The sequence below is a fragment of the Nocardia sp. NPDC049526 genome, assembly GCF_044465765.1.
Classification (GTDB): Bacteria; Actinomycetota; Actinomycetes; order Mycobacteriales; family Mycobacteriaceae; genus Nocardia.
Window position 1 is genome coordinate 139336 of the sequence record NZ_JBITMA010000012.1, and the last position, 57671, is coordinate 197006.

The following is a 57671-nucleotide window of genomic DNA, read 5'->3' on the forward strand; positions in this document are numbered from 1 at the left end:
TGTACCGGCAGGTGTTCGAGGAATCCCGGGATAATCTGGGTCAATGACCGCCGTACTGCTGGCCGAAGACGATGAGGCCATCGCCGCACCGCTGTCGCGTGCGCTTGGGCGCGAGGGCTATTCGGTCACCGTGGAACGCTTCGGGCCCGCGGTACTCGAACGCGCACTGGAGGGCGATCATGATCTGCTCATCCTCGATCTCGGCCTGCCCGGTATGGACGGGCTCGAGGTGTGCCGCCAGGTGCGCGCCCGGGGTGCCGATCTGGCCGTCCTGATGCTCACCGCGCGCACCGATGAGGTGGACTTCGTCGTCGGGCTGGACGCGGGCGCGGACGACTACGTCGGCAAACCGTTCCGGTTGGCCGAATTGCTCGCTCGGGTGCGAGCTTTGTTGCGGCGCAGCGGAATCGGCGACGAGGCGGTCGAGGTCGGCGGTATCCGGCTGGAGCCGGCGGCGCGCCGGGTACTGGTGAACGGCGTCGAAGTCGGTTTGGCCAACAAGGAATACGAGCTGCTCAAGGTTTTGATCGATCGGGCGGGCCAGGTGGTGCCGCGCGAGACGATTCTGCGCGAGGTGTGGGGCGACGCCGAGCTGCGCGGTTCGAAAACCTTGGATATGCACATGTCCTGGTTGCGCCGCAAGATCGGTGACGAGGGCCCGATGGCCGAGCGACGCATCGTCACCGTGCGCGGTGTCGGCTTCCGGTTGAACACCGATTGATGGTGCGGCCCAACTGATATGAGACGCAGAATTCTGCGATCGATACTCACCGTGCTGACCATCACCACGGTGGTGCTCGGCGTCCCGCTGATCTACACCGCGTGGCTGTGGGTCGAGGACATCACCCGCAACGATCTGGAGAACCGGCTCGAGCGGATCGCCGCGGAGATCATTGCCCAGGAACACGGCGACGGCGCGGTGCTCGGCGAACTCGACACCCGACTGGTGCGGCCGCTGATCCCCAAGGACGGCAAGCTGACCATCATCTATCCGGCGCCGCAGGACAATGCGTCCCGGCTCGATATCGGCGCGGAGCAGGTCCACGATCCGGTGGTGGAATCGCTGGCGATGGGCACCAAGGGTTCGTTGCGCCTCGAGGTGCCGTCGGGGCCGATGCACGCGCGGCAGATCCAGGCTGTTGCGGTGGTCGCGTTCGCGGTGCTCGCCTCACTGGGCGCGGCGGTATCGGTGGCGATGATCACCGCGCGCCGGGTCGCCGATCCGCTCCGCGACGTGGCGGCCCGCGCCGCCCGGCTGGCGATGGGGGACTTCCGGCCGGATCCGCGGCGGCACGGGATTTCCGAACTCGACCGGGTTTCCGATGTGCTGGATTCGGCGACCGTCGAGATCGCCGGGCGACTGCAGCGCGAGCACGCGCTGGTCGCGGACGTTTCGCATCAGCTGCGCAGTCGCCTGACCGCGGTGCGATTGCGGCTGGACGAGTTGTCCGCGCATTCCGATCCGGCCGTGGTGCACGAGGCCGAGGAAGCCATGGCGCAGGTCGACCGGCTGACCGACGCGATCGACGATCTGGTCCGGGCCTCGCGCGACGAGGATGCCGCCGATCGCGATCCGGTGCCGGTGATGGACGAATTGCGCGGCGTTGTCGAGGAGTGGTCGCATCCGTTCACCGAGGCGGGCCGGATCCTGCGGCTGATCGGCGACGAATCGTTGCGCGCCCCGATCACCGGTTCGCGGCTGCGTGAAGCACTCGCCGTGCTGGTCGACAATGCGCTGATGCACGGCGGCGGCACCTGCACGGTATCGGTGCGCACCGTGCGCACCGTCAGCGATCGGGAGCCCTTGGTGGTGGTCGAGGTCGCCGACGAGGGCGACGGCGTCCGTGACGAACTCGCACCGCACATCTTCGACCGCGGCTTCTCCGCCGGCGGCTCGACCGGTGTCGGACTCGCCCTCGCTCGAGCGCTCATCGAGGCCGATGGTGGACGGTTGGAATTGCAGCGTCGCCGCCCTGCGCTGTTCGCGATGTTCCTCGGATCGAGTGCGTCGCAACGCACACCCAACGGCGCGCAGGCGCCCGAGCCGCGCTAACTGCGGCCGAGCTGCTCTTCCTCGAGCAGTTCCTCGATTTCCTCGACGAGCTCGCTGATCTCGTCCGGGAACACCCAGCGGCGCATCGACCAGAAACGGAACGCCATCTGCAGCAGGTTGCCGATGATGAAGGCGCTGATGAAGTCCGCGATGTTCTCGACGGTGAAGCTCACATCGGGCTGGCGTAGGTCGAAGACGTAGCTGGAGATCCACAGCGGGATGAAGCTCAGCACGACACCGACGCCGCTGACGCCGAAGAACAGCAGCGCCTCGTGGTGCTTCTCGCGCCCGCCGCGGTTCTTGAACGACCACTCGCGGTTGAGGATGTAGGAGCAGATGACCGCGATCACGCCGGAGATGATCTTCGCGGTGACCGGCTTGGTCTCCAGCACGGTCCACTTGAGCACATAGAAGATGCCCGAGTCGATGATGAAGGTGGTCGCGCCGACGATCGCGAATTTGATCAGTTCGTGGTGGCGGTAAGCGATCTCCCGCAGGGGCTTGGGGAGGACGTTGACCACGTCGTCGACGAAAGACACAAGGCCCGAGTGTACCGGTAGGGGTCACGGTGCCCGGACATGACAAGATTGCACGACGTGACCCCCCGTCGTTCATTCGATCCTGCCGCTATGCCCACCGTCACGATGATCGGTGGTGGCCAGCTCGCGCGCATGACGCACCAGGCCGCCATCGCGCTCGGTCAGCGGCTGCGGGTGCTGGCGGAGAATCCGGATGACCCGGCCGCACAGGTGAGCCCCGAGGTCGTACTGGGCAGCCACACCGATCTGACCGCGCTGCGTAAGGCCGCCGTCGGCTCGCATGCCCTCACCTTCGATCACGAGCACGTGCCGACCGAACATCTGGAGGCGCTGGTCGCCGAGGGCGTGAATGTGCAGCCGCCGCCGCGCGCGCTGGTTTTCGCGCAGGACAAGCTGGCCATGCGGACCAAGCTGTCCGAGCTGGGGTTGCCCGTGCCCGCCTTCGTGCCCGTTACTTCGGCGGCCGATGCGGTGCGATTCGGTGACGAGCACGACTGGCGGATCGTGCTGAAGGCAGTGCGCGGCGGTTACGACGGGCGCGGTGTCTGGATGCCGGAATCAGCGAGCGAGGCCGAGACGATCGTTTCCGATCAGCTCGCGCACGGTGTGCAGCTGCTCGCCGAGGCCAAGGTGGATCTGAAGCGCGAACTGTCGGCAATGGTCGCGCGTTCGCCATTCGGTCAGGCCGCGACCTGGCCGGTGGTGGAGACGGTGCAGCGCAACGGCCAGTGCGCTGTGGTGATCGCGCCCGCGCCGGACCTGAGTGACGAATTGGCCGCGCAGGCCGAGACGCTCGCGCTGAACCTGGCCAAGGAACTCGGTGTGGTCGGTGCGATGGCCGTCGAACTCTTCGAGACCGATGACGGCGCCATCCTGATCAACGAACTGGCCATGCGCCCACACAACTCCGGCCACTGGGGCATGGACGGCGCGTGCACCGGCCAGTTCGAACAGCATCTGCGCGCGGTGCTCGACTACCCGCTCGGCGACACCAGTCCGTTGGCGCCGGTCACGGTGATGGCGAATATTCTCGGCGCGGCCGAGGCGCCGACCATGTCGATGGACGAGCGGCTGCACCACCTCTTCGCCAGACTGCCGCAGGCGAAGGTGCACCTGTACGGCAAGGGCGAACGTCCGGATCGCAAGATCGGGCATATCAACGTGCTCGGCGACGATGTCGCCGTGGTGCGCGAGCAAGCGGAGCGCGCGGCGCACTGGATGTCGCACGCGATTTGGACCGACGGATGGGATCCCCACGGTGAGTAATGCGCAAGTTGGCCTGATCATGGGCAGCGACTCCGACTGGCCGACCATGGAGGCCGCCGCAATCGCCTTGGCGGAGTTCGATATTCGCTTCGAAGTCGGCGTCGTCTCGGCGCACCGCACACCCCAGCGCATGCTCGACTACGCCCGCGAGGCGGCGGGCCGCGGCCTGAAGGTCATCATCGCGGGAGCGGGCGGCGCCGCCCACCTGCCGGGCATGGTCGCCTCCGCCACCCCGCTCCCGGTCATCGGCGTCCCCGTCCCGCTCAAATATCTCGACGGCATGGACTCCCTGCTGTCCATCGTCCAGATGCCTGCGGGCGTCCCGGTGGCCACCGTCTCCATCGGCGGTGCCCGCAACGCCGGCCTGCTCGCCGCCCGCATCCTCGCCACCGCCGACCCGGCCCTGCGCGCTCGGATGGAGCAGTTCCAGGCCGGCCTGGAAGCCATGGTCCTGGAGAAGGACGATGCGCTCCGCAGCAAACTCCTCGGCCACAGCTGAGTGCTTTCGTCGATTTTCGGCCATGCGGATCACGCATCGGCCGGGGTCAGTACGGTGATGCGGTGGCGATTGAGGAAACCGTTCGGGGGCGTAATGGGGATGATGCGGCCAGGTTTCGGCTGACCGTCGTGGATCAGGCGCTGCGGTTGTTCGCCGAGCAGGGGTATGAGGCGACGACCGTCGATGAGATCGCGGAGGCGGCGGGGATTTCGCGGCGGACGTTCTTTCGGCAGTTCCGGTCGAAGGAGGATGTGATCTTCGCCGATCACGAGTCGCAGTTGGCGCAGGCGGCGGAGTTCTTGACGGCGGCGCAGGGGGATCCGTGGGAGGCGGTATGTGCCGCGGTGGTGCAGGTGTTCGAACGGTTCACCCAGTGGCGCGAGATCGCCGAGCGGCGGTATCGGGTGGTGCGCAAGGTGCCCGCACTGCGCGAGCGCGAGATCGTGACCGTGTTCCGGTACGAGCGGTTGTTCACCGACTACCTGCGTGATCGGCTGCCGGAGGTGCCGGATCTTGCGCGAGTGCAGTTCACCGCCGCGGTGACGGCCACGCACAACTACCTGCTGCGCCGGATGGTGCGCGGCGAATCGGATGCGGGTGCGGCGGATCTGCGCGAGGAGTTGGCGGCGATTCCGCGTGGTCGCGGATCGGGGGCGGCGGAAATGGTGGTCGCGGTGTTCCCGAGGGATATGCCGCCGCGGCAGGTGGCGGATCTGGTGACGCGGCAGCTCGGTAGTCTGTGACCGGAGTCATAGTATGCAGTATCTGACACTCAGTGCCATGCTGTAACCGCACTTGACGAAGCTACTTGGGCGTATACTTCATCGTAGAATGGCACTGAGTGCCGACTGTTGGAACTCCGATCCAGCAAAATCACGACCGACAAACCCCAGGAGTGTGTCCCATGGCGGGAAACCCCGATTTCAACCTTTTCCAGCTCGAGGACTTCCACGACGAACTGCGTGCGGCCATCCGCGGACTGGCAGAGAAGGAAATCGCTCCGTACGCCAAGGACGTCGACGGCAACGCCCGCTTCCCGGAGGAGGCGCTCACCGCGCTGAACGCCGCGGGCTTCAACGCGGTGCACGTGCCCGAGGCCTACGGCGGCCAGGGCGCGGACTCGGTCGCCACCTGCATCGTGATCGAAGAGGTCGCCCGCGTCTGCGGTTCGTCGTCGCTGATCCCCGCGGTCAACAAGCTCGGCACCATGGGCCTGATCCTCAACGGTTCCGAGGAGCTCAAGCAGAAGGTGCTGCCGGATATCGTCAACGGCGAGATGGCCTCCTACGCGCTGTCCGAGCGTGAGGCCGGCTCCGACGCCGCCGGCATGCGCACCCGCGCCAAGCAGGACGGCGACGACTGGATCATCAACGGCTCCAAGTGCTGGATCACCAACGGCGGCAAATCTTCCTGGTACACCGTCATGGCGGTGACCGATGCGGAGAAGGGCGCCAACGGCATCTCCGCATTCCTGGTGCACAAGGACGACGAGGGCTTCGTGGTCGGCCCGCTCGAGCACAAGCTCGGCATCAAGGGATCGCCCACCGCCGAACTGTATTTCGAGAACTGCCGGGTGCCGGGTGACCGCATCGTCGGCGCGCCGGGTACCGGCTTCAAGACCGCGCTGCAGACCCTCGACCACACCCGACCGACCATCGGCGCACAGGCCGTCGGCATCGCGCAGGGCGCGCTGGACGCCGCGATCGCCTACACCAAGGACCGCAAGCAGTTCGGCACCGCGATCGCCGACTTCCAGAACACCCAGTTCATGCTCGCCGATATGGCGATGAAGATCGAGGCCGCCCGCCTCATGGTCTACACCTCCGCGGCCCGCGCCGAGCGCGGCGAGAAGAACCTCGGCTTCATCTCCGCCGCCGCCAAGTGCTTCGCCTCCGATGTGGCCATGGAGGTCACCACCAACGCCGTGCAGCTCTTCGGTGGCGCGGGCTACACCACCGACTTCCCGGTGGAGCGAATGATGCGCGACGCCAAGATCACTCAGATCTACGAGGGCACCAACCAGATTCAGCGCGTCGTCATGTCGCGCGCACTGCTGCGGGGCTGATAACGCAGTACCGACCGGGTGTTTACGCCGCTGCGCCGAGCGGTGTGAACACCCGGTCTTTTTGTGCCCGGGTTACCCTCATTTTTGGGGCACGAATGTTCGGCGAAATAATTCCGAAGCCGATCGGTTGTTTATTCGTGTCCTTGACAGGAGTACTTCGATACATTGCGCAGCACATTGATGTTGCGCAAGAGGTCCGATACTGATTCGCCTGGTAGAAGGCGCAAATAAATACTGCGCACCTCGATCGACGAGGTCGCGCCGGGAACGGTCTTCACAGGTGTGTCGCCCTTGCGCGGTCGCGCGTTACATATTGCCGAACATCATTTCGAACGCCAGCCGAATTAATTAGGTCAGATCGCTCGTTGACTATTAAAGATGCCCGCAAAGGGTGGATACTCGACTTCGTAAACATAACGAGGTGGGGATATGACCAAGATTGCATTTGGACCGCGGTCGGGGATGAATTGGATCTCGCTGTCCATGACCGAGATGCCATGTCCGTTCACGAGATCCGTGATGGACATGGTCCGAACGTGGGCCGAGGAGCACATGGCGGCGGAAGATCCGGAGCTTGTCCGCGACCTCGAGCCCGAGGAGGTTACGGTCGACGCGACGCACGCACGGACCAACGGTAAACCGGTGCCCGTCGGACGGCATCGAGGTAACTGATCCGGGTGGTTGCTCATGTCGCACGGCCTGTCATCGGCACGGCCATCGCTTGCCGCTGACACTCAGGTTTTTCCGCTCTCACCCGCGCAGCTGGGGATGTGGTACGCCCAGCGGCTGGATCCCGATGTGCCGCTCTACGAGGCGCAGTACATCGAGATGTCCGGACCGCTCGATCTCGACCTGCTGATCCGGGTCGGTCGCCAGGCCGCGCACGAGTTCGAATCGGGCGTGCTGCGGTTGATCGAGAAGGATGGTCTGCCGTATCAAGTGGTCGACCATCGGATCGAGACGGAGGCCCGGTACCTGGATTTCCGCGCCGCGTCGGATCCGGATGCCGAGGCACTGCGCTGGATGCGCGCCGATGTGGCGGCGCCGATCGATCTGCTGCGGGATCGGCTCGCGATATCGGCGGTGCTGCGGGTCGGTGCCGACCGGGTGTTGATGTACTCGCGGGCCCATCACATTGTGCTGGACGGCTTCGGGTCGGTGACCGGGCTGTACCGGGTCGCCGAGCTGTACAACTCAGCGCTGGCAGGTGTCGAGCCGCCGCCCGCGACGGCGGCGAGCCTGCGGGAGGTGCACGAATCCGAGATGAGCTATCGCTCGTCGACGCGATTCGCGGCCGATGCGGCGTATTGGTCCGAGCGGATGGCGGACATGCCGCAGCGGTGCAGTCTGGTGGATGCGCCGGCACCCGCACACGCGCTGGGGCGTCAGCATCGGATCGAGCTCTCGGAGCTGACGATCGAGCGGATGGAAACCGCGGCGGCGTGCTTCGGTGTCGGTTCGGCGGCATTGGCGATAGCGGCGCTCGCGCTGTATTACGCGCGGATGACCGGTGAGCAGGAGGTGGTGCTGAGCCTGCCGGTATCCGGGCGGACCACTGCGATGCTGCGGCGTTCGGGCGGCATGCTGGCCAATGTGGTGCCGTTGCGGATCGCGGTCACCGCGGACAGCACGGTCGCCGATATCGTCGCGGCGGTGCGGCTCGAGGTGTCCGGTGCACTGCGGCACCAGCGGTACCGGCATGAGGAAATCCGGCACGGTGCGGACGATTCCGATGCCGCGATGCCGGGACGGGGGCTCGTCGGGCCGGTATTCAACATCATGTTGTTCCCGACAGAAGTCGTTTTCACCGGTGTTCGAACCGCACTGCACGTACTGACGTCGGGGCCGATCGAGGATCTGTTCGTCAACCTGTATCAGCACGGCGCGAACAGTCCGATCCACGTCGACTTCACCGCCAATCCGCAGTTGTACGACGCGGATTCCCTTGCCCGGCACCATTACCGATTCATCGGATTGTTCGAGTCGATGCTCGCCGCGAAGCCGGATACGCCGGTCCGGGAGCTCGAATACTTCCTCGACGACGAGCGCCATCTGCTTCGTGGGGTACATGGGCCGAAGGTTTCGGCGGTACGACTATTGCCCGAGGTGCTGGAGGCGGGGTTGCGGGCAGCGGAGGCCGACGCACCCGCGGTGATATGTGGTGACCGGACGTTGTCGTATGCGCAACTGGACCGGCTCTCGAATTCGTTGGCGCGCAAGCTGATCAGTCTCGGCGCGGGACCGGATATTCCGGTGTTGAGCGCGTTGCCTCGATCGATCGAATCGGTGCTGGCCTTCTGGGGTGTGGCTCGATCGGGCGCGGCGTTCGTGCCGATCGGGCGCGGGAATCCGAGTGGGCGGGTGGCGCGGATGGCAGCGGAATGTGGTGCACAGCTGGGGATTACGACGTCGGACCTGGTTCCGGGACTGCCCGGTGATGTGACCTGGATTGTGCTCGATGCCGATGCCGATGCCGATGCCGATGCCGATGCCGATGCCGATGCCGATGCCGATGCCGATGCCGATGCCGATGCCGATGCCGATGCCGATGCCGCGGCGGGTTCGGAAGTGCGCGAGATCTTGCGGGCGGAGCACGCGGCCTATGTCATATTCACTTCCGGGTCGACCGGCGTGCCGAAAGGGGTTGTGGTTTCGCATGTCGGCTTGGCGGGACTGGTTGCGGCGGAGCGTTATTCGTTCTATTCGGGGCCGTGGGCACGGGTATTGCACTGTTTGAACCCGAGTTTCGATGCGTCGCTACTGGAGCTACTGCTGGCGTTCTCGGCGGGCGCGACCTTGGTTGTCGCGGAGGGGGATCAGGCGGCCGGGAGTGAGTTGGCGCGGGTGATCCAGGACTTCGGCGTGACGCAGTTTTATTCGACGCCCGCGGTTTTGGCGACTCTGCCCACCGATGCGTTGGACGGGGTGCATGCGGTGTCATCCGGTGGCGAGAGTTGCCCGCCGGAGTTGGTGGCACGGTTCGGGGCCGGGCGGACATTGCTGAATTCTTATGGGCCGACCGAGACTACGGTCGCGGTCACCTTCACGGATCGGTTGACACCGGCTCGGCCATCGGGGTTGGGGCGTCCGGTGCCAGGGGCCGGTCTGTTGGTGCTGGATCGCTGGTTGCGGCCGGTGCCGATCGGGGTTGCGGGGGAGCTGTACATCGTCGGGTCCGGGCTTGCCAGGGGCTATGCGGGACGAATGGGCGTAACCGCCGAACGTTTCGTGGCGAACCCCTTCGGGCCGAGCGGATCTCGGATGTATCGGACCGGTGATCTGGTCCGCTGGCGAATGCAGCATCCGATCGATGCGGAGCACGATGGGGCGTCGGATCCGGTACTGGAATATCTGGGCCGCACGGATTTCCAGGTCAAGTTGCACGGAATGCGGGTCGAGCCGGGTGAAGTCGATGCCGTGCTGGACATGCATCCCGGTGTCGAGATCGCGGTGACGGTACTGCGGCGCACTGCTGCGGGCGGATCGATGTTGGCGTCGTATGTGGTTCCGATCAATCATAGGGAACCGCCTGTGCACCTGGATGTTTCGGACATACGTGACTTCTGTGCGCATCGGCTGCCCAGACATCTGGTACCCGGATCGATCACCGTGCTCGACGCGCTGCCGTTGACCGGCAACGGCAAAATCGATCGCCGCGCCCTGCCGGAACCCGAGCCCATGGCGACCGAGCCGGTGCATGCGGCGGGTACGGAAACCGAACGCGCACTGTGCGCGATATTCGCCGAGATCCTCGGCGCGCAGACCGTTGACGCGGAATCGTCGTTCTTCGCCCTCGGCGGCGATTCGATCATGGCTATTCAGCTGGTATCCAGGGCCCGCGCCGAAGCGCTGATCTTCACGGCCCGTGATGTTTTCGAGCATCCGACACCTGCCGACCTGACCCGATTCGTTGCGGCACCCACAGGTCGCCCGCTATTGCGTGAACTGCCGGGTGCGGGCATCGGCCGGATACCCCGCACTCCCATCGTTTCCTGGCTGCTCGAACAGTCGACCGATGCGCGCGGCTTCGCCCAGTCGATGGTGCTCACCCTGCCCGTCGGTATCGAGCGAAACCCGTTGGTGCGCACCATACAAGCCATCATTGACGGGCACGACATCTTGCGTGCGGCCTTGGTGGATGGGGAACTCGAGGTTCGCCCGGTCGGGACGGTCGACGCGGACACGCTGCTGGCCGTATGTTCCGAGATTTCGTCGGACGCGCCCGTTCGGGCTATCGCGGATGCGACGGATCGTCTCGCCCCGGACCGCGGCCGAATGCTGGCCATGGTGTGGCTCGATGCCGGGCCGACGCGGGCCGGTCACCTCGTCATCGTGGCGCATCACCTGGTCATCGACGCGGTGTCCTGGCGGATCGTGCTCGCCGATTTGATCACCGCATGGACCCAGATCGCGGCGGGAGATGAGCCGGTACTGCCGCCGGTCGGCACGTCTATGCGAACGTGGGCGCACGCTTTGGCCGTGGCCGCCGCCGATGATTCGGTGGTCGAGGAGCTGGATTACTGGTCCGAGGTCCTCGCCACGCCGGATCCGCCGTTGCGACGTCGCCGCGAGGCAGCGCTCTCGCCGGGGGAGCGTGGCGGCCAGGGAGATCGCGGCGATGCGATCGAGGTGCCGACGGGACGCAGTGACATTGCCGTTGATGCGCCGGATGTCCTCGAGATGGGGCCGGAGAGCGTGGCTGACGAAACACGGCGAGTCCGTGAGCAGATCGAGGTTCGGCTGCCCGCCGAGGTGACGAAGACGCTGCTCGAGCGTTTGCCGGTGGCGTTGCGGTGTGGGGTGGAGGAGGCGCTGTTGAGTGCCTTGGCGTGCGCGGTCACGCGGCTGCGAGGGGACCGAAGCCCAGTGCTGGTGAGTGTCGAGCGGCATGGTCGGGATGAAGGATTGGTGCCGGGGGCGGACCTTTCCCGGACGGTCGGGTGGTTCACCAGTCAGTTCCCGGTGCGGTTGTATGTCGGGTCGGCCGATCCGTTGACGGCATTGAAGGCCGTCAAGGAACAAGAGCGCGCGGTGCCCCGGGGCGGGTCCGGGTTCGGGCTGTTGCGGTATCTGAATCCGATCGGGCGCGAGCGGTTATCGTCCGTGCGGCCGCGGATCGGATTCAACTACCTCGGGCAGGTGCCTGCTGTCGATGTGGGTGAGCCGTGGCTGCCGGATTCGGTTGTGACGTCGTTGGCAGGCGGCCCGGACTTGCCTGCGGCAGGGGATATCACGATCGACGCCGTGGCACTGGAGACCGTTGAGGGCCCTGTTCTGCAGGCGGTCTGGCATACCAGGTCCTCGGCCTCGGATCTGGAAGATATCGCGCAGCGGTGGACATCGGAACTCACCTCGCTTGCCGAACTGCTGCGTGCACCGGATGCGCGTGGTTCTACTCCGTCGGATCTGCCGCTGGTATCAGTGACGCAACAGCAGATCGACGAATGGGAGTCGCGGTACCCGGCATTCGAGGATGTCTGGCCGCTCGCGCCACTGCAGCAAGGTCTGTTGTTCCACACCCAACTGGCCGCCGGACGCGCAGACGGGTACTCGGTACAGGCGGTAATCCAATTCGACGGCGAGGTGGATGTCGCACGGCTGCAGCGGGCTGCCTGCGCGCTCGTCGAGCGACACCAGGCGCTTCGCACGGCCTTCCTGTCCGGCGATGATGCGCCGGTTCAGCTGGTACTCGAGCAGGTAACCGTGCCATGGAGCTACATCGAAGCGGACGCGACGGAATGCGACCGCCTCGCCGACGCGGAACTCGCGACACCCTTTGCCCCGGATCGGCCACCACTGCTGCGCTTGCGCTGCGTGCGTTGCGGCGCGCGCGATGTCCGGTTGGTGATCACGAACCATCACCTGATCCTCGACGGCTGGTCCATGCCGCTGCTCTTCGGCGAGCTGCTCATGCTGTACGAAACCGACGGTGACAGTGCGGGATTCGCCCCAGCTGTTTCGTATCGGCGCTACCTGGAGTGGCTGGCGGACCGAGACCGCACTGCTGCCCGAGCCGCATGGTCCGCCGCATTGGCCGACCTACCAGGTCCGACCTTGGTGACCGCTGGGCGGGCTCCGGCCATGGCCGCCGCAAGCGCGAACCGGTCGGCGGACGAGCGAGTGTCGAAACCCGTTCGGACCATCGATGTCCCTTTGGGGCAACCGAATGTATCCGCACTCCAGGGGATTACCGCTGAGCACGGTGTCACCCTCAACACGATTGTGCAGGTCGCGTGGGCATTGCTGCTGACGGAGCTGACCGGGGAACACGACATCGTATTCGGTTCCATCGTATCCGGCCGTCCGCCCGAATTGCCCGGGGCCGAACGCATTGTCGGCATGCTGGTGAACACCATTCCGGTGCGGATCACCCTCGAACCAGCCGAGTCGGTGGCGGACCTGCTCGGGCGCGTACATCGTGAGCAGGCGCGCTTGCTCGACCATCACACTTTGGGGCTCAACGATATTCAGGCCGCGGCCGGTATCGGGCCACTTTTCGACACCGCGCTCGTGTTCGAGTCGTATCCGGTGGATGTCGCGGCGCTCACGGCGGTGGCCGAGCGGGCGGCATTGCGCGTCAGCGGATTCCGTGCCTACGACAGCACCCACTATCCACTCGCACTGGCTGCACACGGCCACGGCGGTCTACGTCTGACCATGAGCTACTCGGCCGAGTACTTCGACACCACCGAGGCGGAAGCCCTGGCGGGGCGGCTGGCCCGCCTTCTCACGCGGCTCGGCGAGGATCCGAAACAGCTGGTCATGGCCGTAAACGGAGCAGACCCCGGGGAGGTGCTGCGCGCACATCCACAGCCACTGCGGTTGCTCCCCGAGATCCTGGCGGGTGGTATCCACCCCGACCGGATCGCAATCCGTTACGGTCCAACGGAATTGACCTATCGAGAACTGGACGAGCAGTCGAATCGGCTCGCCGGAGTGTTGATCGAGGCCGGCGCGGAACCGGAAACGGCTGTGTTGCTCGCAATGCCGCGATCACCGGAGTGGATGGTCGCGGTGTGGGCGATCGCGAAGTCCGGGGCCGCCTTTGTACCGGTCGATCCGGCCCAGCCTGCGCAGCGGATCATCAATATCGCCGCCGACTGCGGTGCGCTATTCGGGGTGACTGTCGCGACGGTGCGGGATCAACTGCCGGACGAGGTGCCGTGGCAGGTGCTAGACGGTCCGGAGGTGACCACGGCGCCGCTGACAGCCGCGGATCGACGCAGGCCATTGCATGGCGCACACCCGGCCTACATCGTGTACACCTCCGGCTCGACCGGAACACCGAAGGGCGTAGTCGTCACCCATGCCGGTCTGAGCGGTCTCGTGGGCGGTACCGCCGCCGCCATCGGAGCCGGGCCGGGTGATCGCGTATTGCACTGTCTGAATCCGAGTTTCGATGCGTCCATTCTGGTGTGGTTGTCCGCCTTCGAAACCGGTGCGACCCTGCTGATCGCGCCGCCGGAGGCGAATGCCGGTGCCGAGCTGTGCGCGGCTCTCACCGAATCCGATGCGACCCACTTGACCTCGACTCCCGCCGTACTGGCCACGGTGCCCGCGACCGCATTTGCGGGCGTGCGAGTGCTGGTCTCCGGCAGCGAGGCGTGCCCGCCGGAGCTGATCGCCCGCCTCGCTGAGGGCCGGGTGCTGCTGAATTCCTATGGCCCCGCCGAAGCCTCAGTGGCAGCGACGTTCAGTGGCCCACTGCGTCCGGGAGAACCCGCGGATCTCGGAGCACCGCTGCCGGGAACCGGTCTGGCCGTATTGGATTCGTGGTTGCGTCCGGTACCGATCGGTGCGACCGGCGAGCTGTATGTCATGGGACCCGGACTTGCCCGTGGCTACGTCGGGCAGCCGGGACTGACGGTGGCGCGGTTCGTGGCGAACCCGTTCGGAACGCAGGGGGAGCGGATGTACCGCACCGGCGATCTGGTTCGCCGTATGTCCCGGCGGCGACTGGAGTACCTGAGGCGCAATGACTTCCAGGTGAAGTTGCACGGCATCAGAGTCGAGCCGGGTGAAGTCGATGCAGTGCTGCGCAAGTGTCACGGTGTCGAGATGACGATCACCGTGCCGCGCCAGGGTCCGGCCGGGGTCCATGTGCTGGCCAGCTATGTGGTGCCGACCGAGGATGCGGTCCTGAAAGCGAACGAGTTGCGGGACTACCTGTCCCAGCGCCTGCCGAGACATCTGGTACCCGCGACGATCACCGTACTGACCGAGCTGCCGCTGACCGGAAACGGCAAGGTCGATCGGCGCGCACTGCCCGAACCCGAACTGGCGGTGGCCGAATACGTCGAACCGGTCGGGCGAGAGCGCCTGGTCGCCGATGTCTTCGGTACGGTGCTCGACCGTGAAAAGGTCGGTGCGGCCGACGACTTCTTCGCACTCGGCGGTGATTCGCTTTCGGCGATCCGAGTCGCCGCTCGGCTCGGCTCGGCCCTCGCGATTTCGGTGCCGGTCCGCGTGATCTTCGAAGCGCCGACCGTCCGCGCGCTCGGCGCGCGGCTGAGCACCACGGCCACCATGGATCGCACCGGTCCTCGGCGCGGGCCACGGCCAGAACGGATCCCGCTTTCACCCGCGCAGCAGCGGATGTGGTTCGTCAACCGATACGATCCCGATTCCGGCGCTTACAACGTGCCGATCGTGCTGCGGCTCACCGGAAGGCTGGACCCGGCAGCACTCGAGGCGGCCGTGCGCGATGTGCTCGAGCGGCACGAGTCGCTGCGCACGGTATATCCGGCCCGCGACGGTGTCGGATATCAAATGATGCTGCCAACGGATTCTGTTGTCCCGGAACTTGATCCGATCACTGTCACCGATGCGCAACTGCCAGGCGCGATCATGGACTGCGTCGGTGCGGGATTCGACGTGACCGCCACGGTGCCATGGCGGCTGCGCCTGTTCCGGCTCGCCGAGAACACACACGTACTGGTGCTGGTAATCCACCACATCAGCACCGACGGGTTCTCGATGGGCCCACTTGCCCGCGATGTCATGACTGCCTACACGGCCCGGCGAGACGGCGCGGTACCCGACTGGACCCCGCTTCCGGTGCAGTACGCCGACTACACCCTGTGGCAGCACGAGCGTCTGGGCTCCGAGCACGATTCGGAATCACCACTGGCACAGCAGATTCAGTACTGGAAAGACACACTCACCGGATTGCCCGATCAACTCCCACTGCCCGTCGATCGCCCTCGCCCGCCGACCGCATCAATGCGGGCAGGCACGGTCTACCGCGAATTCGATGCCGCACTCACCGCACGCCTCGACGAACTCGCCTCCGCGAACCGATGCACGCGATTCCAGGTGCTGCACAGTGCACTCGCGGTGCTGTTCGCCCGACTGAGCGGCACCACCGATATCGCCGTCGGCACCCCCGTGGCGGGCCGTGGCGTCGCCGAACTCGACGATGTGGTCGGCATGTTCGTCAATACCCTGGTGCTGCGCACCGAAATTCGTGCCGCGGAAACGTTCACTGAACTGCTCGCCGCGGTTCGGCGCACCGACCTCGACGCACTCGCCCACGCCGACGTGCCCTTCGAGCGGCTCGTCGACCTGCTCGAACCGACCCGCTCGGCCTCCCGGCACCCCTTGATCCAGACAATGCTGGTGATGCAGAACCTCGCCCCGGTCGAACTCGCGCTGCCGGACCTGCGCGCCGAAGCGCTGGAGCTCGACCAGCCGAGCATTCGTTTCGATCTGAGCCTCACGGTGGCGGAGACCGATTCCTCCGGCCTGTCGGTCCGGATCGCATACGCCACCGACCTGTTCGACCGCGCGACCGTCGCGCATATGGCCGAGCGCTGGCTGCGCGTGCTGAGCGCGGTAGCGGCGAATCCCGAAGTACCCGTTGGGGATATCGAATTGCTTGCGCCTGCCGATCGCCGAGATCTGCTGTCCCGGCGGGCGCGGATCGAGCGGCCGCCGCGCGTGCTGGCCGAGCTGCTCGCAGCGGCGGTCTCCGCGAACCCGGACGGCACAGCGGTGGTCGATGGCACCGCGACGCTGACCTATGCCGAGCTCGACGAGCGCTCGAATCGACTGGCTCGCTTACTGATCCGCGCGGGTGCGCGTCCCGAGACGCTGGTCGCGGTGGCCCTGCGCCGCTCACTCGAGTCGGTGCTCGCCCTGTGGGCGGTGACGAAGACCGGAGCGGCCTTCGTCCCGGTCGATCCCGGCTACCCGGCCGAGCGGATCCAACAGATCATCGCGGACTCGGGTGCCGAGTTCGGCATCACCCGGAGTTCGATCGAGCCGAGTCTGCCGGATTCGATGAGGTGGCTCGCCCTCGATGACCCGGACGTCATCGAATCACTAGATGCCACAGCCAGTTCACCGATCGAGCTGCGGAACGTGCGGCCCGAAAACCCCGCCTACGTCCTGTTCACCTCCGGATCGACCGGCAGACCCAAAGGCGTCGTCGTCACCCACACCGGACTCGCCAACCTCGCGGCAGCACAACAGAAACGCGGCGGGACCACCAGCACCTCCCGCGTCCTGCACGTTGCCTCACCGAGTTTCGACGCCGCGGTACTCGAACTCCTGATTGCGGTGGGTCCGGCGGCGACCCTGGTCATCGCGAACCCGACCGCATTCGGCGGCCCGGAACTCGCGGAACTGCTGATACGCGAACAGGTTTCGCACATCGCCATCAGCCCTGCGGCCCTGGCCTCGGTCGATCCGGCCGGATGCGACGCGGTGCGCGTCATCATCACCGGCGGTGAACGCTGTCCGCCCGAATTGGTCGCCCGCTGGTCCGCGCCGGACCGCCTGCATTTCAACGATTACGGCCCGACCGAAACCACCATCTGGGCAACGGAGAGCAGCCCGCTGCGAGTGGGCGACGAGGTCAACATCGGCGGCCCCATCGCGGGCATGTCCGCACTCGTGCTCGACGATCGGTTGCATCCGGTGCCCGAAGGCGTCGCCGGTGAGCTGTATCTGGCGGGCATCGCACTGGCCCGTGGGTATCACGGCCGCGGCGGCCAGACCGCAACGCGCTTCGTCGCCGACCTGTACGGCCGACCGGGTGAACGCATGTACCGCACTGGCGACCTGGTGCGCTGGCGCGGGCGCGACCTCGAATACCTGGGCCGCTCGGACCTGCAGATCAAGTTGCGCGGCCTGCGCATCGAACTCGGGGAAGTCGAATCGGCGCTGCTCGCCGACCCGGCCGTGGACCAGGCGGCGGTCAGCGTGTACACCGATGCCACCGTCGGTGAAGTGCTCGTCGCCTACGTGGTACCCGGTGTCGAATTCGCGCCCGATCTGCTCGAGAGCGCTGTAGCACAGCGACTTCCGTCTTATATGGTCCCCTCGGTCATAATCCCGCTCACCGAACTGCCGCGTACCACGAGCGGAAAGCTGGACCGCACGGCGCTGCCCGCACCCGATCTGCGCGCCGGCCGATATCGCGCCCCGGAGACACCCACCGAACGGGTGATCGCCGAAACCTTCGGCGATCTGCTCGGTGTCCCCCGCGTCGGACTCGACGACAACTTCTTCGCTCTCGGCGGCAATTCGCTGATCGCCACCCGTATCGTCGCCCGGCTCGGTGCCGCACTCGATACCCGAATCCCGGTGCGCACCGTCTTCGATGCGCCCACCGTCACCGACCTCGCGGAGGCGGTCCGGACAGCGGCCGCCCCACCCGGACCCCGCCCCGGACCGCGCGAGCGACCGAGCCACATCCCGCTCTCGGCGGCCCAGCGGCGCATGTGGTTCCTCAACCGCTACGACCCGGCCTCACCCGCGCACAATGTGCCCATCGCGGTCGAGGTCCGCGGCGACCTCGATCCGGAGGTGCTGCGCGCCGCCGTCCCCGATCTGGTCGCCCGGCACGAATCACTGCGCACCGTTTATCCGATGGATGCCGCGGGCGATCCGTATCAGAAAGTCTTACCGGCAGCCGAAGCCATTGTCCCGGTGGTGGTCTCCGATATCGGTGCGGAGCTCGCGGCTGAGTTCGCCATGCGTGCCAGCGGGCAAGGCTTCGATCTGACCAGAGAACTTCCGATGCGCGTGTGGCTGCTGCGCCTCGAACCCGAGCGCTGGGTGCTCATCGTCGTCATGCACCACATCGCCTCGGACGGCTGGTCATCGGCGCCGCTGACCCGTGACGTGCTGCTGGCCTACGCCGCGCGCCGGGCCGGTACCGCACCGCAGTTCGCGCCCTTGCCGTTGCAGTACGCCGATTACGCACTGTGGCAGCACGAATTGCTCGGCGCCGATGACGATCCCGACAGCGCGGCGCACAGTCAGCTGGAGTACTGGTGCGGTGCACTCGAAGGACTGCCGGAGATATCGGCGCTGCCGACCGATCATCCGCGGCCAACGGTGGCCACGCATCGTGCCGGCATGGTGGAGTTCGACATCGGTAGCGCGTTGCAGCGACGGATGCGCGAGATCGCGCGCTGGCACGGCGTGAGTGTCTTCATGGTGGCGCACGCCGCGCTCGCGGTGCTGCTGGCCAGGCTGTCCGGTGCGACGGATGTGGCGATCGGTTCGGTCACCTCGGGTCGTGGCGACGGCGAACTCGACGATCTTGTCGGGATGTTCGTCAATACCCTGGTCCTGCGCACCCGGATCGAGCACGACGCGACCTTCGAAAACATCCTCGCCACTACCAAAGACGCCGATCTCGACGCCTTCGGCAATGCCGATCTGCCGTTCGAGCGGCTGGTCGAGGTGCTCGCACCGGCCAGGTCGACCGCGCATTCGCCACTGTTCCAAGTGATTCTGGTGTTCCAGAACTTCGATCGTGAACCGGTTCTGTTGCCCGGCCTGGAGATCACGCCGGTATCGCTCGCGGCGGTCGGGGCCGAATACGATCTGGAATGGATGCTGGCCGAGGAATTCGATGCCGACGGCGCGCCCGCCGGTATCGCCGGAATCCTTACCTTCGCCCGCGATCTCTTCGAACAGAAGACCGCGGAAACGTTGACACAGCGATTCGTTCAGGTGCTCGAAGAGGTCACCGCGGACCCGGCGGTCGTCATCGACGACCTCGATGTCACCGCCCCGCCGGGCATGGTCGTGCACCAGCCGCCGCCAACGACCGTGCGCCGCAAGGATTTGCCCTACCGTCCGCCGGTCACCAGCACCGAACGCCTCGTGGTCGGCGCCTTCGAAGCCGTGCTCGGCGCGGACCGAATCGGGCTGGACGACAACTTCTTCGAACTCGGCGGCACCTCCATGGTCGCCATTCGCCTGGTTACCGAAATCCGCGCGCGCAGCGGCTTCGATCTACCGGTCCAGTGGATGTTCGGCGAACCGACTCCCGCTGTCCTGGCGCAACGCATCATCGAGGGTGATTTGTCAGGCGTCGATCCGGCCTTGCGCACTGTCCTGGCCCTGCGCCCGGGCGGCACGGGTCCCGGACTGTTCTGCATCCATCCCGCAATCGGATTGGCCTGGTGCTACGCCGGTTTGGTGCAATACCTCGACGGGGATCACCCGATCTACGGCCTGCAGTCACCGGCGGTGGCCGATGGCAACCAACCGGGCAGCACCCTCACCGAACGCGCCGCCCGCTACGCCGACCAGATTCTGCTGACCCAGCCCGCGGGCCCCTACCGGCTGCTCGGCTACTCGGCGGGCGGTCCGCTCGCCCATGCGGTCGCCGTCGAACTCCAATGCCGCGGCGCCCAGGTGTCGGCCCTGGTCCTCATGGATGGCCGCGCCGATGTCGAACCGGAAAGCGCCGTCGAGATGCCGGCTCCGGAGGCGTTGCTCGCCGAATTCGGCGGAATCGATCCCGCGCTGCTCGACAACCTCGACGGGGATACGGCGCTCGCCGAGCGCGCCGCCGAACTCCTGGGCGCTGCCGTCGGCACCTTCGCGGCCCTGACACCCACCGATCTCGAGCACCTCTACATCGACTACCAGCAGCTGATCCGCGAAAGCGCCGGCTACCACCCGGCCGTCTTCGACGGCGACGTGCTCTTCTTCAGCAGCACCAACAGCCGAGCCGGGTACATCCCCAATGCCGAAACCTGGCGGCCCTATGTCACCGGAACCATTGCCGACCATCAGGTACAGCACGAACACAACAAGCTCACCAGCCCAGAAGCCCTGGCGGTGATCGGTCCGATCGTCGCCGACTACCTGCGTTAGGCGACCAGATCGGCGTACTCGCGGTGCTCCGCGATGTACTGCTCGACGTACCAGCAGGTCGGGATGATGGCGAAGCCCGCGGCGCGCGAATCCTGCAGCGCGTATTCGACCACCTGGGCGGCCACGCCACGGCCGCGGAACTCCGGGAAGGTCATGGTGTGGTGGAAGTCGCGGACCTTCGGAGGATGGTTGTCGGCCGAGCCGGCGGGGCGGGTGAGATCAGCGTCTTCGCGTTCGGCGTAGTCGGCGTACCCGGCAAGGGTGTCGTCGAGATAGATCTCGAATCGGGTATCGGCGACATTGTGCTCGAGCCTGGTGGTCATGATCGGGTCAAACTCCTCAGCGGCCGGGAATGTTCCGTCTACAGAATCGCGCCTGGGTTGAGAATGCCATGCGGGTCGAGCGCATCCTTGATCCGTCGAGTGAGTGTCATCACATCGGGGCCGAGTTGATCGGGCAGCCATGCCTTCTTCAATCGGCCCACGCCGTGTTCGCCGGTAATGGTGCCGCCGAGCTCGATGGCCAGATCCATGATCTCGCCGAAGGCGTGGTGCGCGCGTTCGGTCATAGCCGCATCGGTCGGATCGTGCACGATGAGCGGGTGCGTATTGCCGTCCCCGGCGTGCGCGATAACCGAAACCAGCACGTCATTGCGTGCGCCGATGGCGGCGATACCGTTGACCAGATCGGCGAGCCGTGGCAGCGGAACACCGACATCCTCGAGCAGCAGTGACCCGATCTTCTCCACCGCCGGAATGGCGAAACGCCGTGCGGCGGTGAAGGCTTCGCCTTCCTCTGGATCCTCGGTGTGGAAAACCTCGGTGGCACCGGCCTTTTCACAGATGCCGACCATGATTTCGGCTTCGTGCCTGGCGAATTCGCCCGGTGCGTCGGAGCGGGCGACCAGCAGCGCGGCGGCCTCGCGATCCAGACCCATCCGCATCTCGTCCTCGACCGCATTGATCGCCACGGCATCCATGAACTCGAGCATGGCGGGCCGCAGGGTGCCGGTGATGCAGAGGATGGCCTCGGTGGCGGCGGTCAGCGTCGCGAAGGTCGCGACCACGGTGGATTGCGGCGGTTGGGCGGGCAGCAGCCGCAGGGTGAGTTCGGTGATCACCCCGAGCGTGCCCTCGCTGCCGACGAACATCTTGGTCAGCGACAGGCCCGCCGAATCCTTGAGTCGTGGCCCGCCGAGCCGCACCACCGTGCCGTCGGCGAGCACTACCTCCATGCCGAGCACGTAATCGGTGGTCACGCCGTATTTCACACAGCACAGGCCGCCCGCATTGGTGGCCGCATTGCCGCCGATCGAGCAAATTTCGAAGGAGGACGGGTCCGGCGGATACCACAGGCCGTGCTCGGCGACCGCACGTTTGACCTCCGCATTGAGCAGGCCGGGCTGGACCACCGCGGTGCGGGTGACCGGGTCGACGGTGATCGCGCGCATGCGTTCGGTGCTGAGCACGATGCCGCCGTCGACGGCCGTCGCACCGCCGGACAGTCCGGATCCGGCCCCGCGGGGCACCACCGCGACCTGGTGTTCGTGCGCCCACCGCAACGTCGCCGCGACATCATCGGTACCGGTCGCGCGGACCACGGCCAGCGGTGTGCCTGCGCTCGGATCGCGCGCCCAGTCCTGCCGATAGCCCGCCAGCAGGTCGGGATCGGTGAGTACCGCGCCGTCGGGCAGGCCGGAGATCAGCTCGTGCAAGTCCACACGACTTACGCTATACGGCGGGTACGGGCCAGGGTGAGTGCCCGACTGTAACAGCCGCGCGTCCGGTTCTCCCTGGAGGTTTGCTACAACGCGGAGCCCGGCGGGATGTGGGCCGGTCCAGTGGTGCCGGGTCCGTACGCCGATAAGAATTCCGGGCAAGGCGCCCGTTCGGGGCGCTGTCCGATTCCAGTAGGCGCGCAGGCGCGCCGAGGAGGTCTCATGCAGGTCGAGTCGCCGGATTATCGTGATTTGGTCGCTGCGGTGTTCTCCTACGAAGTTGTCGACGGGGGTATCGACCCGGATTCTTTGCGCCGCATCCACGCGGGCGATATCGCCGAATGGGTCACGGCACTGGATCGCTCGGGCATGTTCGGCAAGACCGTGATCGCCACCCTGTCCGACCAGTGGCAGCGCAAACCCCGCCTCCTGCTCGAGGCCCTCCTGGAAGACGTCGACGACGTCACTCGCCGCCGCTGCCTCGTCGCCTGGTCCGCGCTGGACCGCCGTTCGCCCCTCACACAGATCGGATGATCGGGATCGGGTGCCACCCGATCTTGTTTCCTGGACGATCACCTGATGGACACCTGCCGCTGGCATGCTGGCGGCGTGACGAGCACCGAGTCCCTGGTGGCGGGCTTTTCCCACTGGTGCGAGGCCGTCGTCGCGCGGCTGCCCGCGGGGCTGAATCGCCTTGTCGCCCCGACGTTTCTCGGCTTCGCGCTGATCAACGGCTTCACCTTCGGTGTCGATCTGGCGCTGCTCACGGTGCTGCACGGCTGGCTGGGACTGCCGGTATGGCTATCGGTCACGATGGCCTATATCTGCGCATTCGGGCTCAGCTTCGTGCTCAATCGCACGTTCAACTTCCACTCGCACGCACCGGTCGGCAGACAGGCCGTGGTGTACGTGGTGGTGGTCGTGATCAACTACCTCGCCTTCATCCTCGGCGTCGGCGGCGGGCTGGCCGCGCTGGGATTGGAATACCATCTGTCGCGGCTGCTGGCGGGGGCATGCGAGGCGGTCTACATGTACTGCGCGATGCGCTGGGTGGTGTTCCGCGGGCTATCGCAAGATCTCGATATCACTGCCGTCGACCACGACGACATCATCGTCGGTGAGCGCCCAGTGCGCGATGCCCTCGGCCCGGTAGCGGGCGGCGAGTAGCGCAGACTCACCGTCCGGATCGGTCGCGGAGTCCAGATGCGGCACGATGCGATGGTCGACCAGACCCAGTCCGTCCCACCGTGGTTCGATACCGCATGCCGGTTCGACCTCGGCCGGGTCGTCGGTGGATTCCAGACCGTGCAGATCCGGGGTCAGCAGACAGGCGCCCGCGCTGTACCCGGCATATACCAGCGCATCGGCGGCGAGCAGCTTCGGCAGTACGAAATCGGCTCCGCTGCGGGCGAATTGGGCGCGCAAGACGAAAGTATTGCCGCCGCGCACCCACACCAGTGGGTATTTCGCCAGAGTGGCTTCCAGTTCGGTTGCGCGGCCGACGAATTCGCGCAGATCCAGCACATCGGGGGAGTAGCCGAGCTTGCGCAGCGGGGTCACGTCACTGGTGACCGCACCCGCCCAGGCCGCGGGCCAGGCGTCACATGCGTTGGGAATCACCGCGACTCGGCCCGGCTCGCCGACGAGTGCGGCGAGCCGGTCGTAGTGTGCGCCGAATCGGTAGCTGGACAGGAAAAGTCGCACCGCGGCTCAGATGGTGAAGGCCAGGCTGCGCACCAGTCGGTCGCCGAGTTCCGCATCGCCGGAGATGCGGAACTCGCCTTCGTGCGCATCCGCGGTGGTGCGTCCGCCGCGCAGCCGGGCGAACAGGCCGGAGCCCATCCGAACTACCACGGTGGCGGGCGCGTCGAGTTCATCGACGATATTGGCGCGGCCGTCCACCGCGACGTACAGCGTCTGCGGTAACGGGCCGGTCAGCTCGAAGGTGATGCGCGATCCGTCCGGCGCCTGCGCGCCCTTCGCCACCGCCCGCCCGATGGTGGAGGTGAGTTCGCCGAAAGCCCGCTCGGCCCGCGGTCCGCCCTCGTCGACGGATATGCCGAGCCCATCGGCGATATCGAGTTCATGCATCCAGCAGTCGAACAGCCGCACCCGCATGAATCGGCCATAGCTGACCTTGCCGATCGGCGATACGGTCTCGGCGTGCCATTGCGCATCATCGAGGGATGCGAGCGCCGCGCGCCTGCGGTCGGTGACCTCGCGGTACAGCGCTAACAGTCGCTTACCCGACAGTGGCCGCAGCCGGTCGACCCAGATCTCGTTGAGCACGCCGCTCTCGTTGCGCACATGCGGCAGCGTGGTCACATCGGTTTTGGGCCGGATCGGATCGTGCGCGGGCGGGGTCTCGCCGAGCAACCAGGATTCCGTCCCGACGACGTGTGCGACCACATCGAACAGCGACCAGCCCGGAAGCGGAGACGGCGTGCGCCAACGCTCTTCGTCGAGATCGGCGACCAGGGCCGCGATCGTCTCCCATTGCTCGGACAGCAGGCCGGTCAGCTCGTTCCGGTCCTGGGTCGGGTCGGTCATTCGCGCTCCTCGGCGTTGGTCTCGTCTTCGTGTGCCAATGCCGATATTCCGGCGCGGATGGCGGCCGCGGTGGATTCCGGATCGTGCGGACGCCGCAGCAGCAGTCCGGCGGCGAAGCTCAGTTTGTCGCCGTGCCGGCGCGGTATCACGTGCAGGTGGACGTGCGGGACGGTCTGGAAGGCTGCGGTGCCGTCATTGAGGACGAGATTCGCGCCGTCCGCGGCCAGGTTGCTGCGCCTGACCGCCAGCGCGAGCCGGTGTCCGGCGCGGAAGATGTGCGCTCCCGATTCGGCGTCCAGATCCGCCAATTCGGATGCGTGTCGTTTCGGGATGACCAGGGTGTGGCCGCGGGTGATCGGACGAATGTCCAGGAACGCGCACAGCATGTCGTCCTCGTAGACCTTGGTCGCCGGGGCCTGCCCCGCCGCGATGCGGCAGAAGACGCAGTCGTTCACACCGCCGACCATACGGCGTACCGCTCACCGGGAAAATACTCAGCATGACGCACGTCACTATGCGGAGGTATTGCGCCGCACCGACCAGGATTCGAACCTTGATGTTGGTCGCGAATCCGACATAACGGCGGAATCCGGCCGCAACTTGTGACCACCATCTCAGCTACGCTCGCCGCTAGCGATTGCTTGCCACATCGCTCGCAAAGGTCAGCGAGCCGGGTACAGTTGCGAGGATTTGGACGAACTTACTCCAAAGTAACATCGTCCGGCCGTCGACCGGTTGCTTGAAGCTCAGCCAGAGAAGGAAGTCTGACAAGTGGAGACAACGCAGAGCGTAGGCGACCAGTCGCCGCGCGGAGCGCGTGTCGGAGTCGTTCGCGAGGCAAACGCGGGCGAGCGGCGTGTCGCATTGGTGCCCAAGATCATCCCGAGCCTGTTGAAGCAGGGCGTGGAGGTGGTGGTCGAGGCGGGTGCCGGGCTCGGCGCGCTCATTCCGGACGCGGCCTATGTGGATGCGGGCGCGACCATCGGTGATCCGTGGTCGGCCGATGTGGTCGTGAAGGTCGCTCCGCCCAGTGACGCCGAGGTGGCGAAGCTGCACAGCGGGCAGACCCTGATCGGCTTCCTCGCCCCGCGCAATGCCGACAACCAGATTCCCGCGCTGAAATCGGCCGGGGTGCAGGCCTTTGCCGTGGAGGCGATTCCGCGTATTTCGCGGGCTCAGGTGATGGACGCGCTGTCCTCGCAGGCCAACGTCTCCGGGTACAAGGCTGTGCTGCTGGCGGCGTCGGAATCCACCCGCTTCTTCCCGATGCTGACCACCGCCGCAGGCACTGTGAAGCCCGCGACCGTGCTCGTGCTCGGTGTGGGTGTTGCGGGTCTGCAGGCGCTGGCGACAGCGAAGCGTCTGGGTGGCCGGACCACCGGCTACGACGTGCGGCCCGAGGTCGCAGACCAGGTGCGGTCGGTCGGTGCGCAGTGGCTCGATCTGGGGATCGACGCCGCCGGTGCGGGTGGTTATGCCCGCGAGCTCACCGATGAGGAAAAGGCCAAGCAGCAGCAGGCGCTCGAGGATGCGATCAAGGGCTTCGACGTGGTGATCACCACCGCGCTGGTACCCGGGCGCCCCGCGCCCCGCTTGGTCACCGCCGCCGCGGTCGAAGGCATGAAGCCGGGCAGTGTGATCGTGGATCTGGCCGGTGAGACCGGCGGCAACTGCGAGTTGACCGAGCCCGGTGAGATCGTGGTCAAGCACGAGGTGACGATCGCTTCGCCGTTGAACCTGCCCGCGACGATGCCCGAGCATGCCTCGGAGTTGTACTCGAAAAATATTGCGGCGCTGTTGGAGCTGATGTTGGTCGACGGGAAGCTGTCGCCCGACTTCGGTGATCAGGTGCTCGCGGACTCCTGTGTTACTCGTGAGGTGGATGCCTGATGTACACCGAACTGCTGGCGAATATCGCGATCCTGGTGTTGTCCGGGTTCGTCGGGTTCGCCGTCATCTCCAAGGTCCCCAACACCCTGCATACGCCGTTGATGTCGGGTACCAACGCCATTCACGGCATCGTCGTGCTGGGTGCGCTGGTCACTCTCGGGAACGTGCAGGATCCCTCGATCCTGACCCAGATCATTCTGTTCGTCGCGGTCGTGTTCGGAACCCTGAACGTCATCGGCGGTTTCGTGGTGACCGACCGGATGCTGGGAATGTTCAAGGGTAAGAAGGCCGCACCGGTGAAGGCTGCCACAGCGGAGCGGTCAGAGGGAGCAGCGTGATGCATACCTTCGACAATGTGACCTATCTGGTCAACGGGCTCTACATCATCGCCTTCGGCATGTTCATCTACGGTCTGATGGGGTTGACCGGGCCGAAGACCGCGGTACGCGGCAACCTGATCGCCGCGGTCGGCATGTTCATCGCGGTCGTCGCGACACTGATCTCGGTGCGCCACACCAGCAGCTGGATCCTGATCATCGCGGGCCTCGTGGTCGGTATCGCCCTTGGTGTGCCGCCGGCGAAGTTCACCAAGATGACCGCGATGCCGCAGTTGGTGGCCGCGTTCAACGGTGTCGGTGGCGGCACCGTCGCTCTGATCGCCTGGTCGGAATTCATCAATTCCCAAGGCTTCTCGCACTTCGATGAAGAGCCGACCGTGCACATCGTGGTCGGATCGCTGTTCGCGGCGATCATCGGGTCGGTGTCGTTCTGGGGTTCGTTGATCGCGTTCGGCAAACTGCAGGAGATCCTGCCCGGCAAGCCGATCGGGATCGGCAAACTACAGCAGCCACTGAACCTGCTGCTACTCGTCGGCGCGATCGCGGCCGCCGTGGTGATCGGTATCGGCGCCACCAAAGATGGTGTGCCCCAGTACTGGATGATCGCGGTGCTCGTGCTGGCCGGTGTGCTCGGCCTGATGGTGGTGCTACCCATCGGCGGCGCGGACATGCCGGTCGTCATCTCGCTGCTCAACGCGTTGACCGGTTTGTCCGCTGCCGCCGCGGGTTTGGCGTTGAACAACACCGCCATGATCGTGGCGGGCATGATCGTCGGCGCGTCCGGCACCATCCTGACCAACCTGATGGCCAAGGCCATGAACCGCTCCATCCCCGCGATCGTCGCGGGTGGATTCGGTGGCGGCGGCACCGCTCCCGGGGCCTCCGGCGACGGTGAGGCCAAGCAGGCCAAGGCCACCTCGGCCGCGGATGCCGCGATCCAGATGGCCTACGCCAACCAGGTCATCGTGGTCCCCGGCTACGGTATGGCCGTCGCCCAGGCCCAGCACGCGGTCAAGGAAATGGCAGCGCTGTTGGAGGCCAAGGGTGTCGAGGTCAAGTATGCGATTCACCCCGTCGCCGGTCGTATGCCCGGCCACATGAACGTCTTGCTCGCCGAGGCAGAAGTCTCTTATGACGCGCTCAAGGAAATGGACGACATCAACGGCGAATTCTCGCGCACCGATGTGGCTTTGGTGATCGGCGCCAACGACGTCACCAACCCCGCCGCCCGCGAGGACTCCTCGTCCCCGATCTACGGCATGCCTGTTTTGAATGTCGACCAGGCCAAGAGTGTGATCGTGTTGAAGCGTTCCATGAACAGTGGTTTCGCCGGTATCGACAACCCCCTGTTCTACGCCGACCACACCTCCATGCTGTTCGGCGACGCCAAGAAGTCCGTCGGTGCAGTCACCGAGGAACTGAAGGCACTGTAAGCACCTCTGCATGAAAGCCCGCTTCCGCGAAATGGAAGCGGGCTTTCGTCATTGCAGGTGCCGTTCGCGCGCTTCGACCGCGGCCTTGGCATCCCTCAGACTTCTGCCCGTCAGGTTGCGATAGAGCTTGATCGCGTGGATCTTCTTGCCCTGCCGAATGAGTTCGTCGATTTCGTCATAGGGTGTCGCCGGGTCCGGGCTGGGCAGACCGAGGTGCTTGATGATCATGTCGAGCTTGCGCTCGAGGTTATCGATCCGGCGCTCGAGTCTGTTGTTGTCGAACATCTCTCGAACTTACCGATGCAGGCGCTATTCGGTCGGACTGCGCAGAGCATCCGTGACCAGCTGGCGCAGTCGATCCGGCTGGTCCGGATCGGTGCTGTGACGTGCTGCCAGTGCTATCCCGGCGACCAGTTGGATCACATCCTCGATGCCGACATCTGCACAGACGCCGCCACCCTGCTGTGCCCTGGCACGGGCATTGCCAATGCGGCACTGCGTGAGCCGATGACCACCGCCGAGCGCGCGCTCGGCGAGGCGTTCCCTGGTCGCAATCTGCTCGGACTCGGCGGTCAGCGGGTCGGTGGTCGGTCCGTCGAGGCCTGAGCTTGCCGCGCTTGCCCGGGATACGTCCTTCGCGGCAGCCGCTATCCGGTGACCTGTTGTGGGGCAACCGCACCCGCGTATCGGCAGCAGAGCAGGACGGCGATGAGGGGGACGAACATTGCGGCGGTGAGTGGGACCAGGGCGGTCAGCCAGCCGATGATGGAGGGGCCCGCGAGCAGGCCGAGGTAACCGAGGCTGAATACCCGCGACATATCGGTAGCCGCCGTGGTCGAGCCGAGATTGCCTGCGGCGGTGAAGATCTGCGGTATGCCGCCGGAGAGGCCGAGGCCGCACATCGCCCAGCCGAGGAGCGTCAGCGGCATCCAGCCCGAAGCCATGATCAGAACCAATCCGAAAGCGGCGATCAAAGTGCCGTAACGGACGACGGCGACTCGGCCGAAGGCGCCCGCCACGCGGTCGGCGGTGAAGCGGCCCGCGGTCATGGTGCAGGAGAATGCGGCGAATGCCAGTGCGGCGGTGGCATCGTCGACATCGAGGTGGTCGCGGACCTGCAGGGCGCTCCAGTCGGCGGCGACACCCTCGGTGAGGAGTAGGGCGAAGGCGATCGCTGCCAGCGCCAAGACTTTTCGGGAGCGGTTCGGTGCGGTTGTCGACCGGGCTTTTCCGCCATTCTGCGGTGTTGTTTCGGACTCACCACCGTGGCCCGTGCTTTCCGGAATATGGTCGTGCGGGCTACTTTCCGGTGGTGCATCCGAATTCACTTCTCGCGCCGCCGATCCGGTGTCGGCCAGCAGACGTGGCACCAGCGCGGCGGTAATCGCCAACCCCGCCACGGCCGCGAGCGACAGGCTCAGGCGCACATCCCATCCCGCGCCCTGAGCAGCCGCCCCCAGCAGTGAGCCGAGGAATCCGCCACCGGAGAACAATGCGTGGAACGCCGACATGATCGGTCGGTCATACGCCCGCTCGACATGCACCGCTTGGGTATTCATCGAAACGTCGAGCGCACCATTGCCGAAGCCGAAGCAGGCCAACGCGATCGCCAGGCTGACCGGTCCGGTCGCGAATCCGGGGCCGAGCACCGATATCGAGGCGATCGCCGCGGCGGCCGCGACCACGGTCCGGCTGCCGAATCGGTCGGCGAGCGGGCCCGCGATGCGCATGCCGACGATGCCCGCACCGGCCAGCATGAGAATGAACATGCCGAGCGTGGAATGCGCGATGCCGGTCCGGTCGGTAATGGCCGGGATGTGCACCACCCACATGGCCAGCAGGAACCCGTTCAACGCGAACACCACGAATACCGCGGCGCGTGCTATCCGGATCTGCGGATCGATCGTCGTGGTCGCCACCGATTCGACGGTACCGCTTCGGTCGCGATCTCGCGGCCGCACGGGGAGCCGGTCCGGGACATCATCGGCCGAAGGCCCGGCTCCGCGGATCTTGCCATTGAGATCGGGTGTCCGTGCGGCGGTCTTATTCCCTACAACCACCTACTCGCTCGAGATGTTCCAAATTCCGGCGGCCGCAGTCTCGTCGGCGTAGTCCCGGAAGTCTTTCGGTTCGCGGCCGAGCGCATGCTGGACGCCGTCCGCGGTCTTGGAGTTCCTGCCGTCCAGGATCGTGCCGAACAGGTAGTCGAGCAGGCTGACGACGTCGGCGGGAACCTGGTACTCGGTCAGTGCCGCAACGAAATCCGTGCGGGAGATCGGGATGAAGGCGATCTCGCGTCCGGTCGCCGCGGCGATTTCCGCGACGGCCTCGGCGAACGTCAACGACCTTGGTCCGGTCAATTCGTAGAGTTCGCCGCTGTGCCCGTCCTCGGTCAACGCGGCTACCGCGACATCGGCGATATCATCGGCGTGCACGAACGGTTCCGGCACATCGCCATTGGGCAGCGCCACCTCACCCGCGAGCACGTACTCCAGGAATGCGCCTTCGCTGAAGTTCTGTGCGAAGAAGCTGCAGCGCACGATGGTCCAGTCGAGCCCCGAACCCTGCACGATCTGCTCACACGCCACGGCCTCCGGTTCGCCGCGACCGGAGAGCAGCACGAGTTTGCGCACACCGTTGACCTTGGCCGCATTGGTGAATGCGCGGATGGTCTCGGGCGCCCCCGGCACCGCCAGATCCGGCTGGAAGGCGATGTACACCGCGTCCACGCCGAACAGTGCCGGTGTCCACGTGCTGCGGTCGGCCCAGTCGAAGGGGATCTCGGCCGCGCGGGAACCGATCCGGATCGGATGGCCGGCCTGCCGGAGCCGGGTCGCGACGCGGCTGCCGGTCTTGCCCGTACCGCCGGTGACGAGGATGAGGCGCTGGTGGGAGGTGCTGTTTGTCATGTTTCCAGTACATCGACGCGGCGCGCGACGAAACATAGTTCAGCGACTCGTCATCATGCGTCAGCGTCTACTGTTTGTTGTGTGGATGCGCTCGCCAGTCTGCTCGAAGGTCCACGCGCCCGAGGTGCGTTCGTCATGTGTTCACTGCTCGATCCGCCGTGGTCGCTGCGTATCCAGGATCGGGCGCCGCTGACGGTGGTGTCGATGATCCGCGGCACGGCCTGGATCATGACCGATGCGGCGGGTAGTAAGCCGCGGCAAGTGGGCGCGGGCGATATCGCTATTTTCCGCGGTCCCGATCCGTATACGGTCGCCGACGATCCGGCCACCGCACCGCAGATCTTCATCGATCCAGGCAACATCACGAAGACGGCCGACGGTGAAATCCTCTGCGAGACATTGAGTCTCGGTGTGCGCCAATGGGGGACCGATGCGAACGGCGCCACCCTGATGGTGACCGGTACCTATGAGTCCGCGGGCGCGGCGAGTCAGCGGTTGCTGCGTGCCCTGCCGCCCGTGATCATCTTGCAGCGCGGCGATTTCGACACCCGGCTGCTCGACATTCTGGTCGACGAGGCCACCAAGGACGAGCCCGCACAGGGTGTCGTCCTGGACCGGCTGCTCGATATGGTGCTGATCGCGGCTCTGCGCGCCTGGTTCGCTCACAATGACGCGCCCGCCTGGTATCACGCCTACAGCGATCCGCTGGTCGGCAAGGCGCTGCGGCTGTTGCAGCACAATCCGGCGCACGGCTGGACGGTCGCAAGTTTGGCGGAGGCGGTGGGGGTTTCGCGCGCCGCGCTGGCCCGCCGGTTCACCGATCTGGTCGGTGAGCCGCCGATGGCCTTCCTCACCGAATGGCGGCTGGCCCTGGCCGCCGATCTGCTGCAGGAATCCGATGCCACCATCGAATCCATTGCCCGCCAGGTCGGTTACGGCAGCGCGTTCGCACTGAGCACAGCGTTCAAGCGCCACTTCGGTGTGAGTCCGCGCGACCACCGGCAGGGCAGCACCCCGGCTGAGCTATCGTCGGCCGGGTGACGCAGCAGTATCCAGTCCTTTGGCCGATGCCGACCCGGTGGGCCGATAACGACCACTACGGCCACGTGAACAACGTGACGTACTACTCGTACTTCGACACCGCGGTCAATGCCTGGCTCATGCACGCCACCGGCTCGGATATCCGCGAACTGCCCGCCCTCGGCGTGGTGGCCCAAACCTCCTGTCAGTACCACGGCTCGCTCAGCTTCCCCGACCAACTCCAGGTAGGCCTGCGCATCTCCCGCCTCGGCCGCTCCAGCATCACCTACGACCTGGCCATCTTCCGCGAATCCGAAGATGGTTTGGAACTAGCCGCCACCGGCACCTTCGTCCACGTCTACGTAGACAACGAAACCCGCAAACCAGTAGAAATCCCGGAAATGATCCGCGCTGCCGCAACAGCCCTGGTCACCGACTGAACATGCCGGGCGCCGAAGACATTGTGGGACACTGTCTCCATCGGAAAACTTGCCGACCACGCCGCCGGATCAGGCTCGTAGCGAACGATCGGCGGATCCGGCCAGGCGATCCAGTAGTGGAGCCGTGCGTGGTCCGACGAATTGCTGCATCACCAATGCCATATTGGTGCGTTCCACCCCGGGAATCTTCAGTATTTGCCCGGCGATCCGGTACAGATCGTCCGCATCCTGTGCCACCACGCGCACGGTGAGATCGGTCAGCCCGGTCATGCCGCACACCTCGGTCACCTCCGGCACCCGGGCGAGTTCGGCGACCACCGAATCCAACCGGTGCTGATCGACGACGACGGCGACGAAAGCCGCCAGCGGGTAGCCCAGCGCCTGCGGTTGCACTCGACGTTCGAAGCTGGCGAGCACACCGCTCGCCTCCCAGCGCGACAACCGCGCCTGCACGGTATTGCGGGACAGTCCGAGCCGGGTCGCCAGCTCGACACCGGTCGCGCGCGGGTTGGCGACCAGCTCGAGCAACAGCCGCGCGTCGGTGGCGTCCAGGGTCACGTCGGCGGGTTCTCTACTGGTCATACAACGCAGTATGACACCATTTCGACCGTCAGATATGGGCATTCTGCTTACTCGCGTGTCGATCACTTGCGCACTTCGCCAACTCGTGGATGCTAGTGTGATATAGGGCACACCAGCCCTGCGCTCGTGGTCAGGAGGCGATCCCGAATGACGAACAAATCCGACTATCCGGTTCAGTTGGTACAACCCGACGGCCGCCGTGTATTCGACCGAGAACACGCGGCCCTGGTCGCCGACATCGGACCCGCGCAGTTGCGCGCGATGTACACGGACCTGGTCGTGACCCGCCGGATCGACACCGAGGCAACCGCTCTGCAACGCCAGGGCCAACTCGGACTGTGGGCGCCGATGATCGGGCAGGAGGCCGCCCAGGTCGGCTCGGCATACGCATTGCGCCCCGACGACTACGTCTTCTGCAGCTATCGCGAGCACGCCGTCGCCTACTGCCGCGGCGTCCATCCCACCGAACTCACCCGGATGTGGCGCGGGGTCGCACACTCCTGCTGGGATCCCGAAGCGGTCAATATGACCAACCCGAATATCATCGTCGGCTCGCAGGGCCTGCACGCGACCGGTTACGCCTACGCCGCCCACCTCGACGGCGCGGAGATCGCGACCATCGCCTACTTCGGTGACGGCGCCTCGAGCCAGGGCGATCTCGCCGAGGCATTGGGCTTCGCCGCGAGCTGGAGCGCACCGGTCGTCTTCTTCTGCCAGAACAACCACTGGGCGATCAGTTCCCCTGTCCGCATCCAGAGCGCCACCCCGATCGCGCGGCGCGCCTACGGTTATGGCATTCCCGGCCTCCAGGTCGACGGCAATGATGTGCTCGCCGTCCTCGCGGTCACCAGGCAGGCCGCCGTTCGCGCCCGCACCGGTGGCGGACCGTCGTTCATCGAGGCGCTCACCTATCGGATGGGTCCGCACACCACAGCCGATGACCCGACGCGCTACCGCTCCGCCGCCGAGACCGAGGAGTGGGCGCGCCGCGATCCGATCGCGCGGCTGCGTAAGCTGCTGGAACGAGAGTCACTGTGGGACAACGCATTCGAGCGTCACGTTGATGCGCGCGCCGACGAAGTCGCGCAACAGGTGCGCACCGCGACCATCGATATGCCGGATCCGGCGCCGACCCAGCTGTTCGATCACGTCTACGCCACCCCGCATCCGCTGATCACCCAGGAGCGGAGCGAGTATGCGGAGTATCTGGCCGGCGATCCCGGCGAGACCGCCGCGCGACCGGAAGGAGTCCCCACATGATCACGACCTTTGCCGCAGCGCTCAATGCCGGGCTGCGGCGGGCCATGGACGACGATCCGAAAGTCGTTCTGATGGGCGAGGATATCGGCCGCCTCGGCGGGGTCTTCCGGGTCACCGACACGCTGCAAAAGGATTTCGGAAACAACCGCGTCATCGATACGCCGCTGGCTGAATCCGGCATTGTCGGAACGGCTTTCGGTATGGCGCTGCGCGGCTACCGACCGGTCTGCGAGATTCAATTCGACGGCTTCGTCTATCCGGCCTTCGACCAGATCGTTTCGCACATCGCCAAGATCCACTACCGGACGCAGGGAAAAGTCGTCGCGCCCATCACGATTCGCATTCCGTTCGGTGGTGGGATCGGTTCGGTGGAGCATCACTCGGAGTCACCGGAGGCGTATTTCGCCCACACCGCGGGACTGCGGGTCATGACGCCGAGCAATCCCGCCGACGCGTATTTCATGATCCGCCAGGCGATCGCGCTCGATGATCCGGTGATCTTCTTCGAACCCAAGCGGCGTTACTGGGATAAGGCCGAGGTCGATTTCGATGCCGAGGCCATGCCGCTGGACCGGGCCCGCGTCTGCGTCAGCGGTACCGATGCGACCGTGGTCGCCTACGGCGGCACCGTGGCCTCGGCTATTGCCGCCGCGAAAATCGCTGCCGAGGAAGGGCATTCGCTCGAGGTGATCGATCTGCGCAGTTTGTCGCCGCTCGATTTCGACACCATCGAGGCCTCGGTGACCAAGACCGGCAGGTTGATCGTGACGCATGAAGCGCCGGTCTTCGGCGGGCTCGGCGCCGAGATCGCCGCGCGAATCACCGAGCGCTGCTTCTACTACCTGGAGGCTCCGGTGCTGCGCGTCGGTGGCTTCGACATCCCCTACCCCCCGGCTAAGCTCGAAAAGCACCACCTGCCCGATCCGGACCGCATCCTCGCCGCGGTCGATCGCTCACTCGCCGCCTGACTACCGCTCACTGAGAGGTGCCCCAGTGGAAGATCGTGCCCCCGAGGAAGATCAGGGCAATATCCTGGAATTCCGGCTACCCGATCTCGGCGAGGGACTGACCGATGCGGAGTTGGTGTCGTGGTCGGTGGGTGTCGGCGATACCGTGCAGCTGAATCAGACGATCGCCGACGTGGAGACGGCCAAGGCGGTGGTATCGCTGCCGTCGCCGTTCTCGGGCACGGTGATCGAATTGCTCGCTCGGCCCGGCGAGACGATTGCGGTGGGGGCGCCGCTGATCCGGGTGCGCAATGATCTGGCGGTCGTGCCGGAGGGTGCGAACGGGCGGACGTCGGTGCTGGTCGGATACGGCCCCGAAGGAGAGACGGCGTCCCGGCGGCGCAGAAAGATCACGGAACTGACTGCGCCGCAGGAGAGTTCGGCCGCCGAGCCGGTCGATTCGGGAATGGACAGGGCGGCCGCGACCCCCGGTGCGCGCAAACTCGCCAAGGAACTCGGCATCGACCTCTGGTACGTCGCGGGTTCGGGCCCCGACGGTGCGGTCACGGTGGAGGACGTGCGCGGCGCGGTCCCGGTATCGCAGCCGCGCGCTGCGGCGACCCGCGCCGACGGCCCGGCCGCGCCGACGCCATCGGTCACCGATCCGAATGCGGGCAACATCCGCCCCGCATCCCGCGAGGAACGCACGCCGATCAGCGGCATCCGCAAACGCACCGCGGCGGCGATGGTGGCGAGCGCGCGCACCATCCCGCAGGCCGGCACCTTCGTCACCATCGACTTCACCGCATCGATGGAACTGCTCGACCACCTGCGCACCACCAAAACCTTCGAGGGGCTGACGCTCACACCGCTGGCCCTGGTCGCCAAATCCGTACTCGCCGCCCTCGCGGAATATCCCGGCATGAACGCATTCTGGGACGAGGCGAATCAGCAGATCGTCACCAAGCACTATGTGAATCTCGGCATCGCGGTCGCCACCGAACGCGGCCTGCTGGTGCCCAATCTGAAGGAAGCCCAGGCGTTGAGCCTGCGCGACCTGTGCCGGGAGATCGGCTGGCTCGCGGAGACAGCGCGTTCAGGCAGCGCCACCCCGACCGACCTGCGCGGCGGCACCTTCACCATCACCAATGTCGGCGTCTTCGGAGTCGATGCCGGTGTTCCGCTGGTCAATCCGGGTGAGGCCGCGATCCTATGCCTCGGCTCGATTCGCAAGCGCCCGTGGGTATTCCGCGACGAACTCGCCATCCGGTGGGTCACCACCATCGGCATCAGTTTCGACCACCGGATGATCGACGGTGAGCTGGCGGCGCGCTTCCTCGCGACCGTCGCCGGATTGCTCGAGGATCCGCTGACGCTGTTGGGCCGGATGTAGTCACGCCCCCGGGTCGCCGTAGTGTGCGGCGATGTCTTCGGAGCCGCTCCATCGACTGTAGGTCGGGGACTGCGGCCACCCCTCGGGCGAGTCCTGCCACTGCTCCTGCCGTCCGTAGGGCAGCACGTCGATCAGCGCGAAGCTGTGACTGAGCTGCTCGGTGCCACGGCCGTTGGTGTGCCAGGTGCGGTAGACGGTATCGCCGTCACGCAGGAATACGTTGACCGCGAACCCCCCGCCGGGCGGTGCGCCGACGTCGTTGCCGAATGGACTGTTCGCCGTGGAATACCAGGCCATTTTGTTCCCGACCCGCCGTTTGTAAGCGAGTGCCTCATCGATCGGCCCCTGGGTGACGATGACGAACCGGGCATCGTAGTTGTTCAGGAACTCCAACCGGGTGAATTGCGAGGTGAACCCGGTACAACCACCGCACTGCCACTTCTCGCCCGGGAACCACATGTGGTTGTAGACGATCAGCTGTGACTTACCGTCGAAGATATCCGCCAGCCGGACCGATCCCTCCTCGCCCTCGAGGGTGTAATCGGGCATTTCGACCATCGGCAGGCGGCGCCGCTGGGCGGCGATCGCATCGAGTTCGCGGGTCGCTGCCTTCTCCCGGATACGCAGCTCATCGAGTTGGCGCTGCCAGGTGTCGGCATCGACGACGGGCGGCAGGGTATTCATGACTGCGCCTCGCCGGCGCTCGGCTCCGTCATGACCGCTCCAGGCGCTGTGTTGATTCTGCGCTCGCTCATGAGAGTCCTCCCTGATCACGTTGTGTTTGCAGATATAGACGCGGCCCGGTCACCGAACTAATCGGTCGCCGGAAAAATCCCTCAACTCGCCGAGATGGACCAGTTACTACCCCTTGGCACCATTTTCGGAACATACTGGTATATCCGCTGGTCATCGCATGAGAACCGCAGTTGGGCGTCTACGGAAAGCGGAGGGCAAAGCATGACGATTCTGCTCCAGGTACTCGAGCAGAGCTTCACGCCGACCACGCCGTGGGAGCGGCGCAAATTCACCTTTGTCAATGCCGACAAGATCGTCGGCATGCGACTGGACGGACAGTCCGGCGTCTGGCTGGACCTGTCCCGGCCCGGTGAATCACAGCGCCTGGCCCGAACCCTGGACCCGCGTGACGCCGTCACGTTCCTGCTCACCACCTTCGCGAAGATCGCCGAGTGCGAGGAGCGCGGTGGTTCGTGGCTGATCGGACACGACGGCGCGCACACCGAGTCCATTGTGGCCACCAGATTCCCACCCCGGTCCAGTGAAGTCGCCAATGACGATCTGCTGGCTCGCGCCTGGCTGTAAGTCCTGACCGGTTCCGAGGCGCTCCAGCCGGGTTCTACGAATGTCGGTCCATACGGGTACATCTGGCACCGTGCGTGCCGACATCCGACGATGGTTGCCTGCCCTGATCGCGGCGCTGTGCGCCCTGCTCGGATGCACCGAGCTGGGCGGTGAACCAGTCGCGCCCGCACCCGGCGGGGTGACGGCGGCCGGCGGGGTGGGTGAACTCGGCCTGACCAGAGTTCAGCTGGAGCAGCTGTTGACGTCGGTGCGAGTCGTTGCCGCGCGGGGACATCCCGGCGGTTATGAGCGCGGTTGCAAGCAAGGGCAGCGGTGCGTATTCGGACCGTCATGGAGCGATGACTACGACGGCCCCGGCGGTCACGACGGCTGCGATACCCGCAACAACGTACTGAGCGCGCAGCTGACCGGGGCGAGCTTGCGAGCGGGCACCCACGACTGCGTGGTCACCGCAGGCACGCTCGACGATCCGTACACCGGCAAGCGGATCACCTTCAGCAAGGCCGATGCGGGCGATATCCAGATCGACCATATTTATCCGCTGGCCGCGGCCTGGGATATGGGTGCGGTGTCCTGGCCGCTCGAGCGGAGGATGCGTTTCGCCAACGATATCGACGTGAATCTGCTGGCCACCGCAGCGAGTGCCAACCAGGCCAAGGGTGACAGCACACCGTCCGAATGGACGCCGCGCACGAACCGATGTTTCTATGCGGGCAAATACCTGACGGTCGCGGTCCAGTACGACCTACCGGTCACCGCTGCGGACAATGCCGTGCTGAACGACATTGCCCGCTCGTGCCCGTAGCGAGCTATGCCCCGGTGGCGACCGGGCGTTTCGGATCGTTCGACCATTGCGACCACGAGCCCGGATACAGTGCCGCCTCGATGCCTACGGCGGCGAGTGCGGCAATCTGGTGGGCGGCGGTCACACCGGATCCGCAATAGACCGCGACCGGCCCGGACCCGAATGCGGCGAAGCGATCTTGCAAAACGTCCACGCTGCGGAACCGCCCGTCGGCGTCGAGGTTCTCCGCGGTCGGTGCGCTGATCGCGCCCGGAATGTGACCCGCCTGAGGATCGACCGGCTCCACCTCGCCGCGGTAGCGTTCGCCGGCGCGTGCGTCGAGCAGTACGCCGGACCATTTGGCGACCGCATCGGCATTGATGACCGGCAGCTGACCCGGGTTCAGCTCGATGTCACCGAGTTCGGGGTCGTCCTCCTCGCCGGAGGCGATTTCACCGCCCGAACCGGTCCACGCGGGCAGACCGCCGTCGAGAATCCGCACGTCCGCGATCCCGGCCCAGCGCAGTAGCCACCAGGCCCGCGCCGCCGCCATACCGCCCGTCGCGTCGTAGACGACCACCGGATCGCCGGTTCGCAAACCCCAGCTGCGTGCGCATTTTTCGAGCTGCGCGGGATCGGGCAGCGGATGCCGCCCGCGCGCGGGCGACGGGGGTGCGGCCAGTTCGGTCTCCAGATCGACGAAGACCGCGCCGGGAATATGTCCGTCCAGATAATGCTGCGGGCCGTCCGGATCGCCGAGCGCCCACCGCACATCGAGAAGACGAGCCCGCTTGTCCGCCAATACTTCCCGAAGTTCATCCGCCGAGATCAGTACCGCGCTCAACAAAGCTCTGTTCCGCCTCTCCGAATATTCAGGCCATACTAGTAAGCGCCACTATGCCTGGGTACAGGTTCTACATCATGTGCCGCATCAGTTTTGGGCGTACCCGTTGAGTTACCCATGTACGCACAAAATCAGGTGGCAGGTCCGGATGTGGGTTCGGCGATTCACCCTAGCTGGATGCCGCGCAATTCAGTCCAGTTTCCGGGGACTGGCTGTGACAACTGGACTGATGACCGGGGAGGATTCCAGAAATGTCCAGGCTTTCCCCGGCGCTCGCCGACACCCCGACACCGGTCCACCGTGAGGCGCGGCTCGCACAGCCGGTCGGGGCCGGTATCGTCACCGCGCTGGTCGGATTCACCAGCTCATTCGCGGTGGTGCTGAGCGGGTTGACGGCGGTCGGGGCCACCCCGGCACAGGCGGCGTCGGGACTGCTCGTGCTCTGCCTCACGCTGGCCATCGGGATGATGCTGCTCAGTTATCGGTATCGGTTGCCGATCACACTGGCTTGGTCGACGCCGGGTGCGGCACTGCTCGCCGGCACCGGTGCGGTCGCCGGTGGCTGGGCCGCGGCCGTCGGGGCGTTCGCGATAACCGGTGTGCTGATCGTGATCACCGGACTGTGGCAGCGGCTCGGCAATCTGGTGGCCGCGATTCCGGTGGAGATCGCGCAGGCCATGCTCGCCGGTGTGCTACTACCGCTGTGTCTCGCGCCGGTGAAGGCCGTGCAGGCCAGTCCGGCGGTAGTGGTGCCGGTGATCGTGGTCTGGCTGGTGCTGCAGCGATTCGCCAAGCGCTGGGCGGTGATCGCGGCCTTCGCGACAGCGGCGGTCGGGGCGGGGATCAGTATCGTAGTGCAGCACAAGCATCTCGAACTGGCGGCGATGCGCCCCTCGCTCGAACTGACAGTGCCGCACTGGAGTTGGCAGGCGATGATCGGTATCGCCATTCCGCTCTACATCGTCACCATGGCCTCGCAGAACATTCCGGGCACCGCCGTGATGAAGTCCTTCGATTACCAAGTCCCTTGGCGCGCTTCGATGTCCGTCACCGGTATCGGCACAATTCTGGGTGCACCGGCAGGTGGGCACGCCATCAACCTGGCCGCGATCAGTGCCGCGCTCTCGGCCGCCCCCGCCGCCCATCCGGATCCGAAGCGCCGCTGGATCGCGGCCTTCACCGCGGGTGCCTCCTATCTGATTCTCGCCCTCGGCTCGGCGGCGCTGGTCACCCTGATCGCTACCGCGCCCAAGGGCACGCTGGAAACCGTTGCGGGACTTGCCCTGTTGGCGACGCTCGCGGCCGCCCTTGCCGGAGCCCTGAAATCCGAGCAGCACCGTGAGGCCGGTGTTATCACCTTTCTGATCGCCGCGTCCGGTGTCGGGTTCCTCGGCATCGGTGCGGCCTTCTGGGCATTGGTCGTGGGTCTTGTCGTGCGCGAGGTCCTCGCCCATCGCCAAGACTCGTGAGAAGTTGTCGGTACCCGCCGATACGCTCCGCCGCATGAAAGCAATCGGCACGTTCGCTGTCGCCTCCTTCACCCCAACCGATGTCGTGCCGGATCCGGCCATCGCCACCGCGCTGCCGGTCGGCATCGCGCACATCGAGAAGGAATTCGCGGGTGAGATCACCGGTCGGTCCGCGACGCTGTTCACCGCCGCCTTCGACCAGGCGACGGGTGCGGGGACGTATGTCGCCATGGAATCGTTCGAGGGCGCGCTGCACGATCGCGCGGGCAGCTTCAACTTCGCGCATTCGGCGACCACCCTCGGCGCCGACCGCACGGCCGAGTTCTTCACCATCGTGCCGACCAGCGGCACCGGTGAGCTGGCCGGTATCACCGGCACCGGCGGTCTCACCGTCGACACCGACGGTGTGCACCACATCTGGTTCGATTACGAACTCGACTGAGCAACGGGCGAGGATGGCCGCAGCGTCTGTCGGGCCGGCCTGATTGGATGGGGTGATGCTGCACGGTCTGTGGTCGCCGGGATCGGGCTTGCTGCTCTGGCAGGAGGCCCCGGTCGCGCTACCCGAACCGTTGGGCGGGGTGCTGGCGGCATCGAAGTTCCGGCATCGGGCGCAGGTGCTGGTGAGTGGGTCGCAGGGGGCGACCGCGCAGGTCAGGGCACATGCGATGGTGCCAGCGGCGGCCGCGGTCGCGCTGCGACAGCGGCTGCCGGTCGATGCGGTTTCGGGGGATCTGCGGTTTCTCGCGCATGTGGCGCACGGCGTCGAGCGGTGGGTGCGGGCCGGGCGGGTGGTGCCCGAGCTGCGCCGCGACGACGGGCAGTGGTGGGTGCGCTGGCGTTTGGTCGGTGGCGAGCGTCAGCGTGCCTGGCTGGCGGAGTTGGCGGTGGCGATGCCGCCCGCACTTCGCGTCGCGGGGAAGCCGGGGATGCTGCTCGAGGATATGGTCACCGAACTGGCCGATCCGATCGTCCGGGAGTTGATGGATCCGCCGCCGTCGGCGCATCCGCTGGTGGCCGCACTCAACGATGACGTCGCCCTGGATGGCGGCAGCCATCAGCTGGCCGAGGTGCTGGAACGCTGGCGGGCGAGTCTGACCGGGGACGAACCCGAGTTGGTGCTGCGGCTGCTGGAGCCCGAGGGCGATATCGCGCTCGGCGCGGCCGATACCGATGCCGATGACGTGGTGGCGCTGTGGCGACTGCAGGTCTGCCTGCGCGCCGATGGTGAAGCGCCGAATCCGGTTCCGCTGCTCGGTGATCCGGTGCTGGTCCGCACCGCCATCGAGAAGCTGGGCGAGGCGACGCGGGCCTATCCGCGACTGCGCGACCTGCCGAACGATCCGCAATCGATGGACCTGCTGCTGCCGACCGAGGTGGTCGCGGATCTGGTCGAGCACGGCGCACATGCGCTGCAGGCGGCGGGTGTGCGGCTGTTGCTGCCGCGCGCCTGGAATATCAGCGCCCCGACCATGCGGCTGCGTGTGGAAAGCGCCGTGCCCGCCGCCGAGAGCACCGTCGGCATGCGCGGACTCGTCTCCTACCGCTGGGAACTCGCCCTCGGCGATACCGTGCTGACCAAGGCCGAGATGGAACGGCTGGTCCGCTCGAAATCGGATCTGGTGCAGCTGCGCGGCGAATGGGTGCAGGCCGACCACAAGGTGCTGGCCGCCGCCGCCCGCTATGTCGCCGCCCATCTCGATGACACCGAAATCACCTTCGCCGATCTGGTCGGCGAACTCGTCACCGGCCATGTCGAGAAGGTCCCGATCACCGAGGTCAGCGCAACCGGTTGGGCCGCGGACCTTTTGGATCAGACCCGCGAGCCGGTACCGGTGAGTCCGCCGGTCGGTTTGAAGGCGCAGTTGCGGCCGTATCAGGAACGTGGGTTGGCCTGGCTCACCACCATGAGTCGCTACGGGGTGGGCGGAATCCTCGCCGATGATATGGGCCTGGGTAAGACAGTGCAGGTCTTGGCCCTCCTCGTGCACGAGCGCGAGGGGACCGACAGCTGCGGACCGACGCTACTTGTGAGCCCGATGTCGGTCGTCGGCAACTGGCAGCGCGAGGCGGAGCGATTCGCCCCTGATCTGCGGATTTTGGTGCACCACGGTGTCGGCCGCAAGTCAGGTACGGATCTGGACGAAGCCGTCGCGGACGCGGATCTGGTGATCACCACCTATTCGCTCCTGGCAAGGGACGCAGCCGAATTGGTGCGGCAGCAGTGGGATCGCGTGGTGCTCGACGAGGCGCAGCACATCAAGAACGCGGGTACCAGACAGGCGAAGGCGGCGCGGGCGCTACCCGCCCGACAACGGTTGGCGCTCACCGGAACTCCGGTGGAGAACCGCCTCGAAGAATTGCGCTCGATTCTGGACTTCACGATGCCGAAGGTGCTCGGTAGCGCACAGACTTTCCGTGCCCGGTTCGCCGTTCCGATCGAACGCGATCGGGACGAGAACGCCATCAGCCGGCTGCGCACCGTCACGCAGCCGTTCGTGCTGCGCCGGGTGAAAACCGATCCCGCCGTCATCAGCGATCTGCCGGAGAAGCTCGAGATGACGGTGCGTGCCAACCTGACCGTGGAGCAGGCGGCGCTGTACCAGGCGGTCGTCGACGACATGATGGCCAAACTGAAGGATGCGAAAGGTCTGGCGCGCAAGGGCGCGGTCCTCGGCGCGCTGACCCGGCTCAAACAGGTCTGCAACCATCCCGCGCATTTCCTCGGCGACGGCTCCGGCGTGCTGCACCGCGGCAGTCACCGCTCCGGCAAACTCGCCCTGGTGGAGGACGTCCTCGATGCGGTGCTGGCAGAAGGCGAGAAGGCATTGCTGTTCACCCAGTTCCGCGAGTTCGGCCAGCTCATCGCGCCCTATCTGACCGAGCGCTTCGGTACGAAGATCCCGTTCCTGCACGGTGGCGTGCCGAAGAAGCACCGCGACACCATGGTCGAGCGCTTCCAGGAACCGGCTGGCCCACCGCTGATGCTGTTGTCGCTCAAGGCCGGTGGCACCGGCCTGAACCTGACGGCGGCGAACCATGTTGTGCACCTGGATCGTTGGTGGAATCCGGCCGTCGAGAACCAAGCCACCGACCGCGCCTTCCGGATCGGTCAGCAGCGCAATGTGCAGGTGCGCAAACTGATCTGCGTCGACACCATCGAGGAGAAGATCGACGAAATGATCAGCGGCAAACGCCAGCTCGCCGATCTGGCCATCGGTGCGGGCGAGAGCTGGATCACCGAATTGAGCACGGACGAACTGCACCGGCTCTTCGCCCTCGGCGCGGAGGCGGTGGGCGATTGAGTCCCTTCGAGGATTACAGCAAGTACGGCAAACGCCGCCCGGTGCGCGGCGGGGTCGAAGCACGCAGTCGCCGTGGCGGATTCGGACGCACCTGGTGGGGCAAGGCGCTGATCGAGGCGGTCGAGCAAATGGCCGAACCCGGTCGGCTCGCCCGCGGCCGCACCTACGCCCGTGCCGGACAGGTCGTGAGCTATCGGATCGAACCCGGTGCGGTCACCGCGGAAGTTCAAGGGAGCCAGCCGCGCCCGTTCACCTCGGTATTCGCCATCCGTCCCCTGCGCGACGAGGAACTCGAACTGTTCATCGAGACCATCCGGACCACGCCGGGCGTACTGGCCGAAATCGCCTCCGGCGCTCTACCGACGAGCCTCGGCGAACATCTGCTCCCGACAACGGCCGCCGATCTCGACTTCTCCTGCACCTGCCCGGATCCCGGCTGGCCGTGCAAACATGTGGCCGCGGTCTGCTATCTGCTTGCCGAACGTCTGGATGAGCGTCCTCGCGAAATCCTCACCCTGCGCGGCCTGGACCTGGACACCCTCATTGTCGGCATCGAACGCGACACAGCGCCGACAGTTTCCGACGACCCCTACGGCGACCGAATCCAACTGCCCGACCTCCCGAAGCTCGAATTCCGCCCCGCCATCGACGACCTCGACCCAACCCTGCTGCGCCGCGCACTGCGCATGATCGCCGAGGACGAACCGATGGCCGCAGCCGGACTGCGCGACATCCGCGCACTGTACGAAGCTTTAGATCGCTGATCTCGGTTCAGTTGGTAGTGTCGGGGTGTGCAGCTTCGGTACAACTTCCGCTTGTATCCCACTGTGGGGCAACAGCGGTCGTTGGCGAAGGCGTTCGGGTGCGCTCGCGTGGTGTTCAACGACGCGTTACGGGCCCGGCGCGAAGCGTTCGAAGCCGGGCAGCGGATCAGCAACGCGAATTGTCGAAGCGACTCACCGAGGCCAAACGCACGCCGGAACGGGAGTGGCTGACCGAAGTGTCGTCGGTCGTTCTTCAACAGGCGCTCGCCGATCTGAACACCGCCTACCGCAACTTCTTCACCTCGGTAACGGGCAAGCGCACAGGTGCCAAGGTCGCGCCGCCGAGGTACCGATCCTGCAAGGACAGCAGGCAGTCGATCCGGTTCACGAAGAACTCCTGGTTCGCGGTCACCTCCGGCGGGAAGCTGCGGTTGCCGAAGATCGGGGACGTATCGGTTCGCTGGTCACGAGAGCTGCCCTCGGCCCCGTCGAGTGTGACGGTCGTGAAAGATGCTGCGGGCAGGTATTTCGCGTCGTTCGTGGTGGAAGTCGAGTCCGGGCCGCTGCCGCTGTCGGATTCCGAGGTCGGTATCGACTTGGGGTTGACGTCGTTCGCGGTGTTGTCCAACGGCATCGTGATCGAGAACCCGAGGTTCCTGCGCCGTGCCGAACGCAAGCTCCGCAAAGCGCAACAGTCATTGTCACGCAAGCAGAAGGGCTCCAACAACCGAGCCAAGGCGCGACTGAAGGTCGCGAAGGCGCACGCCAAGGTCTCCGACACGCGTCGGGACTGGGCGCATAAACAGTCCACGACGATCATCCGCGATAACCAAGCGGTGTATGTCGAGGACCTGTGCGTCAAAGGTTTGGCGCGCACGAGGTTGGCGAAGTCGGTTCACGATGCCGGGTGGGGCATGTTCACTCGCATGCTCGAAGAGAAGGCCGCGCGGTATGGGCGACGCTTCGGCAAGGTGGACCGCTGGTTCGCATCTACCCAACTGTGCTCATCCTGCGGTGCACTGACCGGCCGCAAACCGCTGCATGTCCGCCAGTGGACGTGCACGTGCGGCACCATCCACGATCGGGATGCGAACGCCGCGAAGAACATTCTGGCCGCAGGACGTGCGGACAGCCCAACGCCTGTGGAGCTGGTGTCAGACTCGGCCTCGGCCGAGCGACCGGCATCGAAGCAGGAACCCACCGGAAACGCGGCACAACCCGCACAGTACGGGATCTCCCGCCTTCAGCTTCTGGTGGGAGAGGACGTCAATTCGAGGAGATGCACACGACCATCCGAATTGCGTGTCCCGGGCCGTCGGGTGCTGTCATGATCGACGATCTGGGCGCGGCCGTGCACATCGACCGCCCGGCGCGACGGGTGGTGTCGCTGGTTCCGTCGCTGACCGAGGCCGTTGCGGTGAGTCGCCCCGAAGTCCTTGTCGCGGCCACGGATTGGTGCACACATCCCGCGGACCTGGACGTCGAGCGGGTGCGTGGCACCAAGAACCCGAATGTGCGCCGAATCATCGAGCTCGCACCCGATCTGGTGCTGTGCAATCAGGAAGAGAATCGCCGCATCGATGTGGAGCGGCTACGCGATGCGGGAATCCCGGTGTGGGTCACCAGAATCGAAACGTTGGACGAAGGCTTTGCCTCGCTGCGCCGACTTTTCACCGAAGCGCTGGACGGTCCGGTGCCCGACTCGCTCGTCGAAGCCGAAATGTCCTGGGCTGCACCATCTCCCGCACCGCCACGCAATACGGTCATTCCGATCTGGCGCAACCCCTGGATGGTGGTCGGCCACAACACCTTCACCGGTGACCTAGCGGCGCGCCTCGGCCTCCGACTTGTGCACATGGACCGCGCCGAGCGCTATCCGCACGTCTCCGAGGACGAGCTGACTCGCGATGTCGAACTCGTCCTGCTCCCCGACGAGCCGTACGTATTCACCAGATCCGATGGTCCCGAGGCATTCCCGGGCTTGCCTGTCGCTTTGGTCGAAGGCCGCAGCCTCACCTGGTACGGCCCATCCCTGGCCACCGCCCGCGACACCTTGACCCGCCAAATCGCCGCAGCCTTCGTCCCTTGATCGAGCGGTACCCGCCCAGCCGGGGCCGGCCCTCCGGCCGACCGGGCCGCGCACCCTGCTGCGTTTCGACCCGGTTCAGGATTCGATTCGGTAGGTCCGTTGGGCGTTGGTTCGGAAGATCTGCCCGAGCTCGTCGCGGCCGCCGCCGTGCTCGGTGATTGCGGTGGCGATGAGCTCGGCGCTGTCGGCGATGCTCGTAATCGGCTTGTCCACTGGGAAATTGGAGCCCCACAGCAGGCGGTCCGCGCCGAAGACTTCGTAGGCATGTGCGATGAGCGGGCGAATTCGATCCAGCAGCACCGGAATCGGTGTCGACGTGCCACGTGGTGGTACCGGGTGGCCGAGGATCGGCATCATCAAACCGCTGACTTTCGCGACCACATTGGGGTTTTCGGCCAGCACGGTGAGATCGTCGCGCCAGCGGACGAATAGTTCCCGGCGCAGGCTCGGATTCGTTCCGGTGTGTTTGCCGACCGGGCCGAAAATCCCTGCGGGCGTGGCGAGATGGTCGAGCACGATCGGGACTTCCGGATAACGTTCGGCAAGCGCCGTCACATCGGGTAGCGCATGCGAATACACCCAGGCCTCGAAAGACAGCCCGCGCTCGGCAAGTGCCGCGTAGCCGTTGAGGAATTCCTTGGTGGTGAGTGCGCTCTCGTGCTCGGTATACGGCCGGACATCCGGATCGGGATGGTGCGCGACATGCGCGCGAATGCCGCGCACCAGCGGCGATGCGGCCACATGGGCATCGAGCAGCGCCGCGAAATCCGGTGCCGCCGGATCGGCATTCCCGATGATTGCGCCGAGTGCCGGATTGTCGCCGCCGAATGGCAGCCCGGACACCCACTTCGTCTCATCGGCCCCGGCGAGTGCCCCCTTTCCGGTCCATCCGACCTCGATATGCACGATCGACTCGACCGGGACACCATCGGCATCCGCGCGGTAATTCGTGGGCAGATATGGATTCGCATAAGCGGTCGGATCCCCGACGAATTCCCGATCCCGGCGTGGTGCCACCCGCTTGGCCCAATCGATCGGAATGGGCAGCATCCGGAGCAACTTCGCCGTCCGGCTGAATTCGCGCGGCGTGCGGAACGGATCCCACTGATGAATATGGCTGTCGATAATCCGGATATTCGAGAGATCCATGTCCGCCGTCCCAACCATGCTGAAGGCCCTGACATCGCGATTGTCACACGCGCGCGGGCGGGCGCGTTCGGGTTCAGCGGGAACCGTATGCGGACAGGAATGTCCGCACCGCCGCATCGGCGATATCGCGCTGTTCGGCGTCGCTCACCTCGCGGGTGCCGAGCCGGGATCGGGCCTCCAGTGGCGCGGTGAGCAGGGCGAGCAGCTGTTCGGCGGCCTGCGCCGGATCGCTGGTCTGCAGCCGACCCGCAAGAGCGAGTCGCGCAAGTCGATCGGCCAGCGCCTCGGCTATGTGTCGCGAGGTGCGTTCCAGCACGGTGTCGGCCAGGTCCGGAAAGGCGGCGAGCTGCGCGTAGGTCAGCGCACGCAGCGAACGGGCACGCGCGCCGGAGCATTCCGCGAGCAGCGCGCGCGCCGTCGTGGTGAGGGCGGCGGACAGATCGTCGCCCGGCTCGCGCAGGCGATCGACGATCGCGAGGGTTTCGGCGGCCACCGTGTCGGCGGCGGCCAGCACGGCGTGCCGGAACAGGGTCTGCTTGTCATTGAGGTGGTTGTAGACCGTCGGCTTGGCGACGCCCGCCTCGTCCGCGATCTCCTGCACACAGGCCTTGTCGTAGCCGCGCCGCGCGAAGACGGTGAATGCGACGTCCAGGATCGCCTGCCGCTTATCGATGCGCCCGCGCGGCGCCGTCGTACCCGTCACCCCTGCATATTAGCTCCCCGGTTGAACTTGTTGGTTCACTCTTGTGTATCTACCAGTCAGTTATCTAGATTGAACTTGTCAGTTCAAAACGAGGAGGTATCCATGATCGTTCATCTGTTGCGCTTCGGCTTCCGCGAAGAGACCACCGAGGCGCAGAAGGCCGAGGTACTCGCGCTGATGAAGCGCACCGCAGCGGTCGAATCGGTGTCGTTCGCAACCGTCGGCCAGAATCTCGGCGACGTGAGCGAAGGGCTGACCCATGCCTATTGCGTGGGCATCGAGGATCTGGCGGCGATGGAGCGCTATATGCACGATCCGGTCCACCTGGCAGGTGATCCGCAGATCATCCCGCACTTCCAGAAGATCGCCATCGGACCCGACGTATCGGATGAGCGGGATCCCGAACTGCGCGACAAGATCATGGCCCTGCATCAGGCCAAGCTGGCGAAATACCCGGAGTGGGCGCGTCAGATGGATAGGATTCCGGAGGTGCGAATCTTCTGAGGGCCCAACCTATTTCACACGTTGCGGCGGTACTGACCGCCGACGGTGAAAAAGGTGTCGGTGATCTGTTGCAGGGTGCAGACCCGGGCGGCGTCCATCAGGACCTCGAAGATGTTTTCGTCGGTGCGGGCCACCGCGTCCAGGCGGGCGAGGGCGGCATGCGCGGCATCGCGATGGTCGTTCTGGAACTGGCGCACGCGCTGCAGCTGTGACTGCTTCTCCGCCTCGGTGCCGCGAGCCAATTCGATGACCCGATGTGGTTCGCCGTGTGGATTGCGGAAGGTATTGACACCGATGATCGGCAGCGAGCCATCGTGTTTGCGGTGCTCGTAGCGCATCGATTCGTCTTGGATCTTGCCCCGCTGATAGCCGGTCTCCATGGCCCCGAGGACCCCGCCGCGCTCGCTGATGCGATCGAATTCGGCGAGCACGGCCTCCTCGACGAGATCGGTGAGCTCATCGATGAGAAAGCTACCCTGGAGCGGGTTTTCGTTCATCGCGATGCCCCACTCGCGGTTGATGATGAGCTGAATGGCCAGCGCGCGGCGCACCGATTCCTCGGTGGGTGTGGTCACCGCCTCGTCATAGGCATTGGTGTGCAGGCTGTTGCAGTTGTCGTAGATGGCGATGAGCGCCTGCAGGGTGGTGCGAATGTCGTTGAAGCTCATCTCCTGTGCGTGCAGCGACCGGCCCGAAGTCTGCACGTGGTACTTCAGCTTCTGCGAACGCTCGTTGGCGCCGTAGCGATCTCGCATGGCGACGGCCCAGATACGCCGCGCCACCCGGCCGATCACCGAATATTCCGGATCCATGCCGTTGGAGAAGAAGAACGACAGATTCGGTGCGAAGTCATCGATCTGCATGCCGCGTGCGAGATATGCCTCGACATAGGTGAATCCGTTGGCGAGGGTGAAAGCTAGCTGACTGATCGGATTCGCACCGGCCTCGGCGATGTGATAGCCGGAAATCGAGACCGAGTAGAAGTTGCGAACACCCTTGCGCACGAACCATTCCTGGATATCAGCCATCATGCGCAGGCTGAATTCGGTGGAGAAGATGCAGGTGTTCTGGCCCTGATCCTCCTTGAGGATGTCGGCCTGAACGGTGCCGCGCACTGTCGCCAGGGTGCGTGCCGTGATATCGGCAGCTTCCTCGATATTGGGTTCGCGGCCTTCGGCGGCCGAGAACCGTTCCAGCGCTTGGTCGATGGCGGTATTGAGGAAGTAGGCCAGGATGGTCGGGGCCGGGCCATTGATGGTCATCGAAACCGAGGTGGTCGGCGCGATCAGGTCGAAGCCGTCGTAGAGCGCCTTCATATCGTCGAGCGAGGCGATCGAGACACCGGAGGTGCCGACCTTGCCGTAGATATCCGGGCGCTCGGCGGGATCGTGACCGTAGAGCGTCACCGAATCGAAGGCGGTGGAAAGCCGTGTCGCCTCGGCATGTTCGCTGAGTACCTTGAATCGCCGGTTGGTACGGAACGGATCGCCCTCGCCGGCGAACATCCGTGCCGGATCCTCGTTATCGCGTTTGAATGGAAAGACGCCCGCGGTGAACGGGAACCGTCCGGGCAGATTCTCCGCGCGCAGGAATCGCAGCAGCTCACCGTGATCGGTGAAGCGCGGCAGCGCGACGCGGGGAATGGAATTGCCGGACAGCGTCTCCCGGCGCAGCGGGGTATGGATTTCGCGATCACGAACCCGAACCACCTGCTCCGCACCCCGGTAGGACTCGGCCAGTTCGGGCCACCCAGCGAGCAGTTCGGCATTGTCGGCATGCAGTGCATCGCGGGCTTTTTCGGCGAGTTCGGCCACCGCGACGTCATCGGGCAGTTCGGCCGCCACCTGCTCGAGCCGTTGCAGACGCTGTGCCGCGACGATTTGCGTGGCCGTATCGGCGTGGTAGTCGCGGACCGTATCGGCGATCTCGGCAAGATAGCGCACCCGGGCGGGCGGAATGATCTGCGCGAACCTGGTTGAGGAGCGGGTATCCACCTTCGGAAGTACGCCGGGCTCGAGGTGCAGGCCGTGCTCGGCGAGCAGTCCGGTGAGGTGCTGGTAGAGCGCCGTTACCCCGTCATCGTTGAAAGTGGCTGCGCTGGTACCGAATACCGGCATCTCCTCGGGAGACTTGGTGAATTCCTCGCGATTGCGAATCAACTGTCGCGAGACATCCCGCAGCGCATCCTCGGCGCCGCGGCGCTCGAACTTATTGATCGCCACCACATCCGCGTAATCCAGCATGTCGATCTTCTCCAGCTGGGAGGCCGCGCCGAATTCCGGTGTCATCACATACATCGACACGTCGACGTGGTCGGTGACCGCGGCATCGCCCTGGCCGATGCCGGGGGTTTCCAGGATGACCAGGTCGTATCCCGCTGCCTTGCAGGCCGTCACGATGACGTCGATATTCTGCGGCAGTTCGTGGCCGCCGCGGGTGGCCAGTGAGCGGAAGAAGGTGTGATCGCCGTCGAGGGCGTTCATCCGGATGCGGTCGCCGAGCAGCGCACCGCCGCCGCGTCGCCGGGTCGGATCCACCGCGAGAATCGCGACGCGCAACTTGTCCTGCTGATCCGAGCGCAGACGGCGCACCAATTCGTCGGTGAGTGAAGACTTTCCGGAACCACCTGTGCCGGTGATGCCGAGCACCGGCACCGTGCGGGCGGCGGCGGCCGAGGCCAGGGTCTGGCGATCGGACTTCGACAGTGTGTCCTGCTGCAGGCAGGTGATCGCGCGGGCGAGCGCGGCCCGTTCACCGGCGAGTACCGCGTCCAGCACCGGCGGCTCGGCGGCGAGATCGAAATCGCAGGTCCGGATCAGCTGATTGATCATGCCGGGCAGGCCGAGCCGCTGGCCGTCCTCGGGGGAGAAGATGGTCACCCCGGATTCGGCGAGGCGCGCGATCTCCTCGGCGACGATTACCCCGCCGCCACCGCCGAAGATCCGGACATGGTCGGCGCCGGCCTTTTTCAGTGCGTCGGCGAGATATTCGAAGTACTCGACATGTCCGCCCTGATACGAACTCACCGCGACGCCCTGGGCATCCTCGGTGAGCACCGCGTCCACGACCTCACTGACCGCGCGATTGTGTCCGAGGTGGATGACCTCGGCGCCCTGCGCCTGCAGGATCCGTCGCATGATGTTGATCGCCGCATCGTGCCCGTCGAAGAGCGCGGCCGAGGTCACGAATCGGACGGGATGGGTGGGCGTGTAGAGCGCGGTGCTGTCGGCCACTGGGTCCTCCGGGGGAGATCCTGTTTGGCGCCCGATACTAGGACGTCAAACTAATCTTACGGTGATGGCGGTCACTGCGCCAGGTGAACCCGCCCAGATAGTTGGCCGAATGATTGCCGCGGGATTCGGCTCACCGTGACCGCAACCCGCGACATCCACCCCGACTCGAGTTCCGATGGAGGCAGCTGCCGAATAGCGACCATTTCCGCTGGCAGGACCGCACCTCGAGCCAAGGACTATCCATGGGACCGAACTCGTATCGGCTATTCGCCGTGTTCGCCGCCCTCGGCCTGTCGGCGATTGTCGCACCGCCCGCATCCGCCGAGCCCGCGCCGTTGAACGGACTGTTCGCGCTTGCTCCCGGCGTGTGCTCGAACGGCGCGGTGACCGGCAGTTTCTTCCGGATGATCCTGCCGACGGGTGCTGCCGGTGGGCCATATTTGCAGAACAGCGATTCGCAATGCAGCGACCAGACGGTGACGCCGCTATCCGCCGGCACTGATGGCGGGCTGGTGAGCGGTAGCTACCAACCACAACCCGCGGCCGCCTTCGACGCGGCGGGCAATGCCCAGTCCGGGCGGGTGACCACACCGGTCCGCTTCTACGGCGTCGATTTCGCCACCGCGACCAACCCGACCGATCCGCAGACGAGCGGTGCCACCGGGCTGCCACAGCTCTTCGCCGATGGTGGGCAGTTGTCGGGTGATTTGAGCAGCCTCGGGGTGACCTGGAACAACCAGGTCTTCAATCAGGGCTCGCCCAAGCCGGGCGGCGGGCTGTCCGGAAAGACGAGTCCGATCTCCGGGAGCATCGACGGTGCGGGCAATTTCGTGATCGAGTGGACCAGTCAGATCGTCGGCGGCCCGTTCAACAATTTCACCGGACTTTGGCATCTGGCGGGTCAGTATCGCGGTGGGGCGGTGCCGCAGGCCGCTCCGGCGGCCGCGCCGTTGTCGCCGGAGGCACCAGCAGCAGCTCCGCCCGGCCCGGGTGCACCGGCTCCGGCGGACGCTCCGCCGGTCGCCGAATCCGTGCCGGTCGCGCTGGCGCAGCAAACCCACACCGATACCGTGCTCGCGACCAAGACCGTCGAAGTGCCACGCGGACAACGCGATCCGGTATGGCTGGTGCCGGCACTGCTCGTGCTCGCCATCGTCGCGGCCGGGGTGTTCTTCAATGCGGACCGCATAGCGGGCCGGAACCGGCAATGACCCCCGCTCCGACCGACACTGTGTCGCAAAGCTCCGGACTGCCGGCATATTCGGATTTCGTCTCGAATCCGGATGTCGCGCCGCCGCCACCGGGGCGGCGGTGGCCGTTCGTGGTGCTGATCGTGGTGGGTGCGCTGCTACTCCTCGCGCCCATTGTCACGGGGATGTTCCCGCGAGCGGTCAAGGGGGAGGCCATGATCGACTCGTTCGCGCCCTACGTGACGCAGTCGAGTATCGATGGCTATCGATCCGATCTGCAGGTGCTCGAGGATGCCAGGACCAATGTGCTGGCGCTGCGGGCGGCGGGTCAACAGCCGGGAAGCTACGAGCGGATCGATCAATTCGTTCGCGACTATCCGGGCATCCGATCCGATATGTCCACGATGATCGACGCGATTGATGTCAACCGCGGTAACTACGAAAAGCTCGCCGCCGCAACGCCGTTCGGATCATTGCCATGGTTGCTCGCACTGCCGGGCGTAATCCTGATCGCCGCGGGGGTATTCGGTTTTCGGCGGGCACAAGCCGGACAGCGCGCTGTGGTCTGGCGCGCGGCGGCGGCACTCGCGGGCATCGCTTTGATCGCGACACCTGTGGTCGGCGCACTGTTTCCGGCCGCCCCGGCGGCGCAACCGCTGATCGATGGCTTCCAGCCGATTCTCACTCACGATGAGGTGCGAAAGGTACAGGGCTACTTCGTCACCCTCGTCGCGGCGGACGGCGAACTCGACAGCCGATACACCGGTGCGGTCCGCAGCGCCCATCCGGATGCCGATCTGACCGGCATATCCGCGCTCGAATCGCGGTGGCAGCCGATGACATCCCGCTTCGCCGCATTGATCGGTGCGATGAACGACAATGTCGTGAATTTCGATGCTGTCGTCGCGCTGAATGATTCGACAAAACCGCTCGGCTTCACGGCCTTTCGTGGAATCGGCTGGTGCTACGTCATTCCAGGGGTTTTGATTTTCGCGGTGATCAGCATCGCGCGTCCGAGTGGAGATCGCGCACACCGCGCGAATGCGATTGGTGGTGAGTCGAAATGAACTCGCAGGCCGTCCGGCAGTGGTGCACGGCAGGTGTCGATCGGATCTCGCGGTGGTGCGAAATCAGTGCTGGAGCTTGGGCCGCGGTCGAAGCCCCGGCTGTCGCGACCGGGATGCGCGATGCGGTCATGGTCGCGGCCGTCACCGAATTCGGTTCGCCGAGTGAACCGAATGGCGGTGGCCGACTGTGAAGACTCGCGCGATGACCATCGCGGCCGCATTCGCCGCGCTGACAGTGCTGTCGGGTTGCTCCGACGGTGACGCTCCGAAGTCGTCCGGGCCGGAGCAGTTGGTCGGATTGCTGCGCCTCACACCGGGTTCGGTTGCCGGTGACACCGTGACAGGCACCTGGTTCCGGATGGTGCAGCCGGGTGGGACGCCCGAGCGCGGCCCCTATATGCCCAACGGCGACTCCCCGGCGCAGGGCGGTGCGACCACACTGCTCCAGCCGGGCACGGCAGGTGGTCTGCGCACCGGCGGATACCAGAGCGAGCCCAAACCCGGTTTCGCGCAGGGACATTCGCTATCTGCATCGATTACCAAGCCCACCAAATTCTTCGCCGTCGAATTCGGCATCTCCACCAATCCCGTCGATCCGCAGACCCAGCGCGAGGTATCGCCGCCGTCGGTGGTGAACGACGGCGGGAAACTGACCGCGAATCTGTCCTCGTGGGCCGCCTCCTGGAACGACCAGGAGTTCAACCAGGGGGCGCCGAAGCCGCCGGAGAAGCAGGGGGCCCAAGTCGCGGGGGCGCAGCAGGTGCAGAAGGTGTGGGACTGGGTCGGTCAGCAGTGGTTCGACCGGCCGAAATCCGATGCGGCCCAAGGCCCGCCCGCCACCGGCACCTACGACCCGGGCACTCGCAAATACACCCTGCAGTGGACGAGCTTGATCGTTGGCGGTCCGTTCAACGGTTTCACGGGTGTCTGGCACCTCGAAGGCGTCTTCGAACCCGACGCCGCGGCACCGGGAGCACCGCCCACAGCAAACGCGCCGTCGACACCAGTTTCGCCGACCGCGCCCGCAACATTGGTCTCGCCCGCCCCGCCGGCTTCATCGGAATCGACTTCGCCTGCGGCGCCGACACATTAGATACGACAGGAGCACGGTCCGATGACTTCTCGCAGCACGACCCGGCCTGCGGTCGCCACTGCCATCCGGGCGGTCGCCGCACTGACCGTAATCGGTAGCGCTGTCGCGGTGACCGCATTGACGGTGCGCGATGACGATGAGGTCGCCACGGTGGTGGTCCAGCAGGAACAGCCCGCCGCGGGTCGATCTGCGGCCACCCCTGCGCCGACATCGGCGGCGCCGTCGACATCCGCCGCACCTGCTGCTGCGCCAGCAGCCGTCGGTGCCCCCGCGGCAGCGGTTCCACTCGGCGCGGCAGGCGTACCCGCCGCGGTCGCGATCGGTCCCGCAGGCAATGCCCCGGCATCCGGCCCCGCGGCCTCGGTCCCGCTCGGTGACACTCCCGGAGTCGGACCGGCAACGTCGATCCCACTGGGCGCAGGCAGTCCGTTCGCGGCCCCCGCCGTCAATACCCAACCCGCCTGCCCGCTCGGCTGGCCCGCGCCGAAACAACAGGGCGGCCTCGCCTCGCTCATCGGCCTCGCCCCCTTGGCCGGCCCGTTTTCCTCCGAAGCCTTCGCGCTCGGCTCGGTCTACCAGCCGATACTGCAATTGGTCGGCCCCGTCCTCGCCGAAATCGCACCGGTGATAGCGCAATACCAGCCACTCATCGATCCGTTGATCACCCAGGTGCAGGGTGTGGAAGCCGTTGTGCTGCAAGCAATCCTGCCCTACTACGGCCCCTACCGCGATCAGCTCATCGCCGCCGAAGGCGACCTGGCCAAGGCACTCACCCCGATCCTGACCAATATCTACAACGGCGAAATCGCCTCCTGCTTCGTCGCCTGGCAGGGTCAGATCATCGAGCAGGCCAAAGGCGGCCCGATCGAGGTCGCCTCACTTGCGCATCCCGGCACGGTGGTGGAACTCGGCCCGGAGCGCTGAGTTGGCATGGAGCAGTTAACGACTGCCGATGTACCGGCCATACTCGATACATGGGGATTCAAGATCGGTCGGGGGCGGCCTTACGGCGGCTGGTCGACGAAGGCATATTGACCGAAGACCAGCGCGATGCGGTCGCGAAGGCACTGGCGGCTGAGCGGACGAAGCCCGAGTCGCCGGGCAGGCTACTCGCCGAGATCGCCGCCTATAT

General features: G+C 65.8%; 51 protein-coding genes (2 of these 51 only partly in view). 35 read left to right on the forward strand and 16 right to left on the reverse strand.

The annotated features are described in order from the left end of the window. The 3 genes in view from ACIBW7_RS32590 to ACIBW7_RS32600 are tightly spaced (at most 18 nt apart) and all read left to right on the forward strand, a layout consistent with a single transcriptional unit that may run on beyond the window. Positions 1-47 carry the 3' end of a PH domain-containing protein gene (locus ACIBW7_RS32590; RefSeq protein ID WP_397053066.1) on the forward strand. 466 nt of this gene lie to the left of the window's left edge, so 47 of the gene's 513 nt are visible here — the last part of the coding sequence; the start codon falls outside the window, past its left edge; its stop codon occupies positions 45-47. Then, the gene (locus tag ACIBW7_RS32595) at positions 44-721 is read left to right on the forward strand and encodes a response regulator transcription factor (protein WP_040686995.1); all 678 of its coding nucleotides are present in this window, start codon (positions 44-46) and stop codon (positions 719-721) included. The genes ACIBW7_RS32590 and ACIBW7_RS32595 overlap by 4 nt, the downstream gene beginning before the upstream one ends. 18 nt (positions 722-739) lie before the next feature. After that, on the forward strand, positions 740-2053 hold the full coding sequence (locus ACIBW7_RS32600; protein WP_397053069.1) for a sensor histidine kinase: 1314 nt from the start codon (positions 740-742) through the stop codon (positions 2051-2053). On the opposite strand, the gene ACIBW7_RS32605 is transcribed toward ACIBW7_RS32600, so the two are convergent. Continuing rightward, the gene (locus ACIBW7_RS32605; RefSeq protein ID WP_397053071.1) at positions 2050-2592 is read right to left on the reverse strand and encodes a GtrA family protein; all 543 of its coding nucleotides are present in this window, start codon (positions 2590-2592) and stop codon (positions 2050-2052) included. The genes ACIBW7_RS32600 and ACIBW7_RS32605 overlap by 4 nt on opposite strands. Before the next feature lie 39 nt (positions 2593-2631). On the opposite strand from ACIBW7_RS32605, the gene ACIBW7_RS32610 reads away from it, so the two are divergent. The 5 genes from ACIBW7_RS32610 to ACIBW7_RS32630 all read left to right on the forward strand — a co-directional run bounded on the left by ACIBW7_RS32610 (position 2632) and on the right by ACIBW7_RS32630 (position 20546). Then, positions 2632-3858: a 5-(carboxyamino)imidazole ribonucleotide synthase gene (locus ACIBW7_RS32610; RefSeq protein WP_397053073.1), complete on the forward strand. Its 1227-nt coding sequence runs from the start codon at positions 2632-2634 to the stop codon at positions 3856-3858. Next, positions 3842-4357, forward strand: a complete 516-nt coding sequence (gene purE / locus ACIBW7_RS32615; protein WP_397053229.1) for a 5-(carboxyamino)imidazole ribonucleotide mutase — start codon at positions 3842-3844, stop codon at positions 4355-4357. Before ACIBW7_RS32610 ends, purE begins: the two co-directional genes overlap by 17 nt. 62 nt (positions 4358-4419) lie before the next feature. Continuing rightward, entirely contained in the window at positions 4420-5100 is a 681-nt protein-coding gene (locus ACIBW7_RS32620; protein WP_397053075.1) for a TetR family transcriptional regulator, read from the forward strand. Positions 5101-5261: 161 nt separating this feature from the next. Continuing rightward, complete coding sequence (locus tag ACIBW7_RS32625) at positions 5262-6422, forward strand: acyl-CoA dehydrogenase (RefSeq protein ID WP_040687001.1); 1161 nt, start codon at positions 5262-5264, stop codon at positions 6420-6422. Between the two features lie 687 nt (positions 6423-7109). Next, complete coding sequence (locus ACIBW7_RS32630) at positions 7110-20546, forward strand: amino acid adenylation domain-containing protein (protein WP_397053077.1); 13437 nt, start codon at positions 7110-7112, stop codon at positions 20544-20546. On the opposite strand, the gene ACIBW7_RS32635 is transcribed toward ACIBW7_RS32630, so the two are convergent. Continuing rightward, positions 20543-20869, reverse strand: coding sequence for a GNAT family N-acetyltransferase (locus tag ACIBW7_RS32635; RefSeq protein WP_397053079.1), 327 nt, complete (start codon positions 20867-20869; stop codon positions 20543-20545). The genes ACIBW7_RS32630 and ACIBW7_RS32635 overlap by 4 nt on opposite strands. Positions 20870-20907: 38 nt before the next feature. Continuing rightward, positions 20908-22266, reverse strand: a complete 1359-nt coding sequence (locus tag ACIBW7_RS32640; RefSeq protein WP_397053081.1) for an FAD-binding oxidoreductase — start codon at positions 22264-22266, stop codon at positions 20908-20910. Positions 22267-22485: 219 nt separating this feature from the next. On the opposite strand from ACIBW7_RS32640, the gene ACIBW7_RS32645 reads away from it, so the two are divergent. Next, a complete protein-coding gene (locus tag ACIBW7_RS32645) occupies positions 22486-22797 on the forward strand; it encodes a hypothetical protein (RefSeq protein WP_397053083.1) in 312 nt (103 codons plus the stop codon). Between the two features lie 45 nt (positions 22798-22842). Then, positions 22843-23430 (forward strand): GtrA family protein, encoded by a 588-nt coding sequence (locus ACIBW7_RS32650; RefSeq protein WP_397053085.1) that lies wholly within the window; start codon positions 22843-22845, stop codon positions 23428-23430. Here the strand turns inward: ACIBW7_RS32650 and ACIBW7_RS32655 are convergent. Genes ACIBW7_RS32655 through ACIBW7_RS32665 form a run of 3 tightly spaced genes read right to left on the reverse strand, consistent with a single transcriptional unit; the run spans position 23329 to position 25268 of the window. After that, a complete protein-coding gene (locus ACIBW7_RS32655) occupies positions 23329-23967 on the reverse strand; it encodes a Type 1 glutamine amidotransferase-like domain-containing protein (RefSeq protein ID WP_397053087.1) in 639 nt (212 codons plus the stop codon). The genes ACIBW7_RS32650 and ACIBW7_RS32655 overlap by 102 nt on opposite strands. A 6-nt stretch (positions 23968-23973) precedes the next feature. After that, the gene (locus ACIBW7_RS32660; RefSeq protein ID WP_397053089.1) at positions 23974-24813 is read right to left on the reverse strand and encodes a maleylpyruvate isomerase family mycothiol-dependent enzyme; all 840 of its coding nucleotides are present in this window, start codon (positions 24811-24813) and stop codon (positions 23974-23976) included. Continuing rightward, complete coding sequence (locus ACIBW7_RS32665) at positions 24810-25268, reverse strand: HIT family protein (protein ID WP_397053091.1); 459 nt, start codon at positions 25266-25268, stop codon at positions 24810-24812. Before ACIBW7_RS32665 ends, ACIBW7_RS32660 begins: the two co-directional genes overlap by 4 nt. Positions 25269-25584: 316 nt before the next feature. On the opposite strand from ACIBW7_RS32665, the gene ACIBW7_RS32670 reads away from it, so the two are divergent. Genes ACIBW7_RS32670 through ACIBW7_RS32680 form a run of 3 tightly spaced genes read left to right on the forward strand, consistent with a single transcriptional unit; the run spans position 25585 to position 28474 of the window. Beyond that, complete coding sequence (locus ACIBW7_RS32670) at positions 25585-26703, forward strand: Re/Si-specific NAD(P)(+) transhydrogenase subunit alpha (protein ID WP_397053093.1); 1119 nt, start codon at positions 25585-25587, stop codon at positions 26701-26703. Further along, positions 26703-27041 (forward strand): NAD(P) transhydrogenase subunit alpha, encoded by a 339-nt coding sequence (locus ACIBW7_RS32675; RefSeq protein WP_397053095.1) that lies wholly within the window; start codon positions 26703-26705, stop codon positions 27039-27041. Before ACIBW7_RS32670 ends, ACIBW7_RS32675 begins: the two co-directional genes overlap by 1 nt. 17 nt (positions 27042-27058) lie before the next feature. Then, positions 27059-28474: an NAD(P)(+) transhydrogenase (Re/Si-specific) subunit beta gene (locus ACIBW7_RS32680; protein WP_397053231.1), complete on the forward strand. Its 1416-nt coding sequence runs from the start codon at positions 27059-27061 to the stop codon at positions 28472-28474. A 48-nt stretch (positions 28475-28522) separates the two neighbouring features. Here ACIBW7_RS32680 and ACIBW7_RS32685 read toward each other — a convergent pair whose 3' ends face one another. Next, positions 28523-28759, reverse strand: coding sequence for a hypothetical protein (locus tag ACIBW7_RS32685; protein ID WP_397053097.1), 237 nt, complete (start codon positions 28757-28759; stop codon positions 28523-28525). Positions 28760-28783: 24 nt separating this feature from the next. Next, positions 28784-28897, reverse strand: a complete 114-nt coding sequence (locus ACIBW7_RS32690; protein WP_397053099.1) for a hypothetical protein — start codon at positions 28895-28897, stop codon at positions 28784-28786. Here ACIBW7_RS32690 and ACIBW7_RS32695 point away from each other — a divergent pair. Then, positions 28889-29080, forward strand: a complete 192-nt coding sequence (locus tag ACIBW7_RS32695) for a hypothetical protein (protein ID WP_397053101.1) — start codon at positions 28889-28891, stop codon at positions 29078-29080. The two genes, ACIBW7_RS32690 and ACIBW7_RS32695, sit on opposite strands and share 9 nt — an antisense overlap. A gap of 41 nt (positions 29081-29121) precedes the next feature. Here ACIBW7_RS32695 and ACIBW7_RS32700 read toward each other — a convergent pair whose 3' ends face one another. Both ACIBW7_RS32700 and ACIBW7_RS32705 read right to left on the reverse strand, forming a co-directional pair. Continuing rightward, positions 29122-30393 (reverse strand): MFS transporter, encoded by a 1272-nt coding sequence (locus ACIBW7_RS32700; RefSeq protein ID WP_397053103.1) that lies wholly within the window; start codon positions 30391-30393, stop codon positions 29122-29124. 141 nt (positions 30394-30534) lie between these two features. Continuing rightward, entirely contained in the window at positions 30535-31383 is an 849-nt protein-coding gene (locus ACIBW7_RS32705) for an SDR family oxidoreductase (RefSeq protein ID WP_397053105.1), read from the reverse strand. Between the two features lie 81 nt (positions 31384-31464). Here ACIBW7_RS32705 and ACIBW7_RS32710 point away from each other — a divergent pair, with 81 nt between their 5' ends. Both ACIBW7_RS32710 and ACIBW7_RS32715 read left to right on the forward strand, forming a co-directional pair. Next, positions 31465-32424 carry an AraC family transcriptional regulator gene (locus ACIBW7_RS32710; RefSeq protein ID WP_397053107.1) on the forward strand — a complete coding sequence of 320 codons (960 nt, stop codon included), beginning with the start codon at positions 31465-31467 and terminating at the stop codon, positions 32422-32424. A 26-nt stretch (positions 32425-32450) separates the two neighbouring features. Further along, positions 32451-32843, forward strand: coding sequence for an acyl-CoA thioesterase (locus tag ACIBW7_RS32715; RefSeq protein WP_397053233.1), 393 nt, complete (start codon positions 32451-32453; stop codon positions 32841-32843). 69 nt (positions 32844-32912) lie between these two features. Here the strand turns inward: ACIBW7_RS32715 and ACIBW7_RS32720 are convergent, their stop codons facing one another. Further along, complete coding sequence (locus ACIBW7_RS32720; RefSeq protein ID WP_397053109.1) at positions 32913-33425, reverse strand: Lrp/AsnC family transcriptional regulator; 513 nt, start codon at positions 33423-33425, stop codon at positions 32913-32915. A 147-nt stretch (positions 33426-33572) separates the two neighbouring features. Between ACIBW7_RS32720 and pdhA the strand changes: the two genes are divergently transcribed. Genes pdhA through ACIBW7_RS32735 form a run of 3 tightly spaced genes read left to right on the forward strand, consistent with a single transcriptional unit; the run spans position 33573 to position 37025 of the window. Next, complete coding sequence (pdhA, locus tag ACIBW7_RS32725) at positions 33573-34685, forward strand: pyruvate dehydrogenase (acetyl-transferring) E1 component subunit alpha (RefSeq protein WP_397053112.1); 1113 nt, start codon at positions 33573-33575, stop codon at positions 34683-34685. Further along, the gene (locus ACIBW7_RS32730) at positions 34682-35653 is read left to right on the forward strand and encodes an alpha-ketoacid dehydrogenase subunit beta (RefSeq protein ID WP_397053114.1); all 972 of its coding nucleotides are present in this window, start codon (positions 34682-34684) and stop codon (positions 35651-35653) included. Before pdhA ends, ACIBW7_RS32730 begins: the two co-directional genes overlap by 4 nt. 25 nt (positions 35654-35678) lie before the next feature. Then, positions 35679-37025, forward strand: coding sequence for a dihydrolipoamide acetyltransferase family protein (locus ACIBW7_RS32735; protein WP_397053116.1), 1347 nt, complete (start codon positions 35679-35681; stop codon positions 37023-37025). On the opposite strand, the gene ACIBW7_RS32740 is transcribed toward ACIBW7_RS32735, so the two are convergent. Continuing rightward, on the reverse strand, positions 37026-37709 hold the full coding sequence (locus tag ACIBW7_RS32740) for a DUF899 domain-containing protein (protein WP_397053119.1): 684 nt from the start codon (positions 37707-37709) through the stop codon (positions 37026-37028). Between the two features lie 273 nt (positions 37710-37982). Between ACIBW7_RS32740 and ACIBW7_RS32745 the strand changes: the two genes are divergently transcribed. Both ACIBW7_RS32745 and ACIBW7_RS32750 read left to right on the forward strand, forming a co-directional pair. Further along, positions 37983-38345: a hypothetical protein gene (locus tag ACIBW7_RS32745; RefSeq protein WP_040687025.1), complete on the forward strand. Its 363-nt coding sequence runs from the start codon at positions 37983-37985 to the stop codon at positions 38343-38345. 70 nt (positions 38346-38415) lie between these two features. After that, positions 38416-39150, forward strand: a complete 735-nt coding sequence (locus tag ACIBW7_RS32750) for an HNH endonuclease family protein (protein WP_397053122.1) — start codon at positions 38416-38418, stop codon at positions 39148-39150. A gap of 4 nt (positions 39151-39154) precedes the next feature. On the opposite strand, the gene ACIBW7_RS32755 is transcribed toward ACIBW7_RS32750, so the two are convergent. After that, positions 39155-39973 carry a sulfurtransferase gene (locus ACIBW7_RS32755; protein ID WP_397053124.1) on the reverse strand — a complete coding sequence of 273 codons (819 nt, stop codon included), beginning with the start codon at positions 39971-39973 and terminating at the stop codon, positions 39155-39157. Positions 39974-40224: 251 nt separating this feature from the next. Between ACIBW7_RS32755 and ACIBW7_RS32760 the strand changes: the two genes are divergently transcribed. From ACIBW7_RS32760 to ACIBW7_RS32790, 7 genes are all read left to right on the forward strand, one after another. Further along, positions 40225-41442, forward strand: coding sequence for a benzoate/H(+) symporter BenE family transporter (locus ACIBW7_RS32760; RefSeq protein WP_397053125.1), 1218 nt, complete (start codon positions 40225-40227; stop codon positions 41440-41442). Between the two features lie 34 nt (positions 41443-41476). Then, positions 41477-41884, forward strand: coding sequence for a DUF3224 domain-containing protein (locus ACIBW7_RS32765; protein ID WP_397053126.1), 408 nt, complete (start codon positions 41477-41479; stop codon positions 41882-41884). Positions 41885-41939: 55 nt separating this feature from the next. Further along, positions 41940-44747: a DEAD/DEAH box helicase gene (locus tag ACIBW7_RS32770; protein WP_397053128.1), complete on the forward strand. Its 2808-nt coding sequence runs from the start codon at positions 41940-41942 to the stop codon at positions 44745-44747. Continuing rightward, entirely contained in the window at positions 44744-45511 is a 768-nt protein-coding gene (locus tag ACIBW7_RS32775) for an SWIM zinc finger family protein (protein ID WP_397053130.1), read from the forward strand. Before ACIBW7_RS32770 ends, ACIBW7_RS32775 begins: the two co-directional genes overlap by 4 nt. 63 nt (positions 45512-45574) lie before the next feature. Then, positions 45575-45742, forward strand: coding sequence for a helix-turn-helix domain-containing protein (locus ACIBW7_RS32780; RefSeq protein ID WP_397053235.1), 168 nt, complete (start codon positions 45575-45577; stop codon positions 45740-45742). After that, on the forward strand, positions 45691-46842 hold the full coding sequence (locus ACIBW7_RS32785; RefSeq protein ID WP_397053133.1) for an RNA-guided endonuclease InsQ/TnpB family protein: 1152 nt from the start codon (positions 45691-45693) through the stop codon (positions 46840-46842). The genes ACIBW7_RS32780 and ACIBW7_RS32785 overlap by 52 nt, the downstream gene beginning before the upstream one ends. Beyond that, the gene (locus ACIBW7_RS32790) at positions 46839-47600 is read left to right on the forward strand and encodes a helical backbone metal receptor (RefSeq protein ID WP_397053134.1); all 762 of its coding nucleotides are present in this window, start codon (positions 46839-46841) and stop codon (positions 47598-47600) included. The genes ACIBW7_RS32785 and ACIBW7_RS32790 overlap by 4 nt, the downstream gene beginning before the upstream one ends. Positions 47601-47675: 75 nt before the next feature. Here ACIBW7_RS32790 and ACIBW7_RS32795 read toward each other — a convergent pair whose 3' ends face one another. Both ACIBW7_RS32795 and ACIBW7_RS32800 read right to left on the reverse strand, forming a co-directional pair. Further along, positions 47676-48749 (reverse strand): amidohydrolase family protein, encoded by a 1074-nt coding sequence (locus ACIBW7_RS32795; RefSeq protein ID WP_397053137.1) that lies wholly within the window; start codon positions 48747-48749, stop codon positions 47676-47678. A gap of 73 nt (positions 48750-48822) precedes the next feature. After that, the gene (locus ACIBW7_RS32800) at positions 48823-49452 is read right to left on the reverse strand and encodes a TetR/AcrR family transcriptional regulator (protein WP_397053139.1); all 630 of its coding nucleotides are present in this window, start codon (positions 49450-49452) and stop codon (positions 48823-48825) included. A gap of 102 nt (positions 49453-49554) precedes the next feature. On the opposite strand from ACIBW7_RS32800, the gene ACIBW7_RS32805 reads away from it, so the two are divergent. Next, on the forward strand, positions 49555-49956 hold the full coding sequence (locus tag ACIBW7_RS32805) for a Dabb family protein (protein ID WP_397053141.1): 402 nt from the start codon (positions 49555-49557) through the stop codon (positions 49954-49956). 14 nt (positions 49957-49970) lie between these two features. On the opposite strand, the gene icmF is transcribed toward ACIBW7_RS32805, so the two are convergent. Then, a complete protein-coding gene (gene icmF / locus ACIBW7_RS32810) occupies positions 49971-53189 on the reverse strand; it encodes a fused isobutyryl-CoA mutase/GTPase IcmF (protein ID WP_397053143.1) in 3219 nt (1072 codons plus the stop codon). A 242-nt stretch (positions 53190-53431) separates the two neighbouring features. Between icmF and ACIBW7_RS32815 the strand changes: the two genes are divergently transcribed. The 6 genes in view from ACIBW7_RS32815 to ACIBW7_RS32840 are tightly spaced (at most 50 nt apart) and all read left to right on the forward strand, a layout consistent with a single transcriptional unit that may run on beyond the window. Further along, positions 53432-54400: a hypothetical protein gene (locus ACIBW7_RS32815; RefSeq protein WP_397053145.1), complete on the forward strand. Its 969-nt coding sequence runs from the start codon at positions 53432-53434 to the stop codon at positions 54398-54400. Then, positions 54397-55446: a hypothetical protein gene (locus ACIBW7_RS32820; RefSeq protein ID WP_397053147.1), complete on the forward strand. Its 1050-nt coding sequence runs from the start codon at positions 54397-54399 to the stop codon at positions 55444-55446. Before ACIBW7_RS32815 ends, ACIBW7_RS32820 begins: the two co-directional genes overlap by 4 nt. Next, positions 55443-55637: a hypothetical protein gene (locus tag ACIBW7_RS32825; protein WP_357476880.1), complete on the forward strand. Its 195-nt coding sequence runs from the start codon at positions 55443-55445 to the stop codon at positions 55635-55637. Before ACIBW7_RS32820 ends, ACIBW7_RS32825 begins: the two co-directional genes overlap by 4 nt. Before the next feature lie 11 nt (positions 55638-55648). After that, positions 55649-56539, forward strand: a complete 891-nt coding sequence (locus ACIBW7_RS32830) for a hypothetical protein (RefSeq protein WP_397053150.1) — start codon at positions 55649-55651, stop codon at positions 56537-56539. A gap of 21 nt (positions 56540-56560) precedes the next feature. Further along, positions 56561-57463 carry a hypothetical protein gene (locus ACIBW7_RS32835; RefSeq protein WP_397053152.1) on the forward strand — a complete coding sequence of 301 codons (903 nt, stop codon included), beginning with the start codon at positions 56561-56563 and terminating at the stop codon, positions 57461-57463. A 50-nt stretch (positions 57464-57513) separates the two neighbouring features. Further along, positions 57514-57671 carry the beginning of a DUF2157 domain-containing protein gene (locus ACIBW7_RS32840; RefSeq protein WP_397053154.1) on the forward strand. It continues 808 nt past the right edge of the window, so only the first 158 of its 966 coding nucleotides appear in the window; the start codon lies at positions 57514-57516; the stop codon falls past the right edge of the window.

What these genes read in the sequence shown, in the direction of transcription:
- ACIBW7_RS32595 (WP_040686995.1), top strand. Translation starts at nt 44, where the DNA reads ATGACCGCCGTACTGCTGGCCGAAGACGATGAGGCCATCGCCGCACCG.
- ACIBW7_RS32600 (WP_397053069.1), top strand. Translation starts at nt 740, where the DNA reads ATGAGACGCAGAATTCTGCGATCGATACTCACCGTGCTGACCATCACC.
- ACIBW7_RS32610 (WP_397053073.1), top strand. Translation starts at nt 2,632, where the DNA reads ATGACAAGATTGCACGACGTGACCCCCCGTCGTTCATTCGATCCTGCC.
- ACIBW7_RS32625 (WP_040687001.1), top strand. Translation starts at nt 5,262, where the DNA reads ATGGCGGGAAACCCCGATTTCAACCTTTTCCAGCTCGAGGACTTCCAC.
- ACIBW7_RS32630 (WP_397053077.1), top strand. Translation starts at nt 7,110, where the DNA reads ATGTCGCACGGCCTGTCATCGGCACGGCCATCGCTTGCCGCTGACACT.
- ACIBW7_RS32635 (WP_397053079.1), bottom strand. Translation starts at nt 20,869, where the DNA reads ATGACCACCAGGCTCGAGCACAATGTCGCCGATACCCGATTCGAGATC.
- ACIBW7_RS32645 (WP_397053083.1), top strand. Translation starts at nt 22,486, where the DNA reads ATGCAGGTCGAGTCGCCGGATTATCGTGATTTGGTCGCTGCGGTGTTC.
- ACIBW7_RS32650 (WP_397053085.1), top strand. Translation starts at nt 22,843, where the DNA reads ATGGACACCTGCCGCTGGCATGCTGGCGGCGTGACGAGCACCGAGTCC.
- ACIBW7_RS32660 (WP_397053089.1), bottom strand. Translation starts at nt 24,813, where the DNA reads ATGACCGACCCGACCCAGGACCGGAACGAGCTGACCGGCCTGCTGTCC.
- ACIBW7_RS32675 (WP_397053095.1), top strand. Translation starts at nt 26,703, where the DNA reads ATGTACACCGAACTGCTGGCGAATATCGCGATCCTGGTGTTGTCCGGG.
- ACIBW7_RS32685 (WP_397053097.1), bottom strand. Translation starts at nt 28,759, where the DNA reads ATGTTCGACAACAACAGACTCGAGCGCCGGATCGATAACCTCGAGCGC.
- ACIBW7_RS32705 (WP_397053105.1), bottom strand. Translation starts at nt 31,383, where the DNA reads ATGACAAACAGCACCTCCCACCAGCGCCTCATCCTCGTCACCGGCGGT.
- ACIBW7_RS32715 (WP_397053233.1), top strand. Translation starts at nt 32,451, where the DNA reads ATGCCGACCCGGTGGGCCGATAACGACCACTACGGCCACGTGAACAAC.
- ACIBW7_RS32720 (WP_397053109.1), bottom strand. Translation starts at nt 33,425, where the DNA reads ATGACCAGTAGAGAACCCGCCGACGTGACCCTGGACGCCACCGACGCG.
- pdhA (WP_397053112.1), top strand. Translation starts at nt 33,573, where the DNA reads ATGACGAACAAATCCGACTATCCGGTTCAGTTGGTACAACCCGACGGC.
- ACIBW7_RS32730 (WP_397053114.1), top strand. Translation starts at nt 34,682, where the DNA reads ATGATCACGACCTTTGCCGCAGCGCTCAATGCCGGGCTGCGGCGGGCC.
- ACIBW7_RS32740 (WP_397053119.1), bottom strand. Translation starts at nt 37,709, where the DNA reads ATGAATACCCTGCCGCCCGTCGTCGATGCCGACACCTGGCAGCGCCAA.
- ACIBW7_RS32745 (WP_040687025.1), top strand. Translation starts at nt 37,983, where the DNA reads ATGACGATTCTGCTCCAGGTACTCGAGCAGAGCTTCACGCCGACCACG.
- ACIBW7_RS32760 (WP_397053125.1), top strand. Translation starts at nt 40,225, where the DNA reads ATGTCCAGGCTTTCCCCGGCGCTCGCCGACACCCCGACACCGGTCCAC.
- ACIBW7_RS32765 (WP_397053126.1), top strand. Translation starts at nt 41,477, where the DNA reads ATGAAAGCAATCGGCACGTTCGCTGTCGCCTCCTTCACCCCAACCGAT.
- ACIBW7_RS32770 (WP_397053128.1), top strand. Translation starts at nt 41,940, where the DNA reads ATGCTGCACGGTCTGTGGTCGCCGGGATCGGGCTTGCTGCTCTGGCAG.
- ACIBW7_RS32790 (WP_397053134.1), top strand. Translation starts at nt 46,839, where the DNA reads ATGATCGACGATCTGGGCGCGGCCGTGCACATCGACCGCCCGGCGCGA.
- ACIBW7_RS32795 (WP_397053137.1), bottom strand. Translation starts at nt 48,749, where the DNA reads ATGGATCTCTCGAATATCCGGATTATCGACAGCCATATTCATCAGTGG.
- ACIBW7_RS32805 (WP_397053141.1), top strand. Translation starts at nt 49,555, where the DNA reads ATGATCGTTCATCTGTTGCGCTTCGGCTTCCGCGAAGAGACCACCGAG.
- ACIBW7_RS32815 (WP_397053145.1), top strand. Translation starts at nt 53,432, where the DNA reads ATGGGACCGAACTCGTATCGGCTATTCGCCGTGTTCGCCGCCCTCGGC.
- ACIBW7_RS32820 (WP_397053147.1), top strand. Translation starts at nt 54,397, where the DNA reads ATGACCCCCGCTCCGACCGACACTGTGTCGCAAAGCTCCGGACTGCCG.
- ACIBW7_RS32825 (WP_357476880.1), top strand. Translation starts at nt 55,443, where the DNA reads ATGAACTCGCAGGCCGTCCGGCAGTGGTGCACGGCAGGTGTCGATCGG.
- ACIBW7_RS32830 (WP_397053150.1), top strand. Translation starts at nt 55,649, where the DNA reads ATGACCATCGCGGCCGCATTCGCCGCGCTGACAGTGCTGTCGGGTTGC.
- ACIBW7_RS32835 (WP_397053152.1), top strand. Translation starts at nt 56,561, where the DNA reads ATGACTTCTCGCAGCACGACCCGGCCTGCGGTCGCCACTGCCATCCGG.